This is a genomic window from Chelativorans intermedius, assembly GCF_025398255.1.
GTDB classification, from domain to species: Bacteria; Pseudomonadota; Alphaproteobacteria; order Rhizobiales; family Rhizobiaceae; genus Chelativorans; species Chelativorans intermedius.
The window spans coordinates 1-49,010 of the sequence record NZ_JAODNW010000024.1 but is presented as its reverse complement, the minus strand read 5'-3'; the positions used below and the strand labels follow the sequence as shown (position 1 = coordinate 49,010).

The 49,010-nt window shown below is 67.5% G+C and carries 41 protein-coding genes and 1 pseudogene; 27 read left to right on the top strand and 15 right to left on the bottom strand.

Features of this window, described 5'->3' with window-relative positions:
- Positions 1 to 137 precede the first annotated feature (137 nt).
- Entirely contained in the window at positions 138 to 866 is a 729-nt protein-coding gene (phoU, locus tag NYR58_RS16910; protein WP_261522320.1) for a phosphate signaling complex protein PhoU, read from the bottom strand.
- Positions 867 to 964: 98 nt separating this feature from the next.
- Positions 965 to 2,236 carry an ATP-binding protein gene (locus NYR58_RS16905; protein WP_261522318.1) on the bottom strand — a complete coding sequence of 424 codons (1,272 nt, stop codon included), beginning with the start codon at positions 2,234 to 2,236 and terminating at the stop codon, positions 965 to 967.
- 85 nt (positions 2,237 to 2,321) lie between these two features.
- Here NYR58_RS16905 and ppk2 point away from each other — a divergent pair, with 85 nt between their 5' ends.
- Complete coding sequence (ppk2, locus tag NYR58_RS16900) at positions 2,322 to 3,221, top strand: polyphosphate kinase 2 (protein WP_261522316.1); 900 nt, start codon at positions 2,322 to 2,324, stop codon at positions 3,219 to 3,221.
- Here the strand turns inward: ppk2 and NYR58_RS16895 are convergent.
- Positions 3,143 to 5,131, bottom strand: coding sequence for a glycosyltransferase (locus tag NYR58_RS16895; protein WP_261522315.1), 1,989 nt, complete (start codon positions 5,129 to 5,131; stop codon positions 3,143 to 3,145). The genes ppk2 and NYR58_RS16895 overlap by 79 nt on opposite strands.
- A gap of 405 nt (positions 5,132 to 5,536) precedes the next feature.
- Here NYR58_RS16895 and NYR58_RS16890 point away from each other — a divergent pair, with 405 nt between their 5' ends.
- Positions 5,537 to 6,370, top strand: coding sequence for a transporter substrate-binding domain-containing protein (locus NYR58_RS16890; protein ID WP_261522326.1), 834 nt, complete (start codon positions 5,537 to 5,539; stop codon positions 6,368 to 6,370).
- On the opposite strand, the gene NYR58_RS16885 is transcribed toward NYR58_RS16890, so the two are convergent.
- Entirely contained in the window at positions 6,364 to 7,188 is an 825-nt protein-coding gene (locus NYR58_RS16885; protein WP_378074747.1) for a sterol desaturase family protein, read from the bottom strand. The genes NYR58_RS16890 and NYR58_RS16885 overlap by 7 nt on opposite strands.
- A 58-nt stretch (positions 7,189 to 7,246) precedes the next feature.
- Positions 7,247 to 7,663 carry a tellurite resistance TerB family protein gene (locus NYR58_RS16880; RefSeq protein ID WP_261522314.1) on the bottom strand — a complete coding sequence of 139 codons (417 nt, stop codon included), beginning with the start codon at positions 7,661 to 7,663 and terminating at the stop codon, positions 7,247 to 7,249.
- A 150-nt stretch (positions 7,664 to 7,813) separates the two neighbouring features.
- Here NYR58_RS16880 and NYR58_RS16875 point away from each other — a divergent pair, with 150 nt between their 5' ends.
- The 4 genes from NYR58_RS16875 (at position 7,814) to NYR58_RS16860 (ending at position 13,803) form a co-directional block, all read left to right on the top strand.
- Entirely contained in the window at positions 7,814 to 9,469 is a 1,656-nt protein-coding gene (locus NYR58_RS16875; RefSeq protein WP_378074749.1) for a lysine--tRNA ligase, read from the top strand.
- A 77-nt stretch (positions 9,470 to 9,546) separates the two neighbouring features.
- On the top strand, positions 9,547 to 10,536 hold the full coding sequence (gene acuI, locus NYR58_RS16870) for an acrylyl-CoA reductase (NADPH) (protein WP_261522310.1): 990 nt from the start codon (positions 9,547 to 9,549) through the stop codon (positions 10,534 to 10,536).
- 136 nt (positions 10,537 to 10,672) lie between these two features.
- A complete protein-coding gene (locus NYR58_RS16865) occupies positions 10,673 to 12,814 on the top strand; it encodes a PAS domain-containing hybrid sensor histidine kinase/response regulator (protein WP_261522309.1) in 2,142 nt (713 codons plus the stop codon).
- 149 nt (positions 12,815 to 12,963) lie between these two features.
- Complete coding sequence (locus NYR58_RS16860; RefSeq protein ID WP_261522308.1) at positions 12,964 to 13,803, top strand: GNAT family N-acetyltransferase; 840 nt, start codon at positions 12,964 to 12,966, stop codon at positions 13,801 to 13,803.
- Between the two features lie 161 nt (positions 13,804 to 13,964).
- Here the strand turns inward: NYR58_RS16860 and dgcN are convergent, their stop codons facing one another.
- Positions 13,965 to 14,957, bottom strand: coding sequence for an N-acetyltransferase DgcN (gene dgcN / locus NYR58_RS16855; protein ID WP_261522307.1), 993 nt, complete (start codon positions 14,955 to 14,957; stop codon positions 13,965 to 13,967).
- 201 nt (positions 14,958 to 15,158) lie between these two features.
- On the opposite strand from dgcN, the gene NYR58_RS16850 reads away from it, so the two are divergent.
- Complete coding sequence (locus tag NYR58_RS16850; RefSeq protein WP_261522305.1) at positions 15,159 to 16,142, top strand: hypothetical protein; 984 nt, start codon at positions 15,159 to 15,161, stop codon at positions 16,140 to 16,142.
- A 9-nt stretch (positions 16,143 to 16,151) separates the two neighbouring features.
- Here the strand turns inward: NYR58_RS16850 and NYR58_RS16845 are convergent, their stop codons facing one another.
- Together NYR58_RS16845 and NYR58_RS16840 are read right to left on the bottom strand one after the other, a co-directional pair.
- Entirely contained in the window at positions 16,152 to 17,750 is a 1,599-nt protein-coding gene (locus NYR58_RS16845) for a cisplatin damage response ATP-dependent DNA ligase (RefSeq protein WP_261522304.1), read from the bottom strand.
- A complete protein-coding gene (locus tag NYR58_RS16840; protein WP_261522303.1) occupies positions 17,750 to 18,760 on the bottom strand; it encodes a ligase-associated DNA damage response exonuclease in 1,011 nt (336 codons plus the stop codon). The genes NYR58_RS16845 and NYR58_RS16840 overlap by 1 nt, the downstream gene beginning before the upstream one ends.
- A gap of 80 nt (positions 18,761 to 18,840) precedes the next feature.
- Here NYR58_RS16840 and NYR58_RS16835 point away from each other — a divergent pair, with 80 nt between their 5' ends.
- The gene (locus NYR58_RS16835; protein ID WP_261522301.1) at positions 18,841 to 21,354 is read left to right on the top strand and encodes a ligase-associated DNA damage response DEXH box helicase; all 2,514 of its coding nucleotides are present in this window, start codon (positions 18,841 to 18,843) and stop codon (positions 21,352 to 21,354) included.
- A complete protein-coding gene (pdeM, locus tag NYR58_RS16830; RefSeq protein ID WP_261522300.1) occupies positions 21,351 to 22,058 on the top strand; it encodes a ligase-associated DNA damage response endonuclease PdeM in 708 nt (235 codons plus the stop codon). Before NYR58_RS16835 ends, pdeM begins: the two co-directional genes overlap by 4 nt.
- A 32-nt stretch (positions 22,059 to 22,090) precedes the next feature.
- Here pdeM and NYR58_RS16825 read toward each other — a convergent pair whose 3' ends face one another.
- From NYR58_RS16825 to NYR58_RS16815, 3 genes are all read right to left on the bottom strand, one after another.
- Entirely contained in the window at positions 22,091 to 22,873 is a 783-nt protein-coding gene (locus tag NYR58_RS16825; RefSeq protein ID WP_261522299.1) for a TIGR02186 family protein, read from the bottom strand.
- 3 nt (positions 22,874 to 22,876) lie between these two features.
- A complete protein-coding gene (locus NYR58_RS16820; protein WP_261522297.1) occupies positions 22,877 to 23,797 on the bottom strand; it encodes a sulfite exporter TauE/SafE family protein in 921 nt (306 codons plus the stop codon).
- 153 nt (positions 23,798 to 23,950) lie between these two features.
- A complete protein-coding gene (locus NYR58_RS16815; protein ID WP_261522296.1) occupies positions 23,951 to 27,328 on the bottom strand; it encodes a peptidoglycan-binding protein in 3,378 nt (1,125 codons plus the stop codon).
- Between the two features lie 333 nt (positions 27,329 to 27,661).
- Here NYR58_RS16815 and NYR58_RS16810 point away from each other — a divergent pair, with 333 nt between their 5' ends.
- The 7 genes from NYR58_RS16810 to NYR58_RS16780 all read left to right on the top strand — a co-directional run bounded on the left by NYR58_RS16810 (position 27,662) and on the right by NYR58_RS16780 (position 35,580).
- Positions 27,662 to 29,458, top strand: a complete 1,797-nt coding sequence (locus NYR58_RS16810) for an acyl-CoA dehydrogenase C-terminal domain-containing protein (RefSeq protein ID WP_261522295.1) — start codon at positions 27,662 to 27,664, stop codon at positions 29,456 to 29,458.
- A 35-nt stretch (positions 29,459 to 29,493) separates the two neighbouring features.
- Positions 29,494 to 30,702, top strand: a complete 1,209-nt coding sequence (locus NYR58_RS16805; RefSeq protein ID WP_261522294.1) for an acetyl-CoA C-acetyltransferase — start codon at positions 29,494 to 29,496, stop codon at positions 30,700 to 30,702.
- Between the two features lie 6 nt (positions 30,703 to 30,708).
- Positions 30,709 to 31,293, top strand: coding sequence for a cysteine hydrolase family protein (locus tag NYR58_RS16800; protein WP_261522293.1), 585 nt, complete (start codon positions 30,709 to 30,711; stop codon positions 31,291 to 31,293).
- A gap of 10 nt (positions 31,294 to 31,303) precedes the next feature.
- Positions 31,304 to 33,523 (top strand): 3-hydroxyacyl-CoA dehydrogenase NAD-binding domain-containing protein, encoded by a 2,220-nt coding sequence (locus tag NYR58_RS16795; RefSeq protein ID WP_261522292.1) that lies wholly within the window; start codon positions 31,304 to 31,306, stop codon positions 33,521 to 33,523.
- Between the two features lie 6 nt (positions 33,524 to 33,529).
- Complete coding sequence (locus NYR58_RS16790) at positions 33,530 to 34,075, top strand: thioesterase family protein (RefSeq protein WP_261522291.1); 546 nt, start codon at positions 33,530 to 33,532, stop codon at positions 34,073 to 34,075.
- Positions 34,076 to 34,240: 165 nt separating this feature from the next.
- Positions 34,241 to 34,891, top strand: coding sequence for a 2-hydroxychromene-2-carboxylate isomerase (locus NYR58_RS16785; protein ID WP_261522290.1), 651 nt, complete (start codon positions 34,241 to 34,243; stop codon positions 34,889 to 34,891).
- A gap of 53 nt (positions 34,892 to 34,944) precedes the next feature.
- A complete protein-coding gene (locus NYR58_RS16780; RefSeq protein ID WP_261522288.1) occupies positions 34,945 to 35,580 on the top strand; it encodes a S24 family peptidase in 636 nt (211 codons plus the stop codon).
- Between the two features lie 2 nt (positions 35,581 to 35,582).
- Here the strand turns inward: NYR58_RS16780 and lspA are convergent, their stop codons facing one another.
- The 4 genes from lspA to NYR58_RS16760 form a co-directional block, all read right to left on the bottom strand.
- Positions 35,583 to 36,071, bottom strand: coding sequence for a signal peptidase II (gene lspA, locus NYR58_RS16775; RefSeq protein ID WP_261522287.1), 489 nt, complete (start codon positions 36,069 to 36,071; stop codon positions 35,583 to 35,585).
- Positions 36,068 to 36,919 carry a TrmH family RNA methyltransferase gene (locus tag NYR58_RS16770; protein ID WP_261522284.1) on the bottom strand — a complete coding sequence of 284 codons (852 nt, stop codon included), beginning with the start codon at positions 36,917 to 36,919 and terminating at the stop codon, positions 36,068 to 36,070. The genes lspA and NYR58_RS16770 overlap by 4 nt, the downstream gene beginning before the upstream one ends.
- Positions 36,919 to 37,911 carry a class I SAM-dependent methyltransferase gene (locus NYR58_RS16765; protein ID WP_261522282.1) on the bottom strand — a complete coding sequence of 331 codons (993 nt, stop codon included), beginning with the start codon at positions 37,909 to 37,911 and terminating at the stop codon, positions 36,919 to 36,921. The genes NYR58_RS16770 and NYR58_RS16765 overlap by 1 nt, the downstream gene beginning before the upstream one ends.
- A gap of 68 nt (positions 37,912 to 37,979) precedes the next feature.
- Positions 37,980 to 38,429: a host attachment family protein gene (locus tag NYR58_RS16760; protein ID WP_261522280.1), complete on the bottom strand. Its 450-nt coding sequence runs from the start codon at positions 38,427 to 38,429 to the stop codon at positions 37,980 to 37,982.
- A gap of 218 nt (positions 38,430 to 38,647) precedes the next feature.
- On the opposite strand from NYR58_RS16760, the gene cysG reads away from it, so the two are divergent.
- From cysG to NYR58_RS16705, 11 genes and pseudogenes are all read left to right on the top strand, one after another.
- Entirely contained in the window at positions 38,648 to 40,099 is a 1,452-nt protein-coding gene (gene cysG / locus NYR58_RS16755) for a siroheme synthase CysG (RefSeq protein ID WP_261522279.1), read from the top strand.
- Positions 40,096 to 40,404 carry a DUF2849 domain-containing protein gene (locus NYR58_RS16750; RefSeq protein ID WP_261522278.1) on the top strand — a complete coding sequence of 103 codons (309 nt, stop codon included), beginning with the start codon at positions 40,096 to 40,098 and terminating at the stop codon, positions 40,402 to 40,404. Before cysG ends, NYR58_RS16750 begins: the two co-directional genes overlap by 4 nt.
- Before the next feature lie 19 nt (positions 40,405 to 40,423).
- The gene (locus NYR58_RS16745; RefSeq protein ID WP_261522274.1) at positions 40,424 to 42,094 is read left to right on the top strand and encodes a nitrite/sulfite reductase; all 1,671 of its coding nucleotides are present in this window, start codon (positions 40,424 to 40,426) and stop codon (positions 42,092 to 42,094) included.
- Positions 42,069 to 42,821 carry a phosphoadenylyl-sulfate reductase gene (locus NYR58_RS16740; RefSeq protein ID WP_261522273.1) on the top strand — a complete coding sequence of 251 codons (753 nt, stop codon included), beginning with the start codon at positions 42,069 to 42,071 and terminating at the stop codon, positions 42,819 to 42,821. The genes NYR58_RS16745 and NYR58_RS16740 overlap by 26 nt, the downstream gene beginning before the upstream one ends.
- An 11-nt stretch (positions 42,822 to 42,832) precedes the next feature.
- Positions 42,833 to 43,366 (top strand): DUF934 domain-containing protein, encoded by a 534-nt coding sequence (locus tag NYR58_RS16735; RefSeq protein WP_261522272.1) that lies wholly within the window; start codon positions 42,833 to 42,835, stop codon positions 43,364 to 43,366.
- A 193-nt stretch (positions 43,367 to 43,559) separates the two neighbouring features.
- On the top strand, positions 43,560 to 43,790 hold the full coding sequence (gene rpsU / locus NYR58_RS16730) for a 30S ribosomal protein S21 (RefSeq protein WP_261522271.1): 231 nt from the start codon (positions 43,560 to 43,562) through the stop codon (positions 43,788 to 43,790).
- A 287-nt stretch (positions 43,791 to 44,077) separates the two neighbouring features.
- Positions 44,078 to 44,887 (top strand): Flp pilus assembly protein CpaB, encoded by an 810-nt coding sequence (cpaB, locus tag NYR58_RS16725; protein ID WP_261522322.1) that lies wholly within the window; start codon positions 44,078 to 44,080, stop codon positions 44,885 to 44,887.
- 107 nt (positions 44,888 to 44,994) lie between these two features.
- The gene (locus NYR58_RS16720; RefSeq protein WP_378074753.1) at positions 44,995 to 46,458 is read left to right on the top strand and encodes a type II and III secretion system protein family protein; all 1,464 of its coding nucleotides are present in this window, start codon (positions 44,995 to 44,997) and stop codon (positions 46,456 to 46,458) included.
- A gap of 16 nt (positions 46,459 to 46,474) precedes the next feature.
- Complete coding sequence (locus tag NYR58_RS16715; RefSeq protein ID WP_261522268.1) at positions 46,475 to 47,176, top strand: CpaD family pilus assembly protein; 702 nt, start codon at positions 46,475 to 46,477, stop codon at positions 47,174 to 47,176.
- A 24-nt stretch (positions 47,177 to 47,200) separates the two neighbouring features.
- Positions 47,201 to 48,478 (top strand): AAA family ATPase, encoded by a 1,278-nt coding sequence (locus tag NYR58_RS16710; RefSeq protein ID WP_261522267.1) that lies wholly within the window; start codon positions 47,201 to 47,203, stop codon positions 48,476 to 48,478.
- A gap of 22 nt (positions 48,479 to 48,500) precedes the next feature.
- Positions 48,501 to 48,935 (top strand): annotated as a pseudogene (locus NYR58_RS16705) (CpaF family protein); the annotation flags it as partial.
- Between the last annotated feature and the right edge of the window lie 75 nt (positions 48,936 to 49,010).

Here is a 49,010-nt window from a genome sequence, read left to right as displayed (position 1 = left end):
TGACAACGAAATCCCAAACCCCAACAAACCCATAAAACAAAACCCCGCCGAAAATGACGGGGTTTGTCAGCGGTCTGTGGGGCGACCTCGGTCGCCCCTTTTTTTCGGGCATAGGACAACCCGAGGGACCTGTTTGCCTACCGCAGCCCATCCGTCTGCGGGGGCGCAACCACCTTGTGGCTCTCGTCCTCTTTCGGACGCTCCGGCGGCAGCACCGTGCCGGTGATGATGTGGTAGACGGTCTCGGCGATGTTCGTGGCATGGTCGCCGATGCGCTCGATGTTCTTGGCGCAGAAGATGAGGTGCGTGCAGGCGGTGATGTTGCGCGGATCTTCCATCATATAGGTCAACAGCTCGCGGAAGAGCGAGGTATACATGGCGTCGATCTCCTCGTCGCGGTCCCGCACGAAGCTGATCTTGGCCGCCGAGCGGGAAGCGTAGGCATCCAGCACCTCCTTGAGCTGGGTGAGGGCCAGGTCGGACAATGCAGAAAGACCGCGGAACAGGCGCGCCGGCTGGCGCGCTTCCTTCACCGGGGCAACGCGCTTGGCGATGTTCTTGCCCAGGTCGCCGATGCGCTCCAGATCGCCGGAAATGCGGATGGCGCCGACGATCTCGCGCAGGTCCCCCGCCATGGGCTGGCGCTTGGCGATGATGACCACGGCCTTCTCGCCGATCTCCCGCTCCTTCCGGTCGAGAAAGGCATCGTCCTCCACAACCTTCCTGGCCAGGCCGGTATCGCCGCTCACCAGGGCGGCCACCGCCTGCTCCACCATGCGCTCGGCATATCCTCCCATGCTGCCGATCTGATTGGTCAGAAAGCGCAGCTCTTCATCGAATGAATGCATGATGTGCTGGCTGTGCATGGCGCGTTCCCGTTCTGCTGGCGCAAATCAGATTCCCTCCGTGGTAGGCTAAACGGATGACGGAAAAAAGAAACAGCCTCTAGCAGGATTGACGCGCCTCACGCGGGCGGGGGGAAATGGACCGTGAACGAGGACCCCTCGCCCACGCGCGAGCGGATCGAAAGGCGCGCGCCATGGCGGGTGAGAATGTGCTTGACGATGGACAGGCCGAGGCCGGTTCCCTTCTGGGCGCGGCTCGTGTCCACATCGACACGGTAGAAGCGCTCGGTGATGCGCGGGATGTGCTCCTCGGGAATGCCGGGGCCGAAATCGGTCACGGTCACGGTCTTCTCCGCCTCGGGGCCTGCGTCTTCGGCCGAGACGACCACGCGGCCGCCGGAGCTTCCATATTTGCACGCATTCTCCAGCAGGTTCTCGAACACCTGCACCAGCTCGTCCCGGTTGCCCGCCACCTCCAGCGGGCCCGGCGGCAGATCGAAGGTGATCTTCACGCCGGATTCGCGCGCCAGATGCGCAAGCGAATCCCCCACCCCCTGCAGAAGCGAGCACAGATCGACCTTTTCGGTGGGGGCGGAATATGGTTTGACCTCCAGCCGCGACAGGGACAGAAGGTCGTCGATCAGCCGCGCCATGCGGGCGGTCTGGTTCTGCATGATCTGCAGAAAGTTCTCCCGCGCCTGCGCATCGTCGCGCGCCGGGCCGCGGAGGGTTTCGATGAAACCGGCGATGGAGGCGAGCGGCGTGCGCAGCTCGTGGCTGGCATTGGCGATGAAATCGGCCCGCATGCGGTCGATCCGGCGCGCCTCGCTCTGATCCTTGAACAGGAACACGAAGAGGCCCGTTCCTTCGCCGATCGGCATGGCGGAGACGCGGTAGACGCGCTCTATGGGGACGCGCTCTGCATAATCCGCCGACATCGGCTCCGTCCCGTTCTCCAGAACGCGGGTGATGAAATCGTGCATCTCCGGGGCGCGGAACTTCAGCTGCAGGGACACGCCGGGCGCAATGGGACCGAAGGCACCCACGGCGGCGGCATTCGCGTGCACGATGCCGCCGCCGCGCTCGACGATGTAGAGAGGATCCTGAACGGCGGCGGCCAGATGAACCGCGGGCAGCGATTCGATGGAGCCGGCGGTGCTGCGGCTGCTTGCCCTCCCTGCCGTGGGCCGGGCTTCGCGAACCGGCAGCAGCGCGGCAAAGGCCAGAACCCAGAAAGCGCCCAGCAGCGCCGCCAGCCCGCTGCCGCCGCGATGAAGATCAAGAAACAGAAGTGCAGCCACCGCCGCGGCCAGCACCGGCCAGGCGCGGCGCAGGCGCCGCTGCACGGCCTTCAGGCGCTCACGCGGCGTATTGTCTTCCTCGCCTTCCATGCCCGACACCCCGGGAAACGGCGCTGGACCTTGCGGGCCGGCGCCAATAGCATCACCCTCCTATCGCTGCGAGGGATCGACTTTTATGACCAAGCCTCTGGATAACACCGCCACGCAAGACCGCAAGCCGATGACATTCAATATCAATGGGGTGCAGCGCACTTTCGACATCGACGACCCCGCGCTGCCGGGCTGGGTGGAGGAGCGGGCGCTGACCTGCGGCGGCTACCCCTACGGGCGGAAACTCGAGAAGAAGGTCTACAAGGCCCAGCTCAGGGCGCTGCAGATCGAGCTTGTGAAGCTGCAAGGCTGGCTGAGGGCGGACGGCGGGCGTGTGGTGGCGGTGTTCGAGGGGCGTGACGCGGCCGGCAAGGGCGGCAGCATCAAGCGGGTGCGCGACTACATGAGCCCGCGCACGGCGCGCAACGTGGCGCTGCCCAAGCCCACGGAGACGGAGCGCGGGCAATGGTACTTCCAGCGCTACGCGGCGCAGCTTCCCACAGCCGGGGAATTCGTCACCTTCGACCGTTCCTGGTACAACAGGGGCGTGGTGGAGCCCGTCATGGGCTTCTGCACGCCCGAGGAGCACGAGCGCTTTCTCGCCGAGGCACCGCAGTTCGAGCGCATGATCGTCAACGACGGCATCCACCTGTTCAAGTTCTGGCTGAACATCGGGCGCGAAACGCAGCTCAAGCGCTTTCACGCCCGTCGTCACAGCCCCCTGAAGCACTGGAAGTTCTCGGCCATCGACATGGCGGCGATGGAGAAGTGGGACGAGATCACGCGCATGCGCGATCTGATGATCGAACGCACCCATACCGAACACGCGCCGTGGACCGTGGTGCTTGCCAACGACAAGCGCAGGGCACGGCTGGCGGTCATCCGCCACATCCTGACCGCCCTGCCCTATCCCGGCCGCGACATGGAAGCGATCGGCGAGGAGGATGGGGCCGTCGTCGGCTCGGGGCCCGGCTTCCTGCGCTGAGGGCGTGCGGGCGTCGGCCGGTGCGGACGGTGCGGCGTCTTCTCCCAGTGATGCGGACAGGTATAGAGCTGCCAGAGGGCCCGCCAGGCAGCCAGGGAAAGAAGCATCCAGTAGGCCGGGGTGAGGGCAGCGTGTTTCCAGAGGCTGCGGCGGGCCGGCGGCGGCAACGTCCACCAGCCAAGCGCCAGAAAGGCGCCATAGCCGCAGACGATGTTGAAGAGATCCACCAGAAGCATGGCGCCATAGGCATGGGGCAGCGACCCGCGGATAAGAAAAAAGGCGCAAAACGCCAGGATCGCCAGCAGGAAAAGGAGATTGCCCAGCGCGCACAGCAACATGCCGGGAAACAGGACCTGGGTTGCCAGAAAGGAGCGTAGCCCCAGTTCGCGGGCGAGCCGCGGCGCATCGCGCATGTGCACAAGCCAGGTCTGGAACCAGCCCTTGAACCAGCGGGTGCGCTGCGGCAGCCATACCGGCAGCGTGGTGGGCGCATCCTCATAGGTGGGCGAGGCGATGGTGTCCACCCGGTAGCCGAAGCGCCTGAGCCGCAGGCCCAGATCGGCATCCTCGGTGACGTTGTAGGGGTCCCAGCCGCCCACCCGCTCGAGCACCGAACGGCGGAAATGGTTCGAGGTGCCGCCGAGCGGCAGCACGAGACCGCGGCCGGCAAGCCAGGGCAGGATGCCGTGAAACAGCGCCGCATACTCGAAGGCGAACATGCGTGACAGCCAGCTTTCGTGGCGGTTCGAGATGACGAGAGGGGCCTGCAGGCATGCCAGGTCCTCGCCGCCCTCACGGAAGCGCTGCCAGGCTTCGATGAGCTGAAAAGGGTGCGGCCGGTCCTCCGCGTCGAAGAGGACGAGAAACTCGCCGCTGGTCATCGGCAGGGCATAGGACAGGGCCTTCGGCTTGGTGCGCGGGCCAGCGCCCGGCACCTCGATCACCTCGATGCAGGGGCGCAGACCGTGGGCGGCGATCGCCCGCAGCGTCTCGTGGTCGTCGCGTTCGCAGACGAGCTTGATCTCCAGCTTGCTGCGCGGCCAGACGATACGGCCCAGCGCCATCAGGAGATCGGGCACGATCTCGGCTTCCTTGTAGAGCGCGACGATGACCGTGTAGACCGGCATATCTTCCGTTCTGACGGCCTTCAGCTCGCGCCCGGGCTGCGCGGAGCGCGCCCTGGCGGCCGCCAGCAACCGCAGCGTCACGCAGGAGAGAAAGGACAGGGAAAGCACGATGTGAAGGCCCAGCAGGGCGGGGCCCGTCCAAAGCAGGAGGCTCATCCCCAGGACCGCGACCAGCGCGCCGAGCACGGCTCCCTGCCAGCCGGTCATCACCAGACGGGCGGACAAATGCGACCATTTCTCGAAGAGGCCGTTGACGGCGCCCTGCGACAGATGTCCCTCGGCGCGCGCCATCAGGGCGCCCCGGAGAACCGAAGGCGGCACGACGCGCATCATGCGCGCGATGCGCGGATGACGCGCCAGAAGACGGCGCATGGCCGGGATGCTGACGGCCTGCGGGGCGATCAGAAAGACGGGCTGGCCCGTCGAGAGATCGAGCGCCGGCACCCGCGCCGTGCCGGAGGGGCGGCGCAGGATGTTCAGGCATTGAGGCTCGCGCACCAGCAGGCTTTCCGGGCGCACCTCGTCCACGAAGTCGAGCCCCAGATGCCGCGCCAGCACATAGAAGAGGTCCGCCTCGCCGATCACACCGGAGGCCACAAGCTCTCTCTGGAAACAGACGCCGGCGAGACGGGCCTGCCTTTCGACCGTCGCCAGATCGTTGTGCGACAGGCCGAGGCCTTCGAGGACCGGCCACCACTCGGCAAGTCCCGACGGCGCAGGCGCCCCGCTGGTGGGGTTTGCCGCTTCCTGGCCGCCGGTCCTTGTTGCGAAGGATGCAAACATGGGTTGTCCAACCGCTAGGCGCGCGACGGCGCGGGAAGACGAAGCATACCGTGCGGACAGGCACGAGCGCCTGATGGCATGGCGTTTATTTCAAGGAGAGTCCAGAATCGGGACACGGCGCGTATGCGTCGGATTCTGCATGAAACAATCCATTTCTGGCAACGGTATGATGTGCCTGCCGCCGGCCCAGGGAAGGTGCCGATCGCATGTTCGCCCCCGCGTGCAACCCGGAGCCTGCGGCTCCAACTGAAGTTGCGGTGGAATTATACTGTGTCATATTGATGCGCCCGTCAACACGCACAGATTGAGGTTCCGGGAAGTGCAGTTGTGCATGCCCGGACGTTCCGGCGCCTCGTCTTTTGGGCTATAGCTTGCGTGAAGCGAGAAGGGAGCGACCTCGTGGGCATGATCGCAGCCGCGTTTCTGGGCATGGCCTTGGTTCTGGCCGCCGCCATGCCCAGCGGGGCGCAGACGCCGGTTCCCCACATCTGGGACAGCCGCCAGCACATGCAGAAACCGGACACGCTGCCGATCCAGCGCCTGCGCTTTCTGACGACCACCGATTTCTTCCCCTTCAACTTCCTCGACCCGCAGGGCAGGCTTGTCGGTTTTCATGTCGATCTGGCACGCGCCATCTGTGATGTTCTGGGGCTGACGGAGCGCTGCCAGATCCAGGCGCTGCCCTTCGAGGAGCTGGAAGCGGCGCTGCGGGAGGCGCGCGGCGAAGCGCTGATCGCGGGGCTGGCGATCACGCGGGACAGCAGGGAGACCTATCTTTTCTCCCGTTCCTATCTTCAGTTCCCGGCCCGCTTCGTCACGCGCCGGCAAGGCGTCCTGGACGAGCCCCTGCACGAGAAGATCGCCGGCCGGCGCGTTGGCGTCATGGCGGGCACGGCGCACGAGCGGATGCTGGCCGACCTTTTCGGCAAGGCATTGCCCATCGCCTACTCCGATCGGGATGCGCTGCTCGGCGACCTCGAGGCCGGCAGCCTGGATGCCGTTTTCGGCGACGGCATGCGGCTGAGCTTCTGGCTGGCGGGCGCGCAGGGCAAGGACTGCTGCGCCTTTTCGGGCGGCCCCTATCTGGCGCCGGAATATCTGGGCCAGGGGCTGGCGATCGCCGTCAGGCAGGAGCAGACGGCACTCGCGGAGGCGCTGGACTATGCGCTGCGCGAGATCGAGGAACGCGGAACCTTCGAGGAGCTCTATCTGCGTTACTTTCCGGTCGGCTTCTACTGACCGCGCCGGTTTGACCGGAAGGGCAGCACCAGCGCCCACAACAGCCGTGCCGTGGCGGCGCCGCGATATTCGCGCAGGCCGATTTCCATCCCGAGGTGGCCGCGCTTCGGCTGCGCCACATAGGTGCCGAAGAGCCGGTCCCAGAAGGGAAAGTTGAAGCCGTAATTCGAGTCCGTCTCGCGGCGGATGCTCGAATGATGCACGCGGTGCATGTCCGGGGTGACCAGAACGAGCCGGAGAAGCCGGTCGACCGGGCGAGGAATGGCGATGTTGGAGTGGTTGAACATCGAGGTGCCGTTGAGCACGATCTCGAAGACGAGAACCGCAAGCACCGGCGCGCCGAGCGCGATGACGATCGCCGCCTTCCACAACATCGAGATGAGGATCTCGAAGGGATGGAAGCGCAGCCCCGTGGTCACGTCGAAGCCGTTGTCGGCATGGTGCATGCGATGGATGCGCCAGAGCAACGGAATCTTGTGGCTGGCCACGTGCTCCAGCCAGACCGCGAAGTCGAGAACGATGAAGGAGAGCACGCCGGCAGCCAGCGGGCCGAGCCCGAGGTGGCGGAAGAGGCCCCAGCCCCGTGCCTCCGCCCAGAGGGCGGTGCCCACGGCGGCGGCGGGAAAGACGACGCGCAGCATGGCGGAGGAAATGAGCAGCAGCGACAGATTGGTCGCCCAGCGCCGTGCCTTCCAGGCGCCAGCCATCTCTTCGCGCTCCAACCGCGGCGACCACAGCTCGTAGGCCGCCATGGCCACAAAAATGGCCAGGAAGGCGGCAAACCGGATCGCAGCTTCCGAGAAGATCATGGTTTCCATGGCGCCCTTATGGCCCGCCCGTGGCGCTGCCGCCAGTCACATGCGCTTGAGCGCACCGTCAGAACAAGGTGCGATGGCGCGCGCGGGCCGCCCGCTCGATGGCGGCGGCCACCAGCGGCTCCACCTTGAGATGGCGGCGCACGATCTGCAGCATGCGCTTTTCCTCCGGCTCCACATGCAGATCGGCAGCGGCCACCTCGACGGCCAGCGCATAGGCCGTGTCATGCAACCGCTCGGGCACCACGTCGCGCACGGTGGTCAGAACCCGCTCCATCCCGTCCTCTTCCTGCAGGATCTGCTGGCATTGGCGGGCGACGTCGATGATGCGGTTGTCGTCGAAGTCCCTGAAGACCGGCAACCGGCGCACGACGCTGCCGATGCTGCCAAGCTCGGCATCGGTCATGTCGCGATCGGCCGCCGACATGATGACCATCAGATAGATCAGCGCTTCCTGGGGGCTCGGCTGCAGGCTCATTCGGCATTCCCTTTCAACGTTCAGCGGCCAGAGCCTATGCACCCCCGCTGCCGCCCGCAACGAAAAAACCGTGTCTTGATTGACGCACCGCCGGGCCGGGCTTAGAGACCAGCGGCGAGACCCTCCTGACCACGGACGACCGAAATGACGATGACCACGCACAATGCGCTCGAACTTGCCCCGGAGATGCTGGCGGCGGCGGCCGAGAGCAAGGCCTGGCCCTTCGAGGAGGCGCGGCGGATCATCGAACGCTACGAGGGGAAGCCCTTTCCCGGCACGGTGCTGTTCGAGACCGGCTACGGGCCTTCCGGCCTGCCCCATATCGGAACCTTCGGCGAGGTGGCACGCACCTCCATGGTACGACACGCCTTCCGCGTCCTCACCGAGGACCGCGTGAAGACCAAGATCATCTGCTTCTCCGACGATATGGACGGCCTGCGGAAGGTGCCCGACAACGTGCCCAATCGGGAGATGCTCAAGGCGCATCTGGGCAAGCCGCTGACCCGCGTGCCGGACCCCTTCGGCAGCGAGCACGGCTCGTTCGGCGCCGCCAACAATGCGCGGCTCAGGGCGTTTCTCGACCAGTTCGGCTTCGATTACGAGTTCGCTTCCTCCACCGAATACTATACTTCCGGCCGCTTCGACGCCACGCTTCTGACGCTTCTGGAGCGCTATGACGAGGTGATGGCCATCATGCTGCCCTCGCTGCGCGAAGAACGGGCGAAGACCTATTCGCCCTTCCTGCCCATTCATCCCAGGACCGGCGTCGTCTGCCAGGTCCCGGTCGAGGAGCGCAAGCTCGATGCCGGCACCATCGTCTGGCGCGACCCCGAGACGGGCGAACGTTTCGAGACGCCGGTCACAGGCGGGCATGCCAAGCTGCAGTGGAAACCCGACTGGGCCATGCGCTGGGCAGCCCTTTCCGTCGACTACGAGATGTCGGGCAAGGACCTGATCGACAGCGTGAAGCTGGCGGCGCGCATCTGCAGCGTGCTGGGCGCCCGCCCGCCGGAAGGCTTCAACTACGAGCTCTTTCTGGACGAGAAGGGACAGAAGATCTCCAAGTCCAAGGGCAACGGGCTGACGATCGAGGAATGGCTGACCTACGCCCCGACGGAGAGCCTGTCGCTCTACATGTACCAGAAGCCGAAGACGGCCAAGAAGCTTTATTTCGACGTGATTCCCCGGGCGGTGGACGAATATTACGCCTTCCTGTCCGCCTATCCCCGGCAGGACTGGCAGAACCGGCTCGGCAATCCGGTCTGGCACGTCCATGACGGCCGCCCGCCGGCCATCGACCTGCCGGTGCCCTTCGCGCTGCTGCTCAATCTCGTCAGCGCCTCCAACGCTCACGACAAGGGCGTGCTGTGGGGCTTCATCTCGCGCTATGCGCCGGGGGTGACGGCCGAGACCCATCCCGAGCTCGACCGCCTGACGGACTACGCCATCCGCTATTTCGAGGATTTCGTGAAACCGGCAAAGCGCTTCCGCGCCCCCGACGAGGTGGAGCGGCAGGCGCTTGCGGCCCTTGGCGAGAAGCTGTCGGGCCTTTCGGCAGAAGCCGATGGCGAGGAGATCCAGAACGCCGCGCTCGATGTCGCCCGCGGCATCGAGCGCTATCAGGATCACAAGCGCACGAGCCCAACCGGCGGACCCGGCGTTTCCGGCGCGTTCTTCCAGATGCTCTATCAGGTGCTGCTCGGCCAGGAGCGCGGGCCGCGCTTCGGATCGTTCGTCGCCCTTTACGGCATCGCCGAGACGCGGGCCCTGATCGACAAGGCCCTGGCGGGCGAGCTGGGGGCATAGTCGTCGAAGGGCGGCATTGACCTGCCGCCTGGCCAGCCGCAGAGTCGAGCCACGTCCAGCCACACCGGAGGAGCGCCATGGCCGATCGTTTCAATGCCGTTCTCATCACCCGCGACGAGGAGAAGAAGCAATCGGTCTCCTTTGTCGAGATCGGCGAAGACGCGTTGATGGAAGGCGACGTCACCGTGGCTGTCGAGGCCACCACGGTCAATTACAAGGATGGGCTCGCCATCACCGGCAAGGCCCCGGTGGTGCGCCGCTTTCCCATGATCCCCGGCATCGACTTCGCCGGCACCGTCATCCGCTCCAGCCATCCCGAGTGGAAGGAGGGCGACAAGGTGATCCTCAACGGCTGGGGCGTGGGCGAGACGCATTACGGCGCCTATGCCGGCCGTGCCCGCGTCAGCGGCGACTGGCTGGTGCCGCTGCCCGAGGGTTTGAGTGTGCACCAGGCCATGGCCGTGGGCACCGCCGGATATACGGCCATGCTGTGCGTGATGGCGTTGGAACGCCACGGAATTGCTCCCGATCGCGGACCGCTCGTCGTCACCGGGGCGGCGGGTGGCGTCGGTTCCATCGCCGTGGCGCTTCTGTCGGCGCGCGGCTACGAGGTGATCGCCGCGACAGGCCGCACCGCCGAGGAATCCTATCTGAAGAGCCTCGGCGCCAGCGAGATCATCCCCCGCGAGGTGCTTTCCGGCCCTGCCAAGCCGCTCGGCAAGGAGCGCTGGGCTGGCGGCGTGGATGCGGTGGGAAGCCACACGCTGGCCAATGTATTGTCCATGACGTCCTATGGCGGCGCCGTCGCCGCCTGCGGTCTGGCGCAGGGGCTCGACCTGCCGGCCAGCGTCGCCCCCTTCATCCTGCGCGGCATCTCGCTGCTCGGCATCGACTCGGTGATGGCGCCGAAGGCGCTGCGCCTGGAAGCCTGGCGCCGCATCGCCGCCGAGCTCGATCATGATAAGCTCGCCACCATTACCGGCACCATCCCCTTCGGAAAGGTCATCGAGGCGGCGGAGGACATCGTCGCCGGCCGGGTGCGCGGCCGGCTGGTGGTGGAGATGTAAAGAAAATCCTGCTGCAGTCGGTCGCACTTGAGCGACCGGACAAAACCTTCCGTAATCCGTGCCCGTTATCGTGCCGCCCATGATGACGGCGCAAATCCGGTGGATATGGGCACGACTGCGGGAGGGCGGCGGCGCATTGGCCGCTGACGGTGCCCTGCTGTGGTTCGGATTTACCACGCTGCTTGCCAGCCTTCTCGCCCATCTGTCGGATGCCCATCCGCTTCTGGTGCTGGCGCTTGTTCTCCTCGGCCTTGCCGGCTGTGTTCTGGCAGTGCGACCGCGCCCCGACCCGCAGGCCGCGGAAGCGCCGCGGGAGACGGCCGAGCTGGCAGCGCTTGCCGACCGGGTTTCCGCGATGAAAAAAAGCGAGCAGCGCCTCCACGGACTTCTGGAGGCGCTCGGCGATCTTGTGGTCCATCGCGACAGCGAGGGCCGCATCCTCTATGCCAACAAGGTGTTTGCCGACCTCATGGAGAGCACGCCCGCCGCGCTGCGGGGCAAGACGCTGCCCGAGCTGGGCGTCGATGTGGGGCTTGCGCCCGAGGCCGCCTCGCAGCGTGGCGAAAGCCTGAGTGCGACCGATGTTCCCATCCATGCCCGGGGCGGGTTGCGCTGGTTTTCGTGGACCGAGCTGTCGCTGCACGACCCGGAAAGCGATACCGTCTCGCACTGGGCGATCGCCCGCGACATCACTGCCCGCAAGCGCGCCGAGAGCGCGCTCGTCAACGCCCGCGAGCGCGCCGAACAGGCAAGCTTTGCCAAGTCGCGCTTTCTCGCAACCGTCAGCCACGAGATCCGCACGCCCATGAACGGCATTATGGGCATGGCGCGCCTTCTGGCCGATACCCGGCTGTCGCCGGAGCAGCGCACCTATCTCGGCGCCATCTCCACCTCCGCCAGCGCGCTTCTGGCGCTGATCGAGGATCTGCTCGACTATTCCAAGATCGAGGCTGGCCGGCTGGAGCTCGAACCGCAGAGCATGAATGTGCGCGAGCTGGTGGAAAACATCGTCGAGCTGATGGCCTCGCGCGCCTTTGCCAAGAATATCGGGCTGGGCTGCCACATCGCCCCGGACGTGCCGGAGACGGTGACGGCCGATCCCGGCCGCCTGCGCCAGATCCTGCTCAACCTGCTCGGCAATGCCATCAAGTTCACGGAGGAAGGGGGCGTGCTGGTCACCGTGAGGGCCGTCACCCACGAGAACGGACCGGCCCTTGCCTTCAAGGTCGAGGACACCGGCCCCGGTCTCGACGAGGCGACGCGGGCGCGCATCTTTCAGGAGTTCGAGCAGGGCGACAGCGGCTCCACACGCCGCCACGGCGGCGCCGGGCTGGGCCTTGCCATCACCCGTCGGCTCGTGGAAGCCATGAAGGGCAGCATCGGCGTCGACAGCGCGCCGGGCGAAGGGGCGGCCTTCACCGTCACCCTGCCCATTGCGCGCGACGAGGCAGAGCCGGCCGACGAGGCGATGGCGCTCAAGGGCTGGAACGTCGCCATTCTCACGCCCCATGCGGTGGAGGGCGAGGCGCTGGCCATGGCCGTACGCGCCCACGGGGGCAGGGCGCGCGTCTTCGACGGCGAAAAGAGCGCGCTCGCCCTGCTCGGCAAGCGTAAGGCCGTCTTCGACGCCGTGCTTGTCGATGCGTCCCTGGAAAGCCGGAAGGTGGACCGCCTTGCGCGGTTGCGGCGGCGCGGGCTGTCCGCCAGGCGGGCGCTCACCCTCATCGCGCCGACCGACCGCGGCCGCCTGACCGCCTTTCGCGCCAACGGCTATGCGGCGTTTCTCGCCCGTCCGGTGCGCGGGCGCACGCTTCTGCGCCTGCTGCTCAACGAACAGCCGGAAGGCGGCGGCGCGCCCGCGGCCCAGCCCGGCGCAAAGGTGGTGACGCAGGGGAATGCGCTCAACGTGCTGGTGGCCGAAGACAACGAGATCAATGCCATGCTGGCGCGCGCGACGCTGGCGCGCGCCGGCCACAAGGTGACGCTGGTGCCCAATGGGCGCGTGGCCGTCGACGAGCTGACCCATCCTGCCCGCGCCTTCGACATCGTGCTCATGGATCTCCACATGCCGGTGCTCGACGGTCTCGACGCCATCGCCAGCATTCGCCGCTACGAGGAGGAAACGGGCCTTCGCCCGGTTCCCATTCTGGTGCTGTCTGCCGACGGGCAGGAAAAGACGCGCCACAGCGCGCTGGCGCATGGCGCCAGCGGCTTCGTCACCAAGCCGCTCGATCCGGACAAGCTGTTGTCGGCGCTGGAGATGCACGCGGCGGTGTGATCGCGTCGGCGGAGATTGTAAGCCGGCCATTTTCTTGTCATGCTCCTGTCGCAGCCGGCCTCTATGTCCGCTTCGATGCGACGTGGAGGAGAATCACGGTGCAAGGTTTGACATTGAAACCGACAGCCATCCCCGAACGCGCTGGGAAGATGACGCTTATCGAAGACCTTTCCGCCCGCCTTGCAGAGGTGCCGGTTCTCGGGCGAATCGGGCCGCTGGAGGTTCGGCTGGCGCGCGGTGCCGACGAGGTCGCCGCCGCCCAGTCCATCCGATTCCGCGTCTTCTATCAGGAGATGGGCGCCCGCCCGGCATCGCTCGAAGCGCTGGAAGAACGTGACGCCGACCGTTTCGACGCCGTGTGCGATCACCTGCTTGTGATCGACACATCGCTTGCCGGCAGCGAGCGCGAGCGCATCGTCGGGACCTACAGGCTTCTCACCCAGGAGAATGCCGCGGCGGCAGGCGGCTTCTACTCTCAGGACGAGTTCGAGCTTGAGGCGCTGGTGGCGCGCCATCCGCAACGCCGCTTTCTGGAGCTTGGCCGCTCCTGCGTGCTGCCGGCCTATCGCTCGAAGCGCACCATCGAGCTCCTTTGGCAGGGCATCTGGGCCTATTGCCGGCAAAGGAACATCGACGTCATGACCGGCTGCGCCTCCTTTCCCGGCACCGTGCCGGCCGCCCATGCCGAGCCGCTCTCCTTCCTCGCCCATTTCTGCCAGGCGGAGGGGCCGTGGTATGTGCGCGCCCGGCAGGCGCGCTACGCGGCCATGGACCTGATGCCCCGCGAAGCGATCAATGCCAAGACGGCTCTCGCCGCCATGCCGCCGCTCATCAAGGGCTATCTGCGCCTCGGCGCGCGGTTCGGCGACGGCTGCGTGGTCGATCCCGATTTCTCCACCACGGATGTGCTCGTCATCCTGCCGGTGGAGGCGATCTCCGAGCGCTATATCGCCTATTACGGCCAGGAGGCGGAGCGCTTCGCCGTCTGATCGGCCCTGCAAACGGCCTGCCGAAAGCCGGAACCCGGCTTTCGGCCCGCGGCTTCCATGTCTACAGCATTTGCAGCCAGATGGAATCATCTGGCGTCGCACAAATGCGGCAAAACAAATGGATGGACCGGATCAGCGTTTCATTGAAACGATGAACCGGTCTAGAGAGCGTCCACCAGCCGTCCGGCGCCGTCGCGGAAGGGGTCGACGGCGGGAAGGCCCATACGCGCCTCGATCTCCTCCAGATATCTGCGTGCCTCCTCCTGCGAGAGGGCAGCGGTGTTGACGGAGATGCCCGTGACCCTCACCTCGGGGTTGACGATGCGGGCGGTGGCGAGCGCCAGGTCGCGCAGCGCCTCCAGCGAGGGCAAGGCATAGTGCGGCAGGCCGCGCATGTGTGTGCGTGTCGGTTCGTGGCAGAGGACCAGCGCGTCGGGCTGTCCGCCGTGGATGAGCGCCAGGGTGACGCCGGAAAAGGAAGGATGGAAGAGGCTGCCCTGACCCTCGATCACGTCCCAGTGGTCGGGGTCGTTGTCGGGCGTCAGCCATTCCACCGCGCCGGCCATGAAGTCGGCCACGACGGCGTCGAGCGGTATGCCCGACCCGGTGATCAGGATGCCGGTCTGGCCCGTTGCGCGGAAGGTGGCCTTCATGCCGCGGGCCAGCATCTCGCGCTCCATCGCCAGCGCGGTGTACATCTTGCCGATGGAACAGTCCGTGCCCACGGCAAGGCAGCGCTTGCCCGTGCGCCGCTTGCCATCGGCGATGGGAAAGTCGTTCTGCGGCACGCGCACGTCGAACAGCTTCGTCCCTGCCTTCTCCGCCGCCTCCACCAGCGCGGGCAGGTGGGACAGCCGGTTGTGAAGGCCCGACGCGATGTCCATGCCGGCGCGAGCGGCCGCGACCAGCGTGTCCAGCCAGGCGGGGGAGATGACGCCGCCACGATTCGCCGCACCCACCACCAGGGTCTGCGCGCCGGCAGCCCTTGCCTGCTCGACGCTCATCTCGGGCAGGCCGAGATCGGCCCGGCAGCCTTCGAGCCGCAGCTGGCCGAGGCAGAATTGCGGGCGCCAGTCCTTGATGCCCTGCGCCACCTTGGCCGCCAGTTGGTCCGGCGCATCGCCGAGAAAAAGCAGGTAGGGCGTCTTCAGCATGGGTTTGCTCCTTGCGCAATCGGTTTGCGATAGCTGACGGCAGTGTGCGCGGCTGTCAAGAAAAGCCGGAAGAATCATGCCCTTCCTGCCGACGCAATGCCGAAAAAGAGCGTTGATTGCACCCGCACAGCCGGGTAACCATGGCCATGAAGCGAAAGGGGAACGCGTTTGGAGGCGGTCAAACGGGCAATCAGGAGCGCGTTGGAGAAGGGCGACGCGCAGGACAGGGCCTTCCGGGAAAAGGTCTATCGGCAAGCCTTTGCGGCGCTCGAGCGCTCCCTCGAGGCGCGGCCCGGACTGTCCGCGGAGGAGGTGCGGGAGCGGCGCGAGCGCGTCAAGAGCGTCATCGCCGAGATCGAGAAGGAGTTCCTGCCCGCCGTGGTGCCGGTCGAGAAGCCCGCACCGCCGCGCGAAGAAGCACCGGCTCCCGAGGCCGCAGGCGGCGATTTTGTGCCGCATGTGGAGCGCGACGACCGCCTGTCCCCCGCCTACGCGGCGGCAGAGGATGCGGAGGAGCCGGACGCGCCGGGCGCCGCGGCGGGAAGGCGGCGGCCCTTCGCCCTCGTTTTCGTGCTTGCCACGCTTGTCGCGGCCGTCGGCATGGCTGCATGGTGGGCACTGCAAAGCGGCATCCTGCAGCCGCAGCCGGATGGCGGCGGCAGCGCCTCGCCACCCCTTGCGCAGGAGGAGAGCTTCGACCCCGAGGAGGCACAACAGGGCACGCGGCCGCGCGGCACCATCCAGGCGACGGGCGAGTGGATTACCATCTTCACCCCCGACGATCCGACGACGGTGCGCGCGCCCGCCGGCATGCGGGCCGAAGCGGTGAACGATGGAGAGGAATCCTTCCTTCAGATCGCGGGCGAGCCGGACACGGCTGTCTCCTTCGACGTCGGCCAGGGTGTTCTGGAGCACCTGGCGGGGCGGCGCGTCATCTTCAGCCTCACCGCGCGCGCGCTGGAGGGCGAGGAGACGCAGATTTCCATGTTCTGCAATCTCGGCGCGCTGGGGGGCTGCGGCCGCTCGCGCTATGTGGTGGGCTCCTCGCCGGAGGAATATCTGCTGGAGGCCGAGTTGCCCGACCGCAGACCCACCTCCGGCGGCACGATCAGCGTCGTGCCCGACGTGGAAGGACGGGGACGCGCGCTGGAGATCCTTTCCTTGCGCGTGGCGGTGGCCGAATAGCCCTCCCCCTCAGCCCGGCGGCAGCAGGGCTCTCAACGCCTCGATGCGATCGGCCTCGCCAGGCGGCTTGTCCCACCGCAGCCGCGCGATGCGCGGAAAGCGCATGGCAAGGCCGGACTTGTGGCGCGTCGAGCGGTTGAGGCCCTCGAAGGCCACCTCGAGAACCAGTCCGCGCCCTGGCTCTGCGCGCACGGCACGCACGGGGCCAAACCGCTCCACCGTGTTGTCGCGCACATACTTGTCGATTTCCTTCAGCTCCGCATCTGTGAAACCGAAATAGGCCTTGCCGACCGGCACGAGGACCGGCGCCTCGGCGGGCCCCGACCACACGCCGAACGTATAATCGGAGTAGAAGCTGGAGCGCTTGCCATGGCCGCGCTGGGCGTACATCAGGACCGCATCCACCGTGTAGGGGTCGCGCTTCCACTTGAACCACGGCCCCTTGGGGCGGCCCGCGAGATAGGGCGAATCGCGGCGCTTGAGCATCACCCCCTCGATGACGGGATGGGGCGGATTTCGGCGCTTCTCGTCGAGCTCCCGCCAGCATGCGAACGGCACCTCCGGCGAAAGGTCGAAGCGCGCCGCCGGCAGCGCGGCCACGAAATCCGAAAGCAGCGCCCGGCGCTCGGCATAGGGCAGGGTTCGCGCATCGCGCCCCTCCGCCACGAGCAGGTCATAGCAGCGCATGAAGACGGGATAGCGCGCCAGCATGGCGCGCGAGACCGTCTTGCGGTTCAGCCGCTGCTGCAGATCGGAGAAGGTGCCGGTTCCCTCCTTTGGATCACCGACGAGCAATTCGCCGTCCAGCGCTCCGGCAAACTCCATCGCTCCGACAAGGTCGGGAAAGGCGGCGGAGATGTCGTCGCCGCTGCGCGAATAGAGCCGCCGTATCCCCCCTTGCGCCACTGCCTGCACGCGGATGCCATCCCATTTCCATTCGGCGGCATAGGCGCTCGCGTCGAGCTGCGAAAGCTCGGCCTCGGCCACGGGGTGGGCGAGCATAACCGGGCGGAAGGGTGCTGCCATGGCGTTCTCGGGCTTCGCGGCCCGGCCCTCCAGCCATGCGAACAGCCCCGTATAGGGCGGCTCCAACCCATGCCACAGCTCTTCGATCTCCTGCACCGCCACCCCGCCGAAAACCGCCAGCGCCTGCTTGGCAAGCCGGGCGGAAACGCCGACACGCAGGCCGCCGGTGGCGAGCTTGATTGCCGCGAAACGGCCGGAAGGCGAAAGCTGGTCGAGAAGCCCGGCCATCACCGCCGGCGCGTCGGACCGGCTGGCCGTGGCCAGCCGCGCCACCACCTCCGAAAGGGCTGGCGCGCGCGCCTCCCCGCCACTGGCCGGCCAGACGAGCGAAACCGTCTCGGCCAGGTCTCCCACATAGTCGTAGGAATAGGCAAAGAGCACCGGGTCCACCCGCTGCGTGACGAGCGCGCGCAGCATGGCCGGCTTGACGGCGGGAAAATCCAGCCCGCCGGTAAGCGCAGCCAGGCAAAAGCCACGGTCGGGGTCCGGCACGGTCGAGAAATGGTCCACGAGAAGCCTGAGCTTGCCATTGCGCGCAGGCGTCAGGACCAGCCGGTCGAGAAGTTCCGCGAACCGTTCCACTACTCCGCCTCGTCCTCGTAGCCCGCCAGATGCAGCGGCCGTGCGGCGATGCCGGCAAGCTCGCACCAGCGTGCCAGCGCCTCCTCCCGGCCATGGGTGATCCACACCTCGGCTGCCCCGGTCTCGCCGATGGTGGCGGTCAGCTCGCCCCAGTCGGCGTGGTCGGAGACGATGAGCGGCAGCTCCACGCCGCGCTGGCGCGCCCGCTGGCGGATGCGCATCCAGCCCGAGGCAAAGCCCAGGAGCGGGTCTGCGAAGCGGCGCGACCAGCGCTCGCCGAGAGCCGACGGCGGGGCGACAACGATGGAACCCGGCGGCGGTGCGCCGTCGCTCCCTTCCACCGTCGCCGGCAGCAACGGGCCCAGCGCCACGCCGGCGCTTTCGTAGTAGGCGCACAGCCTGGCCAGCGCGCCGTGGATGTAGACCGGCTCTTCATAGCCTGCCTCGCGCAGAAGCGCGATGAGGCGCTGCGCCTTGCCCAGCGCATAGGCGCCGACGATGTGGGTGCGCTCGGGAAAACGGCGCACGGAGGCCAGAAGATGGCCGATCTCCCTGTCCGCCGGCGGATGCACGAAGACCGGCAGCGCAAAGGTCGCCTCGGTGATGAAGATGTCGCAGGGGATCGGCTCGAAGGCGGCGCAGGTGGGATCGCGGCTGCGCTTGTAGTCGCCGGAGACGACGATGCGCATCCCCTCGGCCTCCACCGCGATCTGGGCCGAGCCCAGAACATGACCCGCCGGGTGAAAGCGGACACGCACCCCTGCGAGCGCGATCTCCTCGCCAGGCCGGGCCTCCTGCGTGGCGCCGGCAAAGCCCGCGCCATAGCGCAGGGCCATGATGTCGAGCGTCTCACGCGTCGCCAGCACCGCGCCATGGCCGGCGCGCGCATGATCGGCATGGCCATGGGTGACGAGCGCGCGCTCCACGGGACGAACGGGGTCGATGAAAAAGTCGCCGCGCGGGCAGTAAAGCCCTTCCGGCCGGGAACGCAGGAGGTCGCGTGCATCCATCATCAGGCACAGATTAAGCCTTTTCGCCGCGAGAGGAAGCCTCTTGGCGGCGCCTGCGTTCTGCTTTAGTTCTAGTTTCCTTGAAACAGATCGACCTCATCGCCGGCGACAGCGCCACCCTTCTGCCCGCGCCGTTCGGGGAATGGTTTGCCGCGCGCGGATGGACGCCGCGCGCCCACCAGCTGGAGCTGCTGGCGCGCACGCGGGCGGGCCGTTCGGTGCTTCTCATCGCGCCGACCGGGGCGGGCAAGACGCTCGCCGGCTTTCTGCCCTCGCTCACCGACCTGGCGGCAAAGGGGACGGCAGGCCCCGCAAGACCGCACGGACCCCACACGCTCTACATCTCGCCGCTCAAGGCGTTGGCCGTGGACATCGAACGCAATCTTGCCCGGCCGGTCGAAGAGATGGGGCTTCCCATCCGGCTGGAGACGCGCACCGGCGACACGCCGGCCCACAAGCGCCAGCGCCAGAAGCTCGACCCGCCCGACATCCTGCTGACGACGCCGGAGCAGCTTGCGCTTCTGATCGCCTCGCCCGATGCCGAGCGCTTCCTTTCGCGTCTCAGATATGTGGTGCTGGACGAGCTGCACGCCCTCGTCACCTCGAAGCGCGGGCATCTTCTCGCGCTGGGGCTCGCGCGGCTGCGCCGGCTGGCGCCTGGCCTCATCAGCATCGGCCTGTCGGCGACGGTGGCCGAGCCGGAGGCCCTTCGCCGCTGGCTGGTGGATCAGAATCCGCCGGGCGCCATGGCCGACATCGTGACCGTCGAAGGCGGCGCAAAACCCCAGATCACGATTCTGGAGACCGAGGAGCGCGTGCCCTGGTCCGGCCATTCGGCGCGCTATGCCATTCCCGCCATCTACGAAGCGATCCGAGAACACGGAACGACGCTGATCTTCGTCAACACGCGCAGCCAGGCGGAGCTTCTCTTCCGCGATCTCTGGCACATCAACGAGGACAACCTGCCCATTGCGCTGCATCACGGCTCGCTTGACGCGGGGCAGCGGCGAAAGGTGGAAAAGGCGATGCAGACCAACAGCCTGAAGGCCATCGTCGCCACCTCGACGCTGGATCTGGGCATCGACTGGGGCGATGTGGACCTGGTGGTGCATGTGGGCGCGCCCAAGGGGGCGAGCCGGCTTGCCCAGCGCATCGGCCGCGCCAACCATCGCATGGACGAGCCGAGCCGGGCGATCCTGGTGCCGGCCAACCGCTTCGAGGTCATGGAATGCCGCGCGGCGCTGGAGGCCAACTATCTGGGTGCGCAGGACACGCCGCCCCTCGGGAAGGGCGCGCTCGACGTGCTGGCGCAGCATGTGCTCGGCCGGGCCTGCGCGGGGCCCTTCGACGAGGCGGCCTTCTTCGAGGAGGTGAGGAGTGCTGCGCCCTATGCCGGGCTCGATGCCGCCACCTTCTCGCGCGTCGTGGAGTTTGTGGCCACGGGCGGCTACGCGCTCAAGACCTACGAGCGCTATGCCCGCATTCGCCGCATGAAGGACGGGCGGTGGCGCATCTCGCACCCGCGCTTTGCACAGCAATACCGGCTCAATATCGGCACCATCGTCGAGGCGCCGATGCTGAGCGTGCGGCTGGTGCGCCGCCGCGGCGGCACCTTTCGCGGCGGCATGGTGCTGGGCAAGGTGGAGGAATACTTCCTGGAGACGCTGGCGCCGGGGGACACCTTCCTGTTTTCCGGTCGGACCCTGCGCTTCGAGGGCATCCGCGAGAACGAATGCTACGTCACGTCCGCTGCCGGACAGGATGCCATGGTTCCCTCCTATGCGGGGGGCAAGTTCCCCCTGTCCACCTATCTGGCCGGCGAGGTGCGCGCCATGCTGGCCGATCCGGCGCGCTGGAAGGCGCTGCCGGAGCCGGTGGCCGAATGGCTCGGCATCCAGAAGAACAAATCCGTTCTGCCGGGCCGGCAGGACCTGCTGGTGGAGACCTTTCCGCGCGCCAGCCGCCACTATCTGGTGGCCTATCCCTTCGAGGGACGGCTGGCGCACCAGACGCTGGGCATGTTGCTGACGCGCCGGCTGGAGCGCGCGGGTGCCCGTCCGCTCGGCTTCGTGGCCACCGACTACGCGCTGGCGGTGTGGGCGCTGGAGGACATGGGCAACATGATCGGCGGCGGGGCGCTGTCGCTCGACCGGCTGTTCGACGAGGACATGCTGGGCGACGACCTGGAAGCGTGGCTGGCCGACAGCTGGCTGCTCAAACGCACCTTCCGCAACTGCGCCGTCATCTCAGGCCTGGTGGAGAAACGCCATCCGGGGCAGGAGAAGACGGGACGGCAGGTGACGGTGTCCGCGGACCTCATCTATGACGTGCTGCGCGCCCACGAGCCCGACCACATCCTGCTGCAGGCGACGTGGAACGACGCGGCCACGGGCCTGCTCGACATCGGCCGGCTGGGGGAAATGCTGTCGCGCATCCGCGGCCGAATCGTGCATAAGCATCTCGAACGCATTTCGCCGCTGGCCGTGCCGGTGATGCTGGAGATCGGCAAGGAGCCGGTGCCGGGCGCGGCAAGCGAAAGCCTGCTTCGCGAGGCGGCGGAAACCCTCATCGAGGAGGCCATGGGCAGCGCATGAAGGTGATGGAGAGGGGAACGGAGGCCCGGGCGGGCGTGGAGATCAGCCTCGCCGGCCTGCGCGCGGTGTGCGACCCCTCCGGGGCGCTGTTCCTGCCCTCCGAGAGCCTGCTTGTCGTCTCCGACCTGCATCTGGAGAAGGGTTCTTCCTATGCGCGGCGCGGCTCGATGCTGCCGCCTTACGACACGGCGGCGACGCTCGACCGGCTGGCCGACGCTGTCCGGCGGCACCGGCCGGCGGTCGTGGTGAGCCTCGGCGACAGCTTTCACGATACAGGCGGTGCCGGGCGGATGCCCGAAGCCTTCCGCGCGCGCCTTTCGGAAATGATGGCCGGGCGCGCATGGTACTGGATTGCCGGCAATCACGACCCCGCGCCGCCGGAGGGGCTTGCCGGTCAGTGGGTGGAAACGCTCGCGCTGGGCGGGCTCGTCTTCCGGCACGCGCCCACGCCGGGGCCGGCGGAGGGCGAGGTGGCCGGCCACCTGCACCCGGGCGCGCGCATCGTGCGGCGCGGCCGCTCCGTGCGGCGCGCATGCTTTGCCAGCGATGGCTCGCGCCTCGTCATGCCGGCCTTCGGCAGCCTGACCGGCACGCTCAACCTGCTGGCTCCCGCCTTCTCCGGGCTCTTCTGCCGGGAACGCCTGACCGCCTACATGCTGGGGGCGGAGCGCGTCTATCCCATCGCCGGGGTCCTGCTTCGCTGACCCTCTCGCGAAACGGAGCGCAGCAGCGTCGGCTACTCCTTGCGGAACACCAGACCACCGAGCCAGCCCGTCGCAATCGCCACGAGCACGGCGACAAGACCGTAGAGCAGGCTTCTTTGATGGGCGAACTCGAAGATGCGCTGCTCCAGCCCCGCCTTGCGAATGGTTAGCGCCGCCGACGTCTCCTCCACGAACACGCCGTTGCGGAACAGGAAGGCGCGGGCGCGGTGGGTGCCCACGGGCACGTTGGGCGCCAGGCGCAAGGTGGCGCGAAACAGGTTGCGCGACAGGAACTGCACGCCGCCCGGCAGCTCCACATAGAGCCCCGTTGCCTGCTTGCGGGCGCGCAGCGCGGCGGTGAACTCCTCCAAGGTGCGCGGGTCGCCTTCCGGGTCCAACGGCTGCAGGTGGATGTTTTCCGCCCGCAGCGCCAGCCGGCGGTAGCTTTCGGCGGTGGTGATGTCCTGCGGCTGGCGCGTCATGGCGACGGAATAGGAGGCCGGCACATCGCGGAAGGCCACCGACTGCGTGTTGATCCACATGCCGAGCACGCGCGTCTTCTTGCGCACCACCACCGGGCGGGGCGGGCCTTCGAGAACCACGATGACATCGTATCCGCCCTGCCGGCTGACAAGCGGGTCCACACTTTCCAGCGCGCCGAAAATGGTGAGATTGGCGCCGCTGAAATCGGCGGTGATGAAGACGCGATCGGTCGAAAGACCGATCTGGATGCCCTCTTCCGCACTTTCCTGGGCCTGGGTGGCGGAGGGCAGGATGAGCGCGAAGAGCATCAGCAGGGCGCGGGACAGCAGCATCGGCTAGACGCTCCCCGCGGCAAGCGAGTAGACGCTTGCCGGCTGCACGAACAGATCGAAGGCGAGCCTGAGCGCCACCGCCAGAACCAGCATGGCCAAGAGCGCGCGAAGCTGCTCGCCGCGCAGCTTCTGCCCCACCCGCGCGCCATATTGGGCGCCGGCCACACCGCCCACCATGAGCAGGAAGGCCAGCACCACATCCACGGTCTGGTTGGCGGTGGAGTGCACGATGGTGGTGAAGGCCGCGACGAAGATGATCTGGAACAGCGACGTGCCGATGACCACGTTGGTGGGCACCTTGAGCAGGTAGATGAGCGCCGGCACCATGATGAAGCCGCCGCCGACGCCCATGATGGAGGCGAGAAAGCCGATCACGGCGCCGAGCCCCAGAACGGGGATGACGCTGACGAAGATCTTCGAGGCGCGAAAGCGCATCTTCAGCGGCAGGCGGTGAATCCAGTTGTGCTGGCCCGGGCGGCGCAGGGTGGCGGGCTGGCCGCTTCGGGCGCGGCGGATGGCGCTCACGCTCTCCACCAGCATCAGGCTGCCGACGGCGCCGAGAAAGGCCACGTAGAGCAGCGAGACGATGAGGTCGAGCTGGCCCAGATCGCGCAGGAAGGCAAAGACATAGATGCCGATGGAGGAGCCGACGATGCCCCCGGCGAGCAGCACCGTGCCGAGCTTCATGTCCAGCGAGCCACGCTTGAAATGAGCAAGCGCGCCGGAAAAGGAGGAGGCGATCACCTGGTTGGCGCCGGTGGCGACCGCTATGGCCGGCGGAATGTTGTAGAAGATCAGGAGCGGCGTGATGAGAAAGCCGCCGCCCACCCCGAACATGCCCGACAGGAAGCCGACCGCGCCGCCCATGGCCAGCAGGACCACCATGTTGACGGACATTTCCGCGATCGGGAGATAGATGCCCACCCGCGACACCCGAGATAAAAATACACGAAATGCGCAGCGGGACGCGCTGCGCAAGGCTCAACCCTCTTTATCCGTTCTTGCGCCCACAATGCGGCGAAGTCAAACGCGCAGGACGGAAAACTTTGAAATCCGGCGGGAAATCATGCCGGGCCGTCAGTGCGCGGCACCGTCCTGCGCCAGGAGCGCGCGCACCAGCGCCTCGTTGACGCTGCCCGTCACCTCCAGCCCGTTCTCCTTCTGAAAGGCGCGGATGGCCGCGCGGGTCTTCTCGCCCATCACGCCGTCGGCCGGTCCGGCATCGAAGCCGCGCCTGTTGAGCAGGGCCTGGATGTTGCCGATGGCCTTTTTCATGTCGATGCTGCCGGTGGCCTGCGCATCCGTGCGCCATGCCTGGGGCACCTCGACGATGTTGGCATCCGCGATGGGCTCGCGCGCCTGCCAGAGCTTCGCCTTGGCCTGTGCCTTGGCTAGGTCGGCCGGCGCCATGGCTTCGGCGATCTCGTCGCGCTTGGCAGCGGCATCCTCGTCGCCCGTCCGGGCGACGATGGCGAACCATTTATAGGCTTCGCCCAGATCGCGCTTCATGCCGACGCCCTTGGCCGCCAGGATGCCGAGGTTGAACTGGCTGTCGACGACGCCGAGATCGGCGGCTTCCTGAAACCAGCGCGCGGCCTCGTCATTGTCGGTGGTGCCATCGGCACCCATGGCATAAAGCACGCCGAGATTGTGCATGGCGCTGGCGTTGCCCTGCTCGGCGGCGCGCCGATACCACTTCTTCGCCGCGGCGATGTCGCGCTCCACGCCGGTGCCCTTCTCGTAGAAGTGGCCGATGCGGTATTGCGCCGGCGCGAGCCCGCGCTCGGCGGCCGCCTCGTACCACAGGGCCGCCTGGGACAGATCGGCCTCCACGTCCACGCCCTCGGCATAGCGGTTGCCGATCTCGTAGAGGGCGACGGGGTCGCCCTCCGCAGCGGCCTGCCGCAAGGCGGCGGGCTCGATCCCGGCGGGAATGTCCGGCAGGGCGGGCGCAGCCTTCGGGGCATCGTCGGTCCGGCGCGGCGCCTCCGCGGCGGCAGGCGCCGGCGCCGCGGCGAGCTCGACCGCCTCCTGCCCGCCCATGTCGGCGGCGACGTCTTCCAGCGTATCCTGCGCCGCCGGCGCCGCGGCCTGGGGCTCCTGCGCTTCGGCCATGCGCACCGGGGCGGCCTCGGCTTCCGGCGCCGCATCCGTAGCGGGAGCTGCGGAGACCACGGTGGCCTCCTCGGGCATCTGCGCCATGCGCACGGGCTCGCCGCTGCCGCCCATGACGACCGTCGCGCCGTAATAAAGCCCGCCGGCAAGCAGAACCACCCCGCCGAGCGACAGAAGCAATGTGTTGCGGCGACCGCGCAGCACCCTGCCGAGGCCGAGCTTGCCACCCTTCGCGACCGCCTCGTTGCGGCTGTCTTTCAGGATCTCCGCCTCCGCCGCGGCGGCCTGGGCCGCCCGGCGCGCCGCCGCGATAAAATCGGCGCGCGCCGCATCGCTCGATTCGTCGTCGTGAACGCGCTGGGCATCGCGGACACGGCGCATGATGCTGTTGAGATCCGGCGCGCCGGAACCGGGCTCCAGCGGCTCGTTGATGCGCTCAGGGTCGAGCGAGCGGTCTTCACCGGCCTGCTCCTCGCCGGTAAGCACGGGCTCGGCGCGCTGCTCCTGCTCGTCGGCGCGGCTGCGCCGGCCGGCAATGGCGCGCGACAGTCCGCCAAGCATGGAGCGCTTCGCCTCCTGCCGCGGGGCAGCTTCGGCATCCTCGCGCAACGCGGCCTCGGCGGCAGCCGCCGCCACCTCGGCCGGCGTGCGGCCCACCCGTGGCGCGGGCTCGTGGGCGGTCTCGTCATAGCCGTCCACCGGGTCGATGGAGGGTGCGTGGGCGATGGCGGTCCTCTCGCCGGCGCCGCCGGCTTCCAGCGCGCCCAGCCGCTCGACGATCTTGAGCAGCGTGTCGTGAATGGCCTCGAACGTCCTGGCGTTGCGCTCGTCGGACTTGCGGGCCAGAGCCTCCAGCGCCTGCAACTCCTCGCGCAGGGGCTCGTCGGCCTGGCCACGGGCAAGACCCAGCGCCTCGATGGCCTGCTCGGCCGCCTGGCGCGCCGTGTCCATCATGGCGGCCCGGCTCTCGCCGATCGAACGTTCGATCTGCTCCAGCCGCGGCGCCAGCCCCTCGACGTCGGGCGCGGCGTGACCGGGCCGCTCCAGATAGGCGGACAGGCTGGCGATCTGCGCCTGCAGATTGCGGATCACCTCCGGGTCAACGGTTTCGACCGCGGCGGTCCGATCGGACAGTCTCCCCGCGATGTCTTCGAGCCGCGTTTCCAGCGTGCGCAGCACGCTGCCCTCCTCGCGCGCCTCCTCGATGCGGGCGGCAAGCTCCGCGAAGCGGCTGTCCATGGCTTCCATGAGGCCGGATTCGTCGGGACGTCGGATCGTGTCGAGCTTGTCCGAGATCTGGCCGATCGTGGCGGCCAGCCGCTCCACCGTCGGCTCCGGCGTCTCGACGCGCAGGGCGATCTCGTCGACGCGCTCGGACAGCGCGTTGAGACGCTCGACGATCGCAGCGGCCGGGCTGTCCTCCACCAGCTCGTTGATCTGATTCGCCAGGGAAGCGATGCGGGCCTCGATGCGCTCCAGCACCTGCGGGTCGAAGCCCGGCGCCTGGGCGCGGACCGTGGATGCGACGATGGCGCGCGAGATCTCGTCCAGCCGCTCCTCGATCATTGCGTAGAGCCCGGGCTCGCCCTCGTGGTGCCGGCTCACGAACTGCTCCAGGGCGACGGCAAGAGCGCGCAGCCGCTCCTCCAGCGTGTCCAGCGACAGCGATTCGGGCAGGCTTTCGATGGCCGCACCGATCTCCTCCAGCCGCGCGCCCAGTCCCTCGATGGCCGGGTCGGGGCTCGCGGAGAGCCTGCTCTCCAGGGCTTCCCACCGCTCGTCGAGGGCACGCACCGTCTCCTCGCGCGCCAGCTTGTCGAGCGACGCCTTGACCTGCTCCAGCTCCAGGCGAAGCGCCTTGGTGCTGCGGTCGTCGCTGCGCTCGGCCAGGAGGGTGATGGCGCGGGAAAGCTGCTCGAATTCGGCGTTGAGCTCCGCCGTCCAAGAGGATTGCGGCACGAGCTCCATGATGCGGGCCAGTTCCTCGCGCAGGGCGTCGAACTCGCGCTTCAGCCCACTGCCCATCACGGCACGCATTTCCTCGCGCAGTGCCTTCATCTCGCCGGCCAGAGCGTCCGTCGCCGCACGCTGCTCCTGCTCGCGGCGGGCCGGGTCGAGGCCGGGCGCCGGGCGGCGCGGCGTGGCGGCAACCTGCGAAAGGCGCTGCATCCGTCGGGCGATGTCGCCGTCGACCGCTTCGGGGCGCCGGCGCTCTCCCAGCGCCCGCTCCAGGCGGCTTTCGAGCTGCTCCAGCGTGCGCGAGATATCCTCGAGCGCGGTGCCGGACCGCCGCTGCCGCCCCGCGTTCAGACCATCCAGATAGGACCGATTGGTGTTCATCGAAAGCCCGCCTCTCGAGCGGCGCATCGCCCGCCGCGCATGAAATCCATCTTGCGGGGCGCCCTGCGGACCGCGCCCCTCTCGCGCTGGCGGCAGGCCCGGCTGCAACAGCCCCCTTTGCGCGGAACCCCGATCGCCGGCCCCGAAGCAGGCGCCATCGGCGTTCCGACAACCCGACATTCGCTAATCGTGGTAAACAAGCCGTTAACCTTCGCCGACGGCAGGCGCACGACCGATATTTGACGTTTACGCGCACGTCAAAATTTGTTATGCACGCTTGCCATTCCGGCCGGCGATCCCCGCCGGTGCCGACCCCATGCGTGGAGGAACCTCATGCCGACCTACAGGGCCCCTGTCGAAGAGACGATGTTCATCCTTTGCGATGTGCTCGGTTATCAACGCCACGATAACCTGCCGGGCTTTGCCGAGGCTTCGCCCGATGTGCTGGCGGCCATCCTGGCCGAGGGAGCGAAGCTGGCCGAAAACGTGATGCAGCCGCTCAACCGGGTCGGAGACGTCGAGGGGTGCGTCCGCAACGCGGACGGAACGGTGACGACGCCCAGGGGCTTCAGGGAAGCCTATCGCCAGTATTGCGAGGGCGGCTGGATGGGGCTTTCGGCGCCTGCAGAGTTCGGCGGGCAGGGCCTGCCCTATGTGGTTCACTCGGCTGTCGGGGAATATCTGTCCTCCGCCAACATGGCGCTGATGATGTATCCCGGCCTCACCCAGGGCGCCATCGCCACGATCCTCGCCCACGGAACCGAGGAACAGAAACGCCGATGGCTGCCAAGGATGGTGGAAGGCACATGGACGGGCACCATGAACCTGACGGAGCCGCACTGCGGGACCGACCTCGGCCTGCTGCGCACCAAGGCGGTGCCCGACGGCAACGGCCGCTACCGCATCTCGGGCCAGAAGATCTTCATCTCGGCCGGCGAGCACGACCTTTCGGAAAACATCGTGCACCTGGTGCTGGCGCGCATCGAGGGCGCGCCGGAGGGCACGAAGGGGATCTCGCTCTTCATCGTTCCGAAACTGAGGGTGGACGAGGCCGGCAATCCGGCAGCACCCAACGGCGTGTCGTGCGGCGCGCTGGAGGAAAAGATGGGCATTCACGGCAATGCCACCTGCGTGATGAACTACGACGAAGCGGAGGGCTATCTGCTGGGGGCAGAGAATGGCGGGCTCAAGGCCATGTTCACCATGATGAACGAGGCGCGCCTCGGCGTCGGCCTGCAGGGCCACGCGGTGGGCGAGGCCGCCTACCAGAGCGCTGCGGCCTATGCCCGCGAGCGCCTGCAGGGGCGCTCCCTGTCCGGGCCCAAGGCGCCTGAGCGGAAGGCGGACCCCATCATCGTGCACCCCGACATCCGCCGCAAGCTGATGACCATGCGCGCCTTCAATGAGGCCGGACGCGCCCTCATCCTGTGGACCGCGCTGCAGGCCGACATCGCCCATCGCGGCCAGGACGAGCAGGAGCGGACGAAGGCGCAGGACCACCTGGCGCTCATGACGCCGGTCATCAAGGGCGTGCTCACCGACAAGGGCTTCGAGCACGCGGTGATGGCGCAGCAGGTCTTCGGCGGCCACGGCTACATCGAGGAGCATGGCATGAGCCAGTTCGTGCGCGATGCCCGCATCGCCATGATCTACGAAGGTGCGAACGGCATCCAGGCGCTCGATCTCGTCGGCCGCAAGCTGCCCGCCAATGGCGGGAGGGCCGCCCAGGCGTTCTTCCGCGAGGTCGGCGACTTCTGCGAGGCCCATCGCGGCGACGAGAAGATGACGGCCTATACCAAGGCGCTCAAGAAGGGGCTCAACGACCTGCAGGCAGCCACGCTCTGGCTGATGCAGAACGCGCCCCAGAAGCCCGACAATGCCGGCGCCGCATCCTACGATTACATGCACCTCTTCGGCCTTGTCGCGCTTGGCTATATGTGGGGGCGCATGGTCAGGACGGCGCAGGAGAAGCTGGCCGGCGGAGCGGACGGCGATGCCGGCATGATGGAGCGCAAGCTCGTGCTCGGCCGCTTCTTCATGGAGCGGATCATGCCGGAGACGGCGGCGCATCTGGCCCGCATCTCGGCGGGCGCCGAGACGATGATGGCGCTTCGCGAAGAGGCGTTCTAGGGTAGCCCCAAACCGACACAAGCAAGGAGACGATGATGGCTCACGCCTATGTCTATGACGCCGTGCGTAGCCCGCGCGGCCGTGGCAAGAAGGACGGCGCGCTGCACGAGGTGCCGGCCGTGCGGCTTGCCGCGAGGATGCTGGAGGCCGTGCGCGACAGGAACGGGCTCGACACCGCGCTCGTCGACGACATCATTTTCGGTTGCGTCGATCCCGTGGGCGAGGCCGGTTCGGTGATCCCGCGCGCCGCCGCCTTCGAGGCCGGTTACGACAACAGGGCCCCGGGAATGCAGATTTCGCGCTTCTGCGCCTCCGGGCTGGACGCCATCAATCTGGGCGCCGCGAAGATCGCCGGCGGGGCGGACGAGATTGTGATCGCCGGTGGCGTGGAGTCCATGTCGCGCGTCGGCATGGGCATTTCGGGCGGCGCCTGGTTCATGGATCCTTCCGTGGGCCTGCCCGCCTATTTCATGCCGCAGGGCGTCTCCGCCGACCTCATCGCCACCAAATACGGCTTTTCCCGCGACGACGTGGACGCCTATGCGGTGGAGAGCCAGAAGCGGGCTAAGCGGGCCTGGGACAACGGCTACTTCAAGAATTCCGTCATCCCCATCAAGGACCAGAACGGGATGACCATCCTGGCCCATGACGAGCACATGCGCCCCGACACGGACATGCAGGCGCTGGCCGCGCTCAACCCCTCCTTCACCATGGCGGGAGAGATGGGCGGCTTCGATGCCGTGGCCGTGCAGCGCTATCCCGAGATCGAAGGCGTCAACCATGTTCACCACGCGGGCAATTCCTCCGGCATCGTCGACGGCGCGGCCGCCGTGCTGCTCGGCTCCAGGAAGGCCGGCAAGGCGCTGGGGCTGAAGCCGCGCGCGCGCATCCGTGCCTACACAAACATCGGCTCCGAGCCGGCCATCATGCTCACCGGCCCGGTGGACGTGACAAGGAAGCTTCTAAAGAAGGCGAAGATGAAGCTGTCGGACATCGACCTGTTCGAGCTCAACGAGGCCTTCGCCTCCGTCGTGCTGCGCTACATCCAGGCGTTCGACATCGACCGGGAAAAGATCAACGTCAATGGCGGCGCCATCGCCATGGGCCATCCGCTGGGGGCCACCGGCGCGATGATCTTCGGCACCGTGCTGGACGAGCTGGAGCGGCGCGACCTGAACACCGCGCTGGTGACGCTGTGCATCGGCGCCGGCATGGGCACGGCGACCATCATCGAGCGGGTGTGATCGGCGATGGCTCTGCGCCCCGAAAAAACGGCCCTGATCCTGATCGATGTTCAGTCGGCCTTCGTGGAGCGGGAGCGGGCGGGCGAACGGCGCAACAATCCCGGCGCGCTCGACAACATGGTGCGGCTCCTGGAGGCATTCCGCGCGCGCGGTCTCGCCGTCTTCCACGTCCGCCACGCCTCCACGGAGGCGCATTCCCTCCTGCGCCCGGAACGCCCGGGCTTCCAGCCCATCGAGGCGGTGCGCGAACGCGCCGGCGAGCCGGTTTTCGTCAAGAACGTCAATTCCGCGTTCATCGGGACGGGGCTGGAAGAAGGGCTGCGGCGCGACGATGCCAGAACGTTGGTGCTGGCGGGCATCACCACCAACCACTGCGTCGAGACCACGGCGCGCATGGCAGGCAATCTGGGCTTCGACACGCGGCTCGTCGAGGATGCCTGCTACACCTTCGACCGGATCGGCCATGGCGGACAGCGGGAAACCGCCGAGGCGATCCATGCGATGACACTGTCGAATCTCGACGGCGAATTCGCCACCATCGAGACGACGAATTCGGTGCTGGCGGCGCTGAACGCCAGCGCGGCAGCATGAGGAGCAGCGGATGACCTACAAGAACTTCACGGTGGAAACGGACTCCGACGGCATCGCGCTCGTCACATGGGATATGCCCGACCGCTCCATGAACGTCTTCACCGAGGAGGTGATGGACGAGCTTGAGGCGATCGTCGACGCCATCGCCGCCGATGCGGACATCAAGGGCGCCGTCATCACCTCCGGCAAGGAGACCTTCTCCGGCGGCGCGGACCTGACCATGCTGCAGAAGATGCTGGGCCTTTTCGAAAAGGAGAAGGCGCAGGACCGGGAGAAGGCGGTGAAGCGTCTCTTCGAGGCCGCAGGCCGGATGAGCTGGCTGTGGCGCAAGCTGGAGACCAGCGGCAAGCCCTGGGTCTCGGCCATCAACGGCACCTGCATGGGCGGAGCCTTCGAGCTGTCGCTCGCCTGCCACGGCCGCGTGGCCGCCGACACCGACGCGGTGAAGATGGCGCTGCCGGAGGTCAAGGTCGGCATCTTCCCCGGCGCCGGGGGCACGCAGCGCGTGCCGCGGCTGGCGAACACGCAGGAAGCCCTGCAGATGCTGACCACCGGCCAGACCCTCTCGCCCGGCAAGGCGAAGGCCATGGGCCTGGTGCACGAGGTCGTGCCGCCGCGCAGGCTGGTCGAGGCGGCCAAGAAGATGATCCGCGACGGCCTCAAGCCCACCCAGCCCTGGGACGAAAAGGGCTTCAAGCTGCCGGGAGGGCCCGTCTATTCCCCCGCCGGCGCCAATCTGTGGCCGGCCGCCATCGCCATCCTGCGCCGCGAGACCTATGGCAACTACCCGGCGGCGACCGCCATCCTGAAATGCGTCTATGAGGGGCTTCTGGTGCCTTTCGACACGGCGCTCAGGATCGAGCAACGCTATTTCACCGAAATCCTGCAAAGGCGCGAGGCGGCGGCGATGATCCGCTCGCTGTTCGTCTCTCTGCAGGAGCTCAACAAGGGTGCCCGCCGGCCACGGGACGTGCCGGCCACGAAGCTGCGCAAGGTGGGCGTGCTGGGTGCCGGCTTCATGGGCGCCGGCATCGCCTATGTCACCGCCAGGGCGGGCATTCCCGTGGTGCTGATCGACCGGGACCAGGAATCGGCGGAGAAGGGCAAGGCCCATTCGGCCGCCCTCATGGACAAGCTCATCAAGAAGGGCCGCGCCACCCAGGCCGAGAAGGAAAAGCTTCTCTCCCTCATCACCGCAACCGCGGACTACAGCGCGCTCGAAGGCGCCAATCTGGTGATCGAGGCGGTGTTTGAGGACTCCGAGATCAAGAGGACGGCCATCGAGCAGGCGGAAGCGGTCCTGAAGTCCTCCGCCGTCTTCGCCTCCAACACCTCCACCATCCCCATCACCGGCCTGGCGAAGAACTCCAAGCGGCCCAGGAACTTCATCGGCATCCACTTCTTCTCGCCCGTGGACAAGATGATGCTGGTCGAGATCATTCTCGGCAAGAAGACCGGCGAGAAGGCGCTTGCGGTGGCCATGGACTATGCGCGCGCCATCAGGAAGACGCCGATCGTCGTCAACGACACGCGCGGCTTCTACGTCAACCGCTGCGTGCTGCGCTACATGCAGGAAGCCTATTCCATGCTGATCGAAGGCGTGCCGGCGCCGATGATCGAGAACGCGGCAAAGATGGCGGGGATGCCGGTGGGGCCCTTGGCGCTCACCGACGAGACGGCCATCGACCTGGCCCAGAAGATCATGCGACAGACGATCCGCGATCTGGGCGAAAAGGCCGTCGATCCGCGCCACATGGCGCTCATCGACACGATGGTGGACACGCACGGCCGCCGCGGACGCAAGAACGGCAAAGGCTTCTACGACTATCCCGAAAAGCCGGCCAAGAAGCACCTGTGGCCGGGGTTGAAGGAGCTCTACCCGCAAAAGGCGCCGGAGAGCCTGAATGTCGAGCAGCTGAAGGCCCGCTTCCTGTATGTCATTGCGCTGGAAGCAGCCCGCGTGATGGAAGAGGGGATTGTCACCGACCCGCGCGAGGCCGATGTCGGCTCCATCCTTGCCTTCGGCTTCGCGCCCTATACGGGCGGCGCGCTCTCCTATATCGACGGCATCGGGGCGGCGGCGTTCGTGGCGCGCGCCAAGCGCCTGCAGAAGAAGTATGGCAAGCAGTTCAAGCCGCCCAGGCTTCTTCTGGAGATGGCCGAGAAGGGCGAGACCTTCTACACCCGCTTTGCGCCCGAAGGCGCAGACCGCGTGAGAGAGGCAGCCTGAGCCGGCATGTATGTGTGGATGCGCCTTCTGCGGATCGCGGCGACGCACCGGCGCCGCGGCCGCATTGCGGTCGGCCAGGAAGGGCGGCTCTCCTTCCGCTGCCTGCCCAGCGACATCGACATGAACCTGCACCTCAACAACGCCCGCTACATGATGCTGGCCGATGTCGGGCGGATGGACATCTTCTTCCGCAGCGGCCTGCTTTCGACGGCCCGCCGCCGCGGCTGGGGGCCGCTGCTCGGCGGACTGCAGGCCAGCTATGTGCGCGAAATCCGGCTGTGGCAGCGCTTCGACATCCACTCCTCGATCGAGACCTGGGAGGAGACCCAGATCATCGGCCGCCACCGCTTCGTGCTGGAGGACGGGCGCACGGCCGCCATCATCCTGACGACCGGCGGTGTCTACGATTTCAAGGGCCGCCGGTTCGTGGAGGCGGGCGAGGTGATGGCCATTCTCGGCCATGCCGATGCCCCGCGCCCGCCCGACGCGGCGGAGCGCGCCTTCATGGCCTCGCATCGGGCTTTGAGAACGGCGGCGAAGGGCGGCCCGTGAGCCGGGGACTTCGCACCGCCGGTGTTCGGCTCCCCCGACACGCGCTCCCGCAGCGCATACGGCCCGGAGAAAGATCGCCCGCTTCCCGCGGTCCTCACGCGATGTTGATCTTCCGGCGCTGTTCAAATCGCGAACGGGCGACTACGACCGCCTTGGGAGGCTTCCATGTCAAAGACCATCGACTACTACATGACGGCGCTGTCGCCCTTCTCCTATCTCGGGCACCGGGCCCTGTGCGCGGTGGCGGAAAAGCACGGCGCATCGCTGGCCGTGAAGCCCGTGAACCTGCCGGCCATCTTCGAGCATTCGGGCGCCGTGCCGCCGGCCAGGCGTCCACCCGTTCGCCAGCGCTATCGCTTCATCGAGCTGCAGCGCGTTGCCGATTATCGCGGCCTGCCCATCAATCCCAAGCCCAGATACTGGCCGGTGGATCCGTCTTTGGCCGATCACACGATCATCGCTCTCATCGAGGCCGGCCACGATCCGCTGGACTACATGCAGCGGATCTTTGCCGCGCTGTGGGTCGATGAGGAAGACATTTCCGACCGCGCCGTGCTGGCCGCTCACCTGCGCGCTGCCGGCTTCGATTCCGAAACCGTCCTGCCGGCCGCCGCGCGGCCCGAGACGGCCGCCATCCGCGCACGCAACACCGAGGAGGCCATCGCCGCCGACGTGGTGGGCGCGCCGGCCTATATCCTGAACGGCGAGCCCTTCTGGGGCCAGGACCGGATCGAACACCTCGACCGGGCGCTGGCCACCGGCCGCCCGGCCTTTTCCGCGGCGCCCTTTATGGACAAGCCGTCCTCGAAGGGTTAGAAGGAACGGAGGCATTTTTTCCTGTTCCGGCGGGTTCGCGAAGGAGCCACCGCGTGCTTTCGCACGATAAAGTCTGGTCGGCCATAGACGCGCTTGCGGCGCGTTATGCGTTGTCGCCCTCGGGGCTGGCGCGCAAGGCCGGGCTCGATTCCACCGCCTTCAACCGATCCAAGCGCTATTCGGCGGACGGGCGCCCGCGCTGGCCCTCGACCGAATCGCTGGCCAAGGTCATGCAGGCGACCGGCGCTTCGCTGGAAGAGTTCATGACATTGATGGCCGGAGACGGCGAGCGGCGGGCGGGCCGCACCAGCGTGCCGCTGATCGGATTCGCCCAGGCCGGTGCCGGCGGCTTCTTCACCGATGCCGGTTTTCCCGTTGGCGAGGGCTGGGAGCATATCGACCTGCCCGGTCCCGTCAGCGAGGGCGCCTATGCGCTGGAGGTGCAGGGCGATTCCATGCTGCCGCTCTACCGCAACGGCGATGTGCTCGTGGTCGATCCTGCCGCGCGCGTGCGCCGCGGCGACCGCGTGGTCGTCAAGACCGTCGGGGGAGAGGTGATGGCCAAGGTGCTGGAGCGACAGACTGCGGGCCAGATCGAGCTTCTGTCGCTCAACGCCGAGCATCCCAACCGCGTGCTGGCCAAGGCCGAGGTGGAATGGATCGCCCGCATCGTCTGGGCGAGCCAGTAGCGCTATCCCCTGCCCTCCCGACGGCTGCGCCGCCAGGCAATCCATTCATCGAGAATGACCAGGCCGGCGCCGATCGTGATGAAGGCGTCCGCCAGATTGAAGATGGCGAAGGACCATACGGGCGTGTGGAAAAAGACATAGTCCACCACATGGCCGCGCACCGCCCTGTCGATGAGATTTCCCAGCGCGCCCCCGATGATGAGCGCAAAGCCGAAGCGGGCGAACACCTGTTGGGGGCCGGTGCGCACGGCCATCGTGGCGATGAAGACGATGATGACGAGCACGGCGAGGCTCAGCCAGACCCCGTCCACGCCAGAGAACAGGGAAAAGGCAATGCCCGTGTTGCGCGAGTGCAGAAGCGCCAGAAAGGGCAGCACGTCCACCCTCTCATGCAGGGCCAGCCCCGCCTCCACCAGCGCCTTCACCGCCTGATCCAGAAGCAGGGCGACAAGCATGGTGCCGCCATAGAGAAGCATGGCCCGCCTGTTCATGAGGCGGCCTCGGGCACGACCGGCAGCGCGGCACGGCGGATCTCGTAAAGCATGACGCCGGTGGCAACCGCGAGATTGAGCGAATCGGCGCGCCCCGCCTGGGGAATGCGCACCAGCCTGTCGCATGACTGCGCCAGGGGCGCAGCAAGGCCCTGCTGCTCATTGCCCATGACAAGCAGCACGGGACCGGCGGTATAGTCGACGCTGCGATAGTCCACCGCCCCTTCCAGATGCGTGCCGACCACCAGGCCGGGGAAGGTCCGCCGCCAGTCGAGAAACGCCTGCTGCTCGGCACGGGCAAGCGGCACGCAAAAGAGCGATCCCATCGTCGCCCGCACGGTCTCCAGTGAGAAGGGGTCGGTGCATTCGCCCACCAGGATGACGCCGCGGGCGCCCACCGCATCCACCGTGCGCATGATGGTGCCCAGATTGCCGGGGTCGCGCACGCGATCGAGCGCCACCCAGACATCCCCCCGCACGGGCCGCAGGTCGGCGAGCGGGCAATAGCGCTGCTCGAACACACCCACCACCATCTGCGGGTTGTCGCGGCGGGTGATGGCGCAAAGAACCTTTTCGGAAACCTCCAGCACCAGCCCGCCGGCAGCAACGGTGCGCGCAGCGGCCTTCTCCACGGCTGCATTGCCCCGCCCGGCCTTGGCATAGACCATGGTGCGGATGGTCCAGCCCGCATCGAGCGCGTCGAGCACCAGCTTCAGACCCTCGGCCATGAAGGCGCGCGCGCGGTCGCGATATTTCTTCAGGGCGAGGGCCTTGATCTCCTTGACCAGCGGGTTGGAGAGGCTCGTCACCTCCTTGACCCGGCCGGGGGTGCGCCTTTGCCGCTCCATCACCGCGCCACCCAGCGCGAAAAGAGCGAGGTGGACAGGGCGCGCCCGGCCGACTGCTCGCGGATGACGAGCTCGCCCGATTCCACCCGCCCGCCCATACCGGCAAAGGCGTCGCGCACCAGCGCATGCACCGCGAAGAAGGAGGCGCGGATTGAGTATGCCGTCAGCACCAGCGCCAGCGGCCTTGGCGAAAGGATGTCGCGGCAGGTTTCCACCAGACCCGGCAGATGCTCGAAGAGCTGCCACACCTCACCCTTTGGCCCGCGGCCATAGGCGGGAGGGTCCAGCAGGATGATGTCGTAGCTGTTGCCACGCCGCTTCTCGCGCTCGGCGAACTTTACCGCATCTTCGCAGATCCAGCGGATGGGACGGTCGCCGAGCCCCGCCACCTCCTGGTTTTCCCGCGCCCAGGCAATCGCCTTCTTCGAGGCGTCGATATGCGTTACCTGCGCGCCGGCGCGCGCGGCAACGAGCGAGGCCAGGCCGGTATAGCCGAAAAGATTGAGCACCTTGACCGGCCGGCGCGCCGCTTCGATCAGCCCCGCCATGTGCGCCCAGTGGGAGGCCTGCTCGGGAAACACACCGACATGGCGGAAGGAGGTGAAACGGCCCAGATAGGCAATGCCGTCATGGCGCATCGGCCAGGTCTCGCCGAGCGGCGTTCCGGGGAAGCGCCAGCGGCCCATGCCCTCCTCGTCCGTATCGCCGGTGAATACGGCATCGGCCTTGTCCCACTCGGCCGCCTCCCAGGCCGGCTGCCACAGGGCCTGGCCCTCCGGGCGCACGATGCGATAGGGGCCGTAGCGCTCCAGCTTGCGCCCGCCACCCGAATCGAGCAGCGCATAGTCCTCGTCGGGAAGCACTTCGAGAATCAGCGGCAGGCGCTCTTCGGGAAGCGGCCCGGCGCGCCGGCCGGCCGCAGCGGCAGGCTGGCGGCCCGGCGCGTCGCTGCGCTGTCTTTGGCGAGGGTTCCTGTCTCGCAAGGGCTTCAACGGGGGCTCCGGCTCGAGGTCATGCCTCGGCCGCTTCTGCCACAGCCTCTCGCAGGGCGCAACGCCCCTCAGGCGGTCGCCAGGATCCGCTCGATGTCTTCCCTGGTGTGGCCGGTCAGCGTCTTCGCCACCTCGCCGGCCACGCGATCGCTCACTTCCTTGTGCAGTGCCTTGCGCAGCGCGCCCAGCACCAGCGGCGGGGCCACGAGCACGATCTTCTCGAACCGGCCCCGATGGGCCAGGCGATACAGCCGGTCTGCGATCTCCTCGGCGAAGCGCTCCTTGCCGATGCGGTGCCAGTCGGTCTCCTCGAAGCCGCTCTTGTGCACATTCGCGCCGTCGAAATAGCGGCCCGGCGCGTCCGTGCTCTGCTGGCGATTGGGCGGATTTTCCTCGTGGATCGCCCGCACCACCTGCAGCCGCGGCTGGAACGGATTTCCCTCGTTGCGCAGGAAAAGCGCCTTCTCGCCGTCGGCGACCAGAAGCCAGATATTGTGTTCGAGCCGGATTTGCGCCATCTTTCCTCTCCTTCGAATGGCCGAAGCTTGGCCTCACCCCGAGCGTGAGGCAAGAGCCCTTTGCCCACCTGCAACGGCGCGCGGTGGGATGAATTTTCCGCAGCAACGGTGCGAGACGCAAAAGCGATTGCCGGGGCAATCCCCGGGCGCGAGTGCGTTTCTTCTGAAAACGGCCGCCTGCGGGCAAAATCCGGTTCACCATGCAGGAGCGTGCATCCATGTCCTTCGAGACGGCAAAGCTGAACGCATTTCCGATCTTCATGCGCGTCGAGCAGCGACGCGTCGTGATCGTCGGCGGCGGCGAGGAGGCGCTGGCCAAGGCGCGGCTGATGGCGCAGTCGAGCGCCGAGATCGTCGTCGTGGCCGAGACGGCCGAGGCCACCCTTGCGCAATGGGCCGCACAACGCGGCGTGACGGTGGTGCGCGCGCCTTACGCGGCGCGGCATCTCGACGGGGCGGCTCTCGTCTTCGCCGCCACGGGCGAGGAGGAAGCCGACCGCGCCGTGGTTGCCGATGCACGCGCCCGCTCCATCCCCGTCAACGCCGTGGACCGCCCGGAGCTGTGCGACTTCTACACCCCGGCGCTGGTCAACCGCGCGCCGGTGGCCGTCGCCGTGGGTACGGAGGGCGCGGGCCCCGTGCTGGCGCAGATGATCCGGGCTCGCATCGACCGCATGCTTTCGCCCTCGCTCGGCCGGCTGGCCACCCTCGCCGCCTCGTATCGCACGGCGGTGGAGCGCCGTGTCGCCAGGGGCGTTGCCCGCCGCCGCTTCTGGAAGGCTTTCTTTACCGGTAGCCCGGCGCGCGCCGTGGAAGCCGGCGACGCCCATGCGGCCGCCCGGGCGGTCGAGCGGCTGTTGCACAGCCAGGGGGTCGAACCCGGCCATGTGGCGCTCGTCGGCGCAGGCCCTGGCGCGGAAGACCTGCTGACCCTGCGTGCGCAGCGCCTGCTCATGGAAGCCGACGTCATCATGCACGATGCGCTGGTGCCGGAAGCCGTGGTCGCCATGGGCCGGCGCGATGCCGAGCGCATCGCCGCGGGCAAGCGCAAGGGCTGCCACTCCAAGACCCAGGACGAGATCAACGCGCTGCTGGTGGAGCTCGCGCGCACCGGCAAGCGCGTGGTGCGCCTCAAGGCGGGCGATCCGCTGGTGTTCGGCCGCGCAGGCGAGGAGATGGCGGCGTTGCGCGAGGCCGGCATTGCCTATGAGGTGGTGCCGGGGGTGACGGCGGCGCTGGCCGCCGCGGCCGATTTCGAGCTGCCGTTGACACTGCGCGGTGTGGCCTCCTCCCTCGTCTTCACCACCGGGCACGATCTCAAGGGCACGAGCCTGCCCGACTGGGCGAAGCTCGCCATCGAGGGCGCCACCGTTGCCGTCTACATGGGCCGCTCCAACGCCGCCGAGGTGGCAGGGCGCCTGCGGGATGCCGGGCTGTCGCCCGATACGGCCGTAGCCGTGGTGGAGAACGCCAGCCTGGCGCGCCGCCGGCTGTTTCACGGCACGCTGGCCGATCTGCCGGCGCTCGGCGCGCGCACCGACCTTTCAGGCCCGGTGCTGACCATCATCGGCGACGCGGTGGCGGGTGCCGATTTCTCGCGCTCGCAGCCGCTCACCGCGCGCCGCACCGCCCCCGCCCCCGCCCCGGCGAACGAGGAAAGCAAAGGATGAAGCTGCTCACCGCAAACCGACTGGTTGACGGCGAGGTCGTCTGGCTGGCGGCGGACGGCCGCTGGGCCGAGGACATCGCCGAGGCCGAGATCGCCCGCGATGCCGAGGCGGCCGGGCGCCTGGAGGAAGCCGGGCGTGCTGCCGCCGCACGCAACGAGGTCGTCGACGTCAATCTCATCGATGTGGAGATCGTCGAGGGCCGGATCCGCCCCACCCGCCTGCGCGAGCGTATCCGCGCCGCCGGGCCTTCCATTCACCCCGATCTTGGCAAGCAGGCACGCCGCGGCGTGCTGGCACCGGTCTGAAGAACGTCAGGGAAGACCCATGTACCGTTACGACGAGTTCGACCACGCCTTCGTGAAGGCCCGCGTCGCCGAGTTCCGCGACCAGGTGAAGCGGCGCCTTTCCGGCGAGCTGACGGAGGAGCAGTTCAAGCCGCTGAGGCTGATGAACGGCGTGTATCTGCAGCTCCATGCCTACATGCTGCGCATCGCCATTCCCTACGGCACGCTGTCGCCCCGGCAGATGCGCATGCTGGCGCATATCGCGCGCACCTACGACAAGGGATACGGCCACTTCACCACGCGGCAGAACCTGCAGTTCCACTGGCCGGCACTCAAGGACATCCCGGACATCCTGGAAAAGCTCGCCGAGGTGGAGATGCATGCCATCCAGACCTCGGGCAACTGCATCCGCAACGTCACCGCCGATCATTTCGCAGGCGCGGCGGCGGACGAGGTGGCCGACCCGCGCCCCTATGCGGAGATCCTGCGCCAGTGGTCGTCGCTGCACCCGGAGTTCTCCTATCTTCCGCGCAAGTTCAAGATCGCGGTGACGGGGGCGGAGCGCGACCGCGCCGCGGTCCAGGTACATGACATCGGCCTGCATCTGAAGAAGGACGCCGGCGGGCGGCTCGGCTTTGCCGTCTATGTGGGCGGCGGGCTCGGCCGCACGCCGATGGTGGCCAAAAAGATCCGCGACTTCCTGCCGGAGGAGGACCTGCTCTCCTACACGACGGCGATCCTGCGCGTGTACAATCTGCATGGTCGCCGCGACAACAAGTACAAGGCACGCATCAAGATCCTCGTACACGAGACCGGGACGGAAGAGCTTGCCGCCCAGGTGGAACGCGAGTTCGCGGCCCTGAAGGATGGCGAGCTCAAGCTTCCCGAGGCGGATATTGCGGCCATCCAGGCCTATTTCGCGCCGCCCGCCCTGCCGCCTCGGCCGGAAGGAGACGCCGCAATAGCCGCCGCGTCGGCAGCCGACAGAAGCTTTGCCGACTGGATGCGGCGCAATCTCCACACGCACAGGAATCCCGACTATGCCTCCGTCACCATCTCGCTGAAGGGCATCGGCGAGGTGCCGGGCGATGCCTCGGCCGACCAGATGGAGGCCGTGGCCGACCTGGCCGAGCGTTACGGCTTCGACGAGATCCGCGTCAGCCACGAGCAGAACCTGATCCTGCCGCATGTGGCGCGCGCCGACCTGAAGGCGGTCTATGACCGGCTCAGGGAGATCGGCCTTGCGACATCCAATGCCGGCCTCGTGACCGACATCATTGCCTGCCCCGGCCTCGACTACTGCGCGCTGGCCAATGCACGCTCGATCCCGGTGGCCCAGCAGATCTCCAGCCGCTTCGCAAGCCAGGCGCGGCAGGAGGAGATCGGCGATCTCAAGATCAAGATCTCCGGTTGCATCAATGCCTGCGGCCATCACCATGTGGGCCACATCGGCATTCTCGGCGTCGAGAAGAAGGGTGCGGAGCTCTATCAGGTCACGCTCGGCGGCTCGGGCGACGAGAACACCGCGATCGGCGAGATCATCGGCCGCGGTTTCGGCCCCGACGAGATCGTCGACGCGGTGGAAACCATCATCGAAACCTATCTGGCCAACCGGCAGGACAGGCACGAGACCTTTCTCGCCGCCTACCGCCGGCTGGGCCCCGCACCTTTCAAGGAGGCTCTCTATGGCCGCGAAGCCAAGGCTGCTTGAGCGCGAAATGGATGCGCTGGAAGTCGCCGCCGCGCTGGAAGCGCGCCACGGCCATCTTGCCCCGGAAGCCATCATCGAGGTCGCGCTGGAGCGCTTTCGCGAGGATGGCGGAATTGCCGTCGTTTCCTCCTTCGGCGCGGACTCGGCCTCGCTTCTGCACATGATCGCGCGTCTGGACAGCACGCTGCCGGTGCTGTTTCTGGACACGGGCAAGCATTTCGGCGAAACGCTCGAATATCGCGACCAGCTTGCCGAAGACCTGAAGCTGAAGAACCTGCAAATCGTGCACCCCAAGCCCGAGGTGCTGACCGTCAGGGACCCCGACGGCACCCTGCACAAGGCGAACGCGGACCTGTGCTGCGAGATCCGCAAGGTGGAGCCCATGGCGCGCGCCGTGGAGCCCTATGCGGCCTGGTTCACCGGGCGCAAGCGCTATCAGGCCGAGACCCGCACCAACATGCCGGTGTTCGAGGCCGTGGGGCCGCGCATCCGCATCAACCCGCTGGCGCGCTGGACGACGGCCGACCAGGCCGGCTACATGCGCGCCCACAACCTGCGCGAAAATCCGCTGGTGGCCTATGGCTATCTCTCCATCGGCTGCTTCCCCTGCACCGAGCCGGTGAAGCCCGGCCAGGACGGCCGCAGCGGCCGCTGGGCCGGCAGCGCCAAGACCGAATGCGGCATCCACCTGCCGGGGTTCGAGGCCTTCGCCTCCTCCGCCGCCTGAGGAGCACGACCATGGACGCAAGCGAAACGACCGAAAGACCAAGGCTCTGGACGCAGGCCGGCTTCCGCACCGACGAGTGGCGGCGCGCCGCGGAGGAAGAGGCGCTGACGGGCACAGAGAAGGTGATTCTGCCGCTCGAGACCTTTCTGGCGCTCGATCCGGCGGTGCGCGAGACCGCCCTTCCCCGCCTTGGCGTGGAGGTGCTTCCGGGTGAGGCCGTAGAGCCTCTCGTCCCCTTCCTCGACCGCCTGCCGCTCGTGGCGCTGGCCTTTCCGGCTTTCAACGACGGGCGCAGCTACTCCAAGGCGCAGCTTCTGCGCACGCGCCATGGCTACAAGGGCGAGCTGCGCGCCAGCGGCGACGTGCTGATCGACCAGCTTCCCTTCATGCTGCGCTGCGGCTTCTCAAGCTTCGAGGTGCGCAACAAGACGGCCATCGAGCGCCTCGAAGCCGGAAGGCTGGGCGGCATCCCCCTCTACTACCAGCCGGCCGCCGCGGCCGCCCCGCGCACCGCGAAATATGCCTGGCGGCGGGCCGCCGGATAGCGCCCGCCTCTCAAAAACCGGCATCCACACACTATATTTCAGGGCAAGGGGTGCATCCGGCGCGATTATGGGTATAATCCGCGCCTCTCCGAGTCGTCCGTTCCGGCGGCTTCAGTCGCCGCCCAGCGCGCCGTGACCGGCGCCGGCCGGATTCGGCCCTGAAACGCCAACAGCAACGAAAGAAGGAAGAACATTGCAGGTTATCGTTCGAGACAACAATGTCGACCAGGCCCTCAAGGTGCTGAAGAAGAAGATGCAGCGCGAGGGCGTTTTCCGTGAGATGAAATCTCGCCGCGCCTATGAAAAGCCCTCCGAAAAGCGCGCACGCCAGCGCGCGGAGGCCATTCGCCGCGCCCGCAAGCTGGCGCGCAAGCAGGCACAGCGCGAGGGCCTTCTGCCCTCCAAGAAGAAGCGCGCTGCCTGACCAGACTTTCCTCTGCCGGCCCTCCCGCCCGTAAGCTGCACGCTGTGTCCCTGCATTTGCAGGTGGGGAGCGTTTTGCCGGCTTTGACGCAAGGGCCGCATGGGGACGCAGACCGGCATCCCCATGCGGCCTTTTTCATTCGCATGAGCACGCCGGAGCCGCGGCGCGCCAGATGCATCAACTTTTAATTAGTGATGTCTATAACAGTTCCGTTAACCCTAATTTGACGTTTCAGCGGCCATTGTTCGCCCGGGTAGCGGATTCTCCGCGGGGATTGGGGGCGAATGATGAACAAATCCCGTATCGTCATTCTCGGTGTGGCCGTGGTCGCCGCCATCGGCGCCGGCTATATGGCCAAGAACCTGGCCACCCCGGCGGAGCCGGTCATGGTGCAGTCGGCGCCGCAGCCGCAGATCGAGCTGACGGAGGTGCTGGTCGCCGCGCAGGATGTGCCGATGGGCGAGATGCTGGGCGGTTCCGTGCGCTGGCAGCCCTGGCCTGCCGAGGCCGTGAACGACACCTTCATCACGCGCGAGCGGGAGCCGGAAGCCGCGCAGGAGCTGCGCAACGCGGTGGCGCGGCTCAACCTCTATGCCGGCGAGCCGGTCAAGCGCAACCGGCTGATCGGCGAAGGGCAGAGCTTCATGGCCGCCATCCTGCCGCCGGGCAAGCGCGCCGTGGCCACGCAGATTGCCGCGGACACCTCGGCCGGCGGCTTCATTCTGCCCAACGACCGTGTCGATGTCATCATGACGCGCCGCTCCGAGGACCACACGTCTCCGGGCGGTTTCATCACCGAAACGATCCTTGAAAACATCCGCGTTCTGGCGATCGACCAGACCATCCAGGAGGATGAGGACGGCCGTCGCGTGAAGGTGGGCGAGACGGCGACGCTGGAGCTTACGCCCGAGCAGGCCGAGGTCATCACCGTGGCGCAGCAGATGGCCGACCGCCTGACCCTGGCGCTGCGCTCGGTGGCCGATGCCGACGAGACGGCCGGAACGAGCGGGCTGCACCTCGTCAACGGGCTCGGCCGCGGCAATGCCGTGCGCCTCATCAAGTCCGGCGAAGTGTCCGTCGTGGGGACCCGCAAATGAGCAGAAACGAAACCATGCCCATCAGCACAAAGCGGCCGGCGGCCGGGCGCGGCGGCCGGCGGCCTGCCGCCCTTGCAGCGCTCGCCTGCGCCCTGCTGTGCGCCGCGATGCCCGGATTTGCCGGCCCGGCGGCGGCGCAGACAACGGTCAACGCCAGCCAGACAGGCGGCGCGCAGCGCGTCAAGCTCGGCCTCAACAAGGCGCTCGTTGTCGATCTGCCGCACGACGCCTACGACATACTGGTCGCCAATCCGGCCGTCGCCGACGCCGTCACCCGCACGTCGCGGCGCATCTATCTGTTCGGCAAGCAGGTGGGCGAAACCAACATCTTCGTCTTCGGCGCCAATGGCGAGCAGATCGCCAACCTGAACATCGCCGTGGAACGCGACGTTGCCGGCCTCGAAGACTATCTGAAACGCTTCCTTCCCAACTCCGACATCACGGTCGAGCTCATCAACGACAATGTGGTGCTCACCGGCACGGTGGAGACGCCGCTTGATGCTGCGCGCGCCGCCCAGCTTGCGGAAATCTTCGTAACCGGCGGCGAGGCGACCACGGGCCAGTATTCGCAGAGCCTTTCGGCACCTTCCGACGGCGGCGGGGTGGCCATCGACAATCCCGACTCGAAGCGCCAGGTCAGCCAGATCGTCAACATGCTGGAGATCATCGGCGAGGATCAGGTGACGCTCAAGGTCACGGTCGCCGAGGTCAGCCGCTCGGTCATGAAGCAGCTCGGCGTCAACATGATCGCCGGCGGCACGGCTGACGGCATCCGCTGGGGCGCCATCAGCGACAATCCGCTGGCGCTCGGCAAGGCGATCAGCGATTCGCAGTTCTCGCTCGGCGGCTCGATGCTCGATGCCTATCTCAACGCGATGGAGCAGGCCGGCGTGATGAAGACGCTGGCCGAGCCGGCGCTGACGGCCGTCTCCGGCGAGAAGGCCACTTTCCGCGTCGGCGGCACGTTCAACCTCGTCAACGAGCGCAGCGTCGACAGCGAAACCGGGCAGATCTCCTACCAGACCAAGGAGATCGACTACGGCATCGGCCTGGAGTTCCAGCCCACCGTGCTGTCGGCGGGCCGCATCAGCCTCAAGATCCGCACGCAGGTCTCCGAGCCCACCACGCAGGGATCTTCGTCGCTCAACGGCGGCATGGTGTCGAGCGACGAATATGTCGCCGGCATGAACATCCTGTCGATCCGCAAGCGGCTGGCCGACACCACGGTGGAGCTGCCCTCCGGGGGCTCCATGATGATCGCCGGCCTCGTGCAGGACGACGTGCGCCAGGCCTTCAACGGCGTTCCCGGCCTGTCCAAGGTGCCGGTGCTCGGCGCCCTCTTCCGCAGCCGCGACTTCGTGCGCAACGAGACCGAGCTGGTCATCATCGTCACCCCCTACCTGTCGCGTCCGACGGCGCGCACGGCGCTGGCCAGACCCGACGACAATTTCAACCCGCCCAGCGATGGCGCGGGCATCTTCCTCGGCCGCGTCAACCGCATCTACGGAACGATGAAGACCAACCTGCCTGACGGGCGCTATCACGGCGTCGTCGGCTACATCTACAAGTGATCGGAGGCCGGCTGCCATGTTCGATTTCCGCTTCAAGACGGGCCTTCTTCCAATGGTTGCCGCCGCCGGCCTCCTGGCCGGCTGCGCCCAGCGCGATTCCGTGGTGGTGGGGGCCGTTCCCGACGACTACCGCACCAGGCATCCCATCGTGATCGAGGAGAAGACGCAGACGCTGGACCTGCCCGTCGGCACCGCCTCCCACAACATGACCTGGCAGCAGCGCGCCGCCATCGAGGGCTTCCTCGACCATTACGAGGACAGCGGCGGCGCGGTGGTGACGATGCTGGTGCCGGAGGGCGCGGCCAACAGCGCCGCCGCCTCCAGCATCTCGCGCCAGTTCGCCGCGCTTCTGCACAGGAACGGCGTGCCCCGCGGGCGCCTGCAGGTTCTTGCCTATCAGGCCGGCCCCGGCGAAGCGCCGCCGATCCGTCTTTCCTATCCCGTGGTCAAGGCGAGCGTCGGCCCGTGCGGGCGCTGGCCGGAGGACCTGGCCGAGACCACGGAGAACCGCAACTACGCGAATTTCGGGTGTTCCTACCAGAACAACCTGGCTGCCCAGGTGGCCAATCCGGCGGATTTCCTGGGGCCGCGCAAGATGACATCCATCGACGCCGAGAACCGCATGGGCGTCATCGACAAGTACAGGGGGAAGGACGGCAACTACGAAGCCGGCAAGGTTTCCGCCGAGTTCAAGACCAACAGAGAAGTCTTCTACTAGGCTCCCAAGCAGAGGCATGAGGACATGAGCAGTCTGGCCTACGAAACGAACCATCTGGAGGAAAGCCGCCAAGCCGACACGACGCTGCAGTCGCTGCGCCCGGTGCCGCGCATCTCCATCCAGGCCTTCTGCGAGACCGATGCCGTGGCCGGCCCCATCGAGCGCGCCGGGGAGGACCGGCGCATGGCCAAGGCGCATCTCAAGGTGCACATGGGCGGACTTGCCACGGCCCTCGAATTCTATCAGACGGCGGCCACGCCCAATCTCATCATCGTCGAATCGCGCGAGGAGCCGCAGGCACTTCTGGCCTCGCTGCAGAAGCTCGCGGAGGTCTGCGATGCCAGCAGCCGCGTGGTGGTGATCGGCCATCACAACGACGTCTGGCTCTATCGCGAGCTGATCCGCGCCGGCGTGTCCGAATATGTGGTGGCCCCCATCTCCATGGCCGACATCGTGGGCGTCGTGGCCGGCATCTTCGTCGATCCCGATGCCGCGCCGCTCGGCCGCTCCATCGCCTTTGTCGGCGCCAAGGGGGGTGTCGGCTCCTCGACGCTGGCCCACAACCTGGCCTGGACGATGTCGGCCCTGTTCGACAGCGAGGTGGTGGTGGCCGACATGGACCTGCCCTTCGGCACCGCCAACATCAATTTCGACCAGGACCCGGCGCAAGGCATCGCCGAGGCAGTCTTCTCGCCCGAGCGCATCGACGAGGTGTATCTCGACCGGCTGCTGGCGCAGTGCGCGGAGCGCCTGTCGCTGCTGGCTGCGCCCTCGACCCTCGATCGCACCTACGATTTCGAGGCCGAAGCCTTTGCCCAGATCATCGACACGGCGCAGCGCACCGCCCCGGTGGTGGTGCTCGACGTGCCGCATCTGTGGACGGGCTGGACGCGCACGACGCTGGCGCGGGTCGACGAGGTGGTCATCACCGCTACCCCGGAACTCGCCAATCTGCGCAACACCAAGAACCTGGTGGATACGCTCGCCAAGTTGCGCCCCAATGACGGACCGCCGAAGCTGATCCTCAACCAGACAAACATGCCGAAGCGGCCCGAAATCGGCGCCGACGACTTCGCCGAGCCGCTGGGCATCGCGCCGCTTGCCGTCATCCCTTTCGAGCCGCAGCTCTTCGGCAGCGCCGCCAACAACGGTCGCATGCTGGGCGAGATGGACCACGATCACCCCATCGTGCAGACGCTCAACGAGCTGGCCCACGTGCTCACAGGCCGGCGCGAGATCAAGGCGAAGAGGAAGACCGGCCTGGCCCTGCTGCTCGACCGTCTGAACCTGAAGACGACCTGAAGCAAGCCGCGGTGAGAAACGCATGTTCGGCAAGAGAAGCTCAAACAGCACGATCGGCGGACCACGGCAGCCTGCGGCGCCGGCCCGCCCCCGCCCTGCCGGCGAGGGCGAGACGCTGCTTGCGCCCGAGCGCCCCAGGCCGCAGCCGCCACAGCCCGCCGCGCCGCGCCCGGAGGCCGCGCCGGCCCGACCGCAGGCCGCACCTCAGGCCACAGCACCGCGGGAGCGCAGCGACGGCTATTACGACACGAAGGCCCAGGTCTTCTCCGCGCTGATCGACACGATCGACCTGTCGCAGCTGGCCAAGATGGATGTGGACAGCGCGCGCGAGGAAATCCGCGACATCGTCAACGACATCATCGCGATCAAGAACTTCGTGATGTCCATCGCCGAGCAGGAGGACCTGCTGGAGGACATCTGCAACGACGTTCTGGGCCTCGGCCCGCTGGAGCCGCTGACCTGCCCCTTTTTTCAGGGCCACTCGTAAGTCGAGCCTGTTCTCCTTTTGTGTGCCATCATTCGGCGGCGTGAG

What these genes read in the sequence shown, in the direction of transcription:
- phoU (WP_261522320.1), bottom strand. Translation starts at nt 866, where the DNA reads ATGCACAGCCAGCACATCATGCATTCATTCGATGAAGAGCTGCGCTTT.
- NYR58_RS16785 (WP_261522290.1), top strand. Translation starts at nt 34,241, where the DNA reads ATGTCAAAGACCATCGACTACTACATGACGGCGCTGTCGCCCTTCTCC.
- NYR58_RS16890 (WP_261522326.1), top strand. Translation starts at nt 5,537, where the DNA reads ATGATCGCAGCCGCGTTTCTGGGCATGGCCTTGGTTCTGGCCGCCGCC.
- NYR58_RS16810 (WP_261522295.1), top strand. Translation starts at nt 27,662, where the DNA reads ATGCCGACCTACAGGGCCCCTGTCGAAGAGACGATGTTCATCCTTTGC.
- NYR58_RS16905 (WP_261522318.1), bottom strand. Translation starts at nt 2,236, where the DNA reads ATGGAAGGCGAGGAAGACAATACGCCGCGTGAGCGCCTGAAGGCCGTG.
- NYR58_RS16800 (WP_261522293.1), top strand. Translation starts at nt 30,709, where the DNA reads ATGGCTCTGCGCCCCGAAAAAACGGCCCTGATCCTGATCGATGTTCAG.
- pdeM (WP_261522300.1), top strand. Translation starts at nt 21,351, where the DNA reads ATGAAGGTGATGGAGAGGGGAACGGAGGCCCGGGCGGGCGTGGAGATC.
- NYR58_RS16875 (WP_378074749.1), top strand. Translation starts at nt 7,814, where the DNA reads ATGACCACGCACAATGCGCTCGAACTTGCCCCGGAGATGCTGGCGGCG.
- NYR58_RS16825 (WP_261522299.1), bottom strand. Translation starts at nt 22,873, where the DNA reads ATGCTGCTGTCCCGCGCCCTGCTGATGCTCTTCGCGCTCATCCTGCCC.
- NYR58_RS16720 (WP_378074753.1), top strand. Translation starts at nt 44,995, where the DNA reads ATGCCCGGATTTGCCGGCCCGGCGGCGGCGCAGACAACGGTCAACGCC.
- NYR58_RS16710 (WP_261522267.1), top strand. Translation starts at nt 47,201, where the DNA reads ATGAGCAGTCTGGCCTACGAAACGAACCATCTGGAGGAAAGCCGCCAA.
- NYR58_RS16760 (WP_261522280.1), bottom strand. Translation starts at nt 38,429, where the DNA reads ATGGCGCAAATCCGGCTCGAACACAATATCTGGCTTCTGGTCGCCGAC.
- NYR58_RS16815 (WP_261522296.1), bottom strand. Translation starts at nt 27,328, where the DNA reads ATGAACACCAATCGGTCCTATCTGGATGGTCTGAACGCGGGGCGGCAG.
- NYR58_RS16860 (WP_261522308.1), top strand. Translation starts at nt 12,964, where the DNA reads ATGACGCTTATCGAAGACCTTTCCGCCCGCCTTGCAGAGGTGCCGGTT.
- ppk2 (WP_261522316.1), top strand. Translation starts at nt 2,322, where the DNA reads ATGACCAAGCCTCTGGATAACACCGCCACGCAAGACCGCAAGCCGATG.
- NYR58_RS16745 (WP_261522274.1), top strand. Translation starts at nt 40,424, where the DNA reads ATGTACCGTTACGACGAGTTCGACCACGCCTTCGTGAAGGCCCGCGTC.
- NYR58_RS16715 (WP_261522268.1), top strand. Translation starts at nt 46,475, where the DNA reads ATGTTCGATTTCCGCTTCAAGACGGGCCTTCTTCCAATGGTTGCCGCC.
- NYR58_RS16880 (WP_261522314.1), bottom strand. Translation starts at nt 7,663, where the DNA reads ATGAGCCTGCAGCCGAGCCCCCAGGAAGCGCTGATCTATCTGATGGTC.
- acuI (WP_261522310.1), top strand. Translation starts at nt 9,547, where the DNA reads ATGGCCGATCGTTTCAATGCCGTTCTCATCACCCGCGACGAGGAGAAG.
- NYR58_RS16795 (WP_261522292.1), top strand. Translation starts at nt 31,304, where the DNA reads ATGACCTACAAGAACTTCACGGTGGAAACGGACTCCGACGGCATCGCG.
- dgcN (WP_261522307.1), bottom strand. Translation starts at nt 14,957, where the DNA reads ATGCTGAAGACGCCCTACCTGCTTTTTCTCGGCGATGCGCCGGACCAA.
- NYR58_RS16735 (WP_261522272.1), top strand. Translation starts at nt 42,833, where the DNA reads ATGGACGCAAGCGAAACGACCGAAAGACCAAGGCTCTGGACGCAGGCC.
- NYR58_RS16770 (WP_261522284.1), bottom strand. Translation starts at nt 36,919, where the DNA reads ATGGAGCGGCAAAGGCGCACCCCCGGCCGGGTCAAGGAGGTGACGAGC.
- cysG (WP_261522279.1), top strand. Translation starts at nt 38,648, where the DNA reads ATGTCCTTCGAGACGGCAAAGCTGAACGCATTTCCGATCTTCATGCGC.
- NYR58_RS16790 (WP_261522291.1), top strand. Translation starts at nt 33,530, where the DNA reads ATGTATGTGTGGATGCGCCTTCTGCGGATCGCGGCGACGCACCGGCGC.
- lspA (WP_261522287.1), bottom strand. Translation starts at nt 36,071, where the DNA reads ATGAACAGGCGGGCCATGCTTCTCTATGGCGGCACCATGCTTGTCGCC.
- NYR58_RS16885 (WP_378074747.1), bottom strand. Translation starts at nt 7,188, where the DNA reads ATGGAAACCATGATCTTCTCGGAAGCTGCGATCCGGTTTGCCGCCTTC.
- cpaB (WP_261522322.1), top strand. Translation starts at nt 44,078, where the DNA reads ATGAACAAATCCCGTATCGTCATTCTCGGTGTGGCCGTGGTCGCCGCC.
- NYR58_RS16805 (WP_261522294.1), top strand. Translation starts at nt 29,494, where the DNA reads ATGGCTCACGCCTATGTCTATGACGCCGTGCGTAGCCCGCGCGGCCGT.
- NYR58_RS16740 (WP_261522273.1), top strand. Translation starts at nt 42,069, where the DNA reads ATGGCCGCGAAGCCAAGGCTGCTTGAGCGCGAAATGGATGCGCTGGAA.
- NYR58_RS16895 (WP_261522315.1), bottom strand. Translation starts at nt 5,131, where the DNA reads ATGTTTGCATCCTTCGCAACAAGGACCGGCGGCCAGGAAGCGGCAAAC.
- NYR58_RS16840 (WP_261522303.1), bottom strand. Translation starts at nt 18,760, where the DNA reads ATGGATGCACGCGACCTCCTGCGTTCCCGGCCGGAAGGGCTTTACTGC.
- NYR58_RS16750 (WP_261522278.1), top strand. Translation starts at nt 40,096, where the DNA reads ATGAAGCTGCTCACCGCAAACCGACTGGTTGACGGCGAGGTCGTCTGG.